General features: G+C 52.1%; 48 protein-coding genes, 1 tRNA gene, 3 pseudogenes and 1 riboswitch (1 of these 53 cut by a window edge). Of the genes and pseudogenes, 6 read left to right on the top strand and 46 right to left on the bottom strand.

The window, feature by feature from the left end; translation table 11 throughout:
* Positions 1–289, top strand: the 3' end of a protein-coding gene (locus tag HMPREF3139_RS05355; RefSeq protein ID WP_070461070.1) for a quinone-dependent dihydroorotate dehydrogenase. 716 nt of this gene lie to the left of the window's left edge; 289 of the gene's 1,005 nt are visible here — the last part of the coding sequence; its start codon lies beyond the left edge, outside the window; the stop codon is at positions 287–289.
* A gap of 57 nt (positions 290–346) precedes the next feature.
* On the opposite strand, the gene rnhB is transcribed toward HMPREF3139_RS05355, so the two are convergent.
* Positions 347–940, bottom strand: a complete 594-nt coding sequence (gene rnhB / locus HMPREF3139_RS05350; protein WP_063068644.1) for a ribonuclease HII — start codon at positions 938–940, stop codon at positions 347–349.
* Positions 941–1,094: 154 nt separating this feature from the next.
* Here rnhB and HMPREF3139_RS05345 point away from each other — a divergent pair, with 154 nt between their 5' ends.
* Complete coding sequence (locus tag HMPREF3139_RS05345) at positions 1,095–2,240, top strand: FUSC family protein (protein ID WP_049323643.1); 1,146 nt, start codon at positions 1,095–1,097, stop codon at positions 2,238–2,240.
* A gap of 151 nt (positions 2,241–2,391) precedes the next feature.
* On the opposite strand, the gene HMPREF3139_RS05340 is transcribed toward HMPREF3139_RS05345, so the two are convergent.
* Positions 2,392–2,468: transfer RNA gene (locus tag HMPREF3139_RS05340), tRNA-Met, on the bottom strand.
* Between the two features lie 109 nt (positions 2,469–2,577).
* A riboswitch (TPP riboswitch) is annotated at positions 2,578–2,677 on the top strand.
* A gap of 93 nt (positions 2,678–2,770) precedes the next feature.
* Here HMPREF3139_RS05340 and thiC point away from each other — a divergent pair.
* The gene (gene thiC / locus HMPREF3139_RS05335) at positions 2,771–4,660 is read left to right on the top strand and encodes a phosphomethylpyrimidine synthase ThiC (protein WP_070461068.1); all 1,890 of its coding nucleotides are present in this window, start codon (positions 2,771–2,773) and stop codon (positions 4,658–4,660) included.
* Positions 4,661–4,751: 91 nt separating this feature from the next.
* On the opposite strand, the gene murJ is transcribed toward thiC, so the two are convergent.
* The 33 genes and pseudogenes from murJ to truC all read right to left on the bottom strand — a co-directional run bounded on the left by murJ (position 4,752) and on the right by truC (position 39,514).
* Complete coding sequence (murJ, locus tag HMPREF3139_RS05330) at positions 4,752–6,290, bottom strand: murein biosynthesis integral membrane protein MurJ (protein WP_070461066.1); 1,539 nt, start codon at positions 6,288–6,290, stop codon at positions 4,752–4,754.
* A gap of 9 nt (positions 6,291–6,299) precedes the next feature.
* A complete protein-coding gene (gene lpxB, locus HMPREF3139_RS05325) occupies positions 6,300–7,475 on the bottom strand; it encodes a lipid-A-disaccharide synthase (protein ID WP_070461065.1) in 1,176 nt (391 codons plus the stop codon).
* Positions 7,476–7,634: 159 nt separating this feature from the next.
* Positions 7,635–8,411, bottom strand: coding sequence for an acyl-ACP--UDP-N-acetylglucosamine O-acyltransferase (lpxA, locus tag HMPREF3139_RS05320; protein ID WP_070461064.1), 777 nt, complete (start codon positions 8,409–8,411; stop codon positions 7,635–7,637).
* 74 nt (positions 8,412–8,485) lie between these two features.
* Complete coding sequence (fabZ, locus tag HMPREF3139_RS05315; RefSeq protein WP_003681704.1) at positions 8,486–8,935, bottom strand: 3-hydroxyacyl-ACP dehydratase FabZ; 450 nt, start codon at positions 8,933–8,935, stop codon at positions 8,486–8,488.
* 73 nt (positions 8,936–9,008) lie between these two features.
* Positions 9,009–10,049 carry a UDP-3-O-(3-hydroxymyristoyl)glucosamine N-acyltransferase gene (gene lpxD, locus HMPREF3139_RS05310; protein WP_070461063.1) on the bottom strand — a complete coding sequence of 347 codons (1,041 nt, stop codon included), beginning with the start codon at positions 10,047–10,049 and terminating at the stop codon, positions 9,009–9,011.
* Positions 10,050–10,149: 100 nt separating this feature from the next.
* A complete protein-coding gene (locus HMPREF3139_RS05305) occupies positions 10,150–10,659 on the bottom strand; it encodes an OmpH/Skp family outer membrane protein (RefSeq protein WP_070461062.1) in 510 nt (169 codons plus the stop codon).
* 111 nt (positions 10,660–10,770) lie between these two features.
* On the bottom strand, positions 10,771–13,173 hold the full coding sequence (bamA, locus tag HMPREF3139_RS05300) for an outer membrane protein assembly factor BamA (protein WP_070461060.1): 2,403 nt from the start codon (positions 13,171–13,173) through the stop codon (positions 10,771–10,773).
* Between the two features lie 3 nt (positions 13,174–13,176).
* On the bottom strand, positions 13,177–14,517 hold the full coding sequence (gene rseP / locus HMPREF3139_RS05295; RefSeq protein WP_070461057.1) for an RIP metalloprotease RseP: 1,341 nt from the start codon (positions 14,515–14,517) through the stop codon (positions 13,177–13,179).
* Between the two features lie 132 nt (positions 14,518–14,649).
* Positions 14,650–15,831: a 1-deoxy-D-xylulose-5-phosphate reductoisomerase gene (gene ispC / locus HMPREF3139_RS05290; RefSeq protein ID WP_070461110.1), complete on the bottom strand. Its 1,182-nt coding sequence runs from the start codon at positions 15,829–15,831 to the stop codon at positions 14,650–14,652.
* Between the two features lie 117 nt (positions 15,832–15,948).
* Complete coding sequence (locus HMPREF3139_RS05285; protein ID WP_003747899.1) at positions 15,949–16,698, bottom strand: SIMPL domain-containing protein; 750 nt, start codon at positions 16,696–16,698, stop codon at positions 15,949–15,951.
* 33 nt (positions 16,699–16,731) lie between these two features.
* On the bottom strand, positions 16,732–17,526 hold the full coding sequence (locus HMPREF3139_RS05280) for a phosphatidate cytidylyltransferase (RefSeq protein WP_070461055.1): 795 nt from the start codon (positions 17,524–17,526) through the stop codon (positions 16,732–16,734).
* Between the two features lie 5 nt (positions 17,527–17,531).
* Positions 17,532–18,278: an isoprenyl transferase gene (locus tag HMPREF3139_RS05275; RefSeq protein ID WP_070461052.1), complete on the bottom strand. Its 747-nt coding sequence runs from the start codon at positions 18,276–18,278 to the stop codon at positions 17,532–17,534.
* Positions 18,279–18,335: 57 nt separating this feature from the next.
* Positions 18,336–18,894 (bottom strand): annotated as a pseudogene (gene frr, locus HMPREF3139_RS05270) (ribosome recycling factor).
* 175 nt (positions 18,895–19,069) lie between these two features.
* Positions 19,070–19,369: a DUF2818 family protein gene (locus HMPREF3139_RS05265; RefSeq protein ID WP_070461051.1), complete on the bottom strand. Its 300-nt coding sequence runs from the start codon at positions 19,367–19,369 to the stop codon at positions 19,070–19,072.
* A 220-nt stretch (positions 19,370–19,589) separates the two neighbouring features.
* Entirely contained in the window at positions 19,590–21,032 is a 1,443-nt protein-coding gene (nuoN, locus tag HMPREF3139_RS05260) for an NADH-quinone oxidoreductase subunit NuoN (RefSeq protein ID WP_070461047.1), read from the bottom strand.
* A 9-nt stretch (positions 21,033–21,041) separates the two neighbouring features.
* Entirely contained in the window at positions 21,042–22,538 is a 1,497-nt protein-coding gene (locus tag HMPREF3139_RS05255; RefSeq protein ID WP_070461043.1) for an NADH-quinone oxidoreductase subunit M, read from the bottom strand.
* Positions 22,539–22,633: 95 nt separating this feature from the next.
* Positions 22,634–24,658, bottom strand: coding sequence for an NADH-quinone oxidoreductase subunit L (gene nuoL, locus HMPREF3139_RS05250; RefSeq protein WP_070461039.1), 2,025 nt, complete (start codon positions 24,656–24,658; stop codon positions 22,634–22,636).
* Positions 24,659–24,660: 2 nt separating this feature from the next.
* Positions 24,661–24,966 carry an NADH-quinone oxidoreductase subunit NuoK gene (gene nuoK, locus HMPREF3139_RS05245; RefSeq protein WP_003759427.1) on the bottom strand — a complete coding sequence of 102 codons (306 nt, stop codon included), beginning with the start codon at positions 24,964–24,966 and terminating at the stop codon, positions 24,661–24,663.
* Positions 24,963–25,634 (bottom strand): NADH-quinone oxidoreductase subunit J, encoded by a 672-nt coding sequence (locus HMPREF3139_RS05240; protein WP_003750564.1) that lies wholly within the window; start codon positions 25,632–25,634, stop codon positions 24,963–24,965. Before HMPREF3139_RS05240 ends, nuoK begins: the two co-directional genes overlap by 4 nt.
* Positions 25,635–25,645: 11 nt before the next feature.
* Positions 25,646–26,126: pseudogene (nuoI, locus tag HMPREF3139_RS05235) on the bottom strand (NADH-quinone oxidoreductase subunit NuoI).
* Between the two features lie 55 nt (positions 26,127–26,181).
* Positions 26,182–26,577 (bottom strand): GFA family protein, encoded by a 396-nt coding sequence (locus HMPREF3139_RS05230; protein WP_003676990.1) that lies wholly within the window; start codon positions 26,575–26,577, stop codon positions 26,182–26,184.
* Positions 26,578–26,652: 75 nt separating this feature from the next.
* Positions 26,653–27,729 carry an NADH-quinone oxidoreductase subunit NuoH gene (gene nuoH, locus HMPREF3139_RS05225; protein WP_002228932.1) on the bottom strand — a complete coding sequence of 359 codons (1,077 nt, stop codon included), beginning with the start codon at positions 27,727–27,729 and terminating at the stop codon, positions 26,653–26,655.
* Between the two features lie 2 nt (positions 27,730–27,731).
* Positions 27,732–29,993 carry an NADH-quinone oxidoreductase subunit NuoG gene (gene nuoG / locus HMPREF3139_RS05220; RefSeq protein ID WP_070461037.1) on the bottom strand — a complete coding sequence of 754 codons (2,262 nt, stop codon included), beginning with the start codon at positions 29,991–29,993 and terminating at the stop codon, positions 27,732–27,734.
* Positions 29,994–30,052: 59 nt separating this feature from the next.
* Entirely contained in the window at positions 30,053–31,348 is a 1,296-nt protein-coding gene (nuoF, locus tag HMPREF3139_RS05215) for an NADH-quinone oxidoreductase subunit NuoF (protein ID WP_003686543.1), read from the bottom strand.
* A gap of 178 nt (positions 31,349–31,526) precedes the next feature.
* Positions 31,527–32,111 carry an excalibur calcium-binding domain-containing protein gene (locus tag HMPREF3139_RS05210; RefSeq protein ID WP_070461036.1) on the bottom strand — a complete coding sequence of 195 codons (585 nt, stop codon included), beginning with the start codon at positions 32,109–32,111 and terminating at the stop codon, positions 31,527–31,529.
* A 94-nt stretch (positions 32,112–32,205) separates the two neighbouring features.
* The gene (gene nuoE / locus HMPREF3139_RS05205) at positions 32,206–32,679 is read right to left on the bottom strand and encodes an NADH-quinone oxidoreductase subunit NuoE (protein ID WP_004467713.1); all 474 of its coding nucleotides are present in this window, start codon (positions 32,677–32,679) and stop codon (positions 32,206–32,208) included.
* Entirely contained in the window at positions 32,679–33,935 is a 1,257-nt protein-coding gene (gene nuoD / locus HMPREF3139_RS05200; RefSeq protein WP_049332998.1) for an NADH dehydrogenase (quinone) subunit D, read from the bottom strand. Before nuoD ends, nuoE begins: the two co-directional genes overlap by 1 nt.
* Positions 33,925–34,518: an NADH-quinone oxidoreductase subunit C gene (locus HMPREF3139_RS05195; RefSeq protein ID WP_002216335.1), complete on the bottom strand. Its 594-nt coding sequence runs from the start codon at positions 34,516–34,518 to the stop codon at positions 33,925–33,927. Before HMPREF3139_RS05195 ends, nuoD begins: the two co-directional genes overlap by 11 nt.
* Before the next feature lie 12 nt (positions 34,519–34,530).
* A complete protein-coding gene (locus HMPREF3139_RS05190; protein ID WP_002215610.1) occupies positions 34,531–35,013 on the bottom strand; it encodes a NuoB/complex I 20 kDa subunit family protein in 483 nt (160 codons plus the stop codon).
* Positions 35,004–35,360, bottom strand: coding sequence for an NADH-quinone oxidoreductase subunit A (locus HMPREF3139_RS05185; RefSeq protein ID WP_003686600.1), 357 nt, complete (start codon positions 35,358–35,360; stop codon positions 35,004–35,006). The genes HMPREF3139_RS05190 and HMPREF3139_RS05185 overlap by 10 nt, the downstream gene beginning before the upstream one ends.
* Positions 35,361–35,696: 336 nt before the next feature.
* Positions 35,697–37,153 (bottom strand): annotated as a pseudogene (locus HMPREF3139_RS05180) (oligopeptide:H+ symporter).
* A gap of 443 nt (positions 37,154–37,596) precedes the next feature.
* Positions 37,597–38,700, bottom strand: coding sequence for a peptide chain release factor 2 (gene prfB / locus HMPREF3139_RS05175; protein ID WP_070461035.1), 1,104 nt, complete (start codon positions 38,698–38,700; stop codon positions 37,597–37,599).
* A 97-nt stretch (positions 38,701–38,797) separates the two neighbouring features.
* Entirely contained in the window at positions 38,798–39,514 is a 717-nt protein-coding gene (truC, locus tag HMPREF3139_RS05170) for a tRNA pseudouridine(65) synthase TruC (RefSeq protein WP_070461109.1), read from the bottom strand.
* Between the two features lie 141 nt (positions 39,515–39,655).
* Here truC and HMPREF3139_RS05165 point away from each other — a divergent pair, with 141 nt between their 5' ends.
* Positions 39,656–40,384 (top strand): LOG family protein, encoded by a 729-nt coding sequence (locus HMPREF3139_RS05165; RefSeq protein ID WP_003686578.1) that lies wholly within the window; start codon positions 39,656–39,658, stop codon positions 40,382–40,384.
* A gap of 109 nt (positions 40,385–40,493) precedes the next feature.
* On the opposite strand, the gene HMPREF3139_RS05160 is transcribed toward HMPREF3139_RS05165, so the two are convergent.
* Together HMPREF3139_RS05160 and sstT are read right to left on the bottom strand one after the other, a co-directional pair.
* On the bottom strand, positions 40,494–42,350 hold the full coding sequence (locus HMPREF3139_RS05160; protein WP_070461033.1) for an ABC transporter ATP-binding protein: 1,857 nt from the start codon (positions 42,348–42,350) through the stop codon (positions 40,494–40,496).
* Positions 42,351–42,575: 225 nt separating this feature from the next.
* Positions 42,576–43,799, bottom strand: a complete 1,224-nt coding sequence (gene sstT / locus HMPREF3139_RS05155; RefSeq protein ID WP_070461031.1) for a serine/threonine transporter SstT — start codon at positions 43,797–43,799, stop codon at positions 42,576–42,578.
* Between the two features lie 448 nt (positions 43,800–44,247).
* Between sstT and HMPREF3139_RS05150 the strand changes: the two genes are divergently transcribed.
* Positions 44,248–46,089: an autotransporter assembly complex protein TamA gene (locus HMPREF3139_RS05150; protein ID WP_070461028.1), complete on the top strand. Its 1,842-nt coding sequence runs from the start codon at positions 44,248–44,250 to the stop codon at positions 46,087–46,089.
* Positions 46,090–46,167: 78 nt separating this feature from the next.
* Positions 46,168–50,316, top strand: coding sequence for a translocation/assembly module TamB domain-containing protein (locus HMPREF3139_RS05145; RefSeq protein ID WP_070461026.1), 4,149 nt, complete (start codon positions 46,168–46,170; stop codon positions 50,314–50,316).
* A 236-nt stretch (positions 50,317–50,552) separates the two neighbouring features.
* Here HMPREF3139_RS05145 and HMPREF3139_RS11230 read toward each other — a convergent pair whose 3' ends face one another.
* From HMPREF3139_RS11230 to HMPREF3139_RS05100, 9 genes are all read right to left on the bottom strand, one after another.
* Positions 50,553–50,726: an anti-sigma factor family protein gene (locus tag HMPREF3139_RS11230; RefSeq protein ID WP_049323681.1), complete on the bottom strand. Its 174-nt coding sequence runs from the start codon at positions 50,724–50,726 to the stop codon at positions 50,553–50,555.
* A gap of 12 nt (positions 50,727–50,738) precedes the next feature.
* The gene (locus tag HMPREF3139_RS05135) at positions 50,739–51,317 is read right to left on the bottom strand and encodes a sigma-70 family RNA polymerase sigma factor (RefSeq protein ID WP_070461023.1); all 579 of its coding nucleotides are present in this window, start codon (positions 51,315–51,317) and stop codon (positions 50,739–50,741) included.
* 142 nt (positions 51,318–51,459) lie between these two features.
* Positions 51,460–52,146: an HvfC family RiPP maturation protein gene (locus tag HMPREF3139_RS05130; protein WP_070461020.1), complete on the bottom strand. Its 687-nt coding sequence runs from the start codon at positions 52,144–52,146 to the stop codon at positions 51,460–51,462.
* Complete coding sequence (locus tag HMPREF3139_RS05125) at positions 52,136–52,978, bottom strand: HvfB family MNIO-type RiPP peptide maturase (protein WP_070461018.1); 843 nt, start codon at positions 52,976–52,978, stop codon at positions 52,136–52,138. The genes HMPREF3139_RS05130 and HMPREF3139_RS05125 overlap by 11 nt, the downstream gene beginning before the upstream one ends.
* A gap of 86 nt (positions 52,979–53,064) precedes the next feature.
* Entirely contained in the window at positions 53,065–53,382 is a 318-nt protein-coding gene (locus tag HMPREF3139_RS05120; RefSeq protein ID WP_070461015.1) for an HvfA family oxazolone/thioamide-modified RiPP metallophore, read from the bottom strand.
* Positions 53,383–53,478: 96 nt separating this feature from the next.
* Positions 53,479–53,928 (bottom strand): HvfX family Cu-binding RiPP maturation protein, encoded by a 450-nt coding sequence (locus tag HMPREF3139_RS05115; RefSeq protein ID WP_004519155.1) that lies wholly within the window; start codon positions 53,926–53,928, stop codon positions 53,479–53,481.
* A 222-nt stretch (positions 53,929–54,150) separates the two neighbouring features.
* A complete protein-coding gene (recQ, locus tag HMPREF3139_RS05110) occupies positions 54,151–56,460 on the bottom strand; it encodes a DNA helicase RecQ (protein ID WP_070461013.1) in 2,310 nt (769 codons plus the stop codon).
* A 217-nt stretch (positions 56,461–56,677) separates the two neighbouring features.
* Entirely contained in the window at positions 56,678–57,013 is a 336-nt protein-coding gene (locus HMPREF3139_RS05105; RefSeq protein ID WP_070461010.1) for a zinc ribbon domain-containing protein YjdM, read from the bottom strand.
* Positions 57,014–57,072: 59 nt separating this feature from the next.
* Positions 57,073–57,411 carry a hypothetical protein gene (locus HMPREF3139_RS05100; RefSeq protein ID WP_004519158.1) on the bottom strand — a complete coding sequence of 113 codons (339 nt, stop codon included), beginning with the start codon at positions 57,409–57,411 and terminating at the stop codon, positions 57,073–57,075.
* Positions 57,412–57,671: the final 260 nt, after the last annotated feature.

Genomic DNA, 57,671 nt, shown 5'->3' with positions numbered 1-57,671 from the left:
CATCGCCACCAACACAACCATCGACAAATCAAGCTTGGACAGCCATCCGCTCGCAGGCGAACAAGGCGGCTTGAGCGGCTTGCCCGTTCGCGAGAAAAGCAATCAGGTGTTGAAACTTTTGGCGGAACGCATTGACGGCAAGCTGCCGATTATCGGCGTCGGCGGCGTCATGAACGGCGCGGACGCGGCAGAAAAAATCCGCTTGGGTGCCAGTGCGGTTCAGGTGTACAGCGGTTTGATTTATCGCGGCCCTGAGTTGATTAAAGAGTGTTTGGCTGCGTTGAAATGATACTTTCCTAAAAAACAAGGCCGTCTGAAATCTTTCAGACGGCCTTTTGCTATGCTTTCATTCTTCAAACAGATTGCCTTGTGCCAATAAGGTTTTGACCGGTGCGAAATCGCGGCGGTGTTCCGGCAATACGCCGTATTGTTTCAATGCGGCCAAATGTTGCGCCGTGCCGTAGCCTTTGTGGCGGTCAAACCCGTATTGCGGATAGCGTTTCGCCAATTCATACATTTCTGCATCACGCGCGGTTTTGGCCAAAACCGAAGCGGCGGAGATTTCAATAATTTTGCTGTCGCCTTTGACCACGGCCTCTGCAGGGACATTCAAATCTTTCGGCACACGGTTGCCGTCTATCCATACTTTGTCAGGCACGACCGACAACCCCTCGACTGCGCGCTTCATCGCGGCCATGGTTGCGTGCAGGATGTTCAGTTGCAGGATTTCGTCGGGATCGGCAAAGGCAATGCTCCATGCAACCGCCTGTTCCTTAATCATCTGCGCCAACATATCGCGCTTTTTTTCGCTCAGTTTTTTTGAGTCGGTCAAACCCGGCAGGTCAAAATGTTCCGGCAAAATCACTGCCGCCGCAAATACGCTGCCGACCAAAGGGCCGCGCCCCGCTTCGTCCACGCCTGCGCTTAAAACCGTCGCCATTTCTTCACCGCCTGTCTGATTCAAAGCCGCCATTATATCCGCTTGCGGCAGATAAAATCCGCAATAGGACAAGCCGTTTGGGAGCAGTTCAAATTTCATCTGCTTTACCAATCAGTTATAATTTACATCCCCACATACCCATACGTCTTACAACATGCCTGCCCAATCCGAACGCCTCCATTTTTCCGAACGCTGGCTCAACGCCTACGAACGCTACCGCTATCGCCGCCATATCCACGCCTTCCGCCTCGGCTTGGCAATCGTGTTTTCCACCCTGTTGGCCAAAGTCTTCCACCTGCAACACGGCGAGTGGATCGGCATGACCGTCTTTGTCGTCCTCGGCATGCTGCAATTCCAAGGCGCGATTTACTCCAAAGCAGTCGAACGCATGCTCGGCACGGCCATCGGTTTGGGCGTCGGTTTGGCCGTTTTATGGTTGAACCAGCATTATTTGCAAGACGGCGTTTTCTTCTATCTGATTATCGGCGCCGCCAGCGCAGTGGCCGGTTGGTCTGCGGTCGGCAAAAACGGCTATGTCGCCATGCTTGCCGGTTTGACCATGTGCATGCTCATCGGCGACAGCAGCCACCACTGGCTCGACAGCGGTCTGATGCGCGCCATGAACGTTTTGATTGGTGCCGCCATCGCCATTGCCGCCGCCAAACTCCTGCCCCTGCGCTCCACACTCATGTGGCGCTTCATGCTTGCCGACAACCTCACCGACTGCGCCAAAATGATTGCCGAAATCAGCAACGGCAAACGCATGACGCGCGAGCGTTTGGAACAAAACATGATTAAAATGCGCCAAATCAACGCCCGCATGGTCAAAAGCCGCAGCCATCTGGCCGCCACATCCGGCGAAAGCCACATCAGCAACAATATGATGGAAGCCATGCAGCATGCCCATCGCAAAATCGTCAACACCACCGAGCTGCTCCTGACCACCGCTGCCAAACTGCGCGCGCCCACGCTCAACGAAAGCGAAATCCGCCTGCTCGACCGCCACTTCAACCAACTCCAACGCGAGCTGCGCCTGACCGTCCGTCTCATCAAAGGCCACTACGCCCGCCGCATCCGAATCGATACTTCGCTCAATGCCGAACTAAGCAAACCGGCCGCCCGCCTGCATTACGACTGGCAAGGCTTCCTCTGGCTCAGCACCAATATGCGTAACGAAATCGCCGCATTGGTGATTCTGTTGCAACGTTCGCGCAATAAATGGTTGGACAAAAAAGAATTGCAGCGCCTGAAAGAACACCTGCGCAACGACAACAAGCCCAAATCGGAAGAGGCCGTCTGAAAAAGGCCTGTCGTATTTTTACCCAAACCCCGCCGCAAGACAGCAAAAGGCCGTCTGAAACCCAATGGTTCAGACGGCCTTTCCATCAATTCATCCGCAATAAATGCCGCATAAAGCAAAATCCCCTGCGATTGCAGGGGATTTTTATATTTGGTTGCGGGAGCAGGATTCGAACCTACGACCTTCGGGTTATGAGCCCGACGAGCTACCATGCTGCTCCATCCCGCGTCAGAAGTTGTAACTATACAGAAAGGCGGAATTGCTGTCAAGCGTTTTTGACAGAAAATATCCAAACGTTGCTTTACAAAAAACCGGCCGCGTGGTTTAATTTTCGTTAATAAAGAAACAGGGGTGCTGCTTTCAAACCGAGCGGCTGAGAAATACCCTTTACACCCGAACAGGATAATACCTGCGTGGGGAGTTTCGGCAAATGTGATTTTAGACGGTCGATTGAAGATATCCGCAAGGCCGTCTGAAAAAAAGCAATGCTCCTGTTTCCATTTCATAACCGAGAAACAGGAGCAATTTTTATGACTACCGCTAAAAAAACCGGCGATGAGGCGCGCCGTCTTTCCGACTTGAGTGAAGACATCGGCATCCGCTTCCAATATCCCAACTCCGACCGCGTCTATATCCCAGGCAGCCGCGCCGACATCCGCGTGCCTTTGCGCGAAATCCGTCAGGACGACACCTACACGGCGCAAGGCACGGAAGCCAATCCGCCGATTCCGGTGTACGACACCAGCGGCGCATACGGCGATCCGGCGGCACACATCGACTTGAAACAAGGGTTGCCGCACGTCCGCACTGCATGGCTGGACGAACGCAGCGACACCGAAATCCTGCCCAAGCTCTCCAGCGAATACGGCACCGAACGCGCGCACGATCCGAAGACCGCCCATCTGCGCTTCAACCAAATCACCCGCCCGCGCCGCGCCAAAGCAGGCCGCAACGTAACCCAGCTCCACTACGCCCGCCAAGGCATCATCACGCCGGAAATGGAGTTTGCCGCCATACGCGAACGCATGAAGCTAGACGAGCTTTTCAGACGGCCCGAATACGCCAAACTCTTGAAACAACACGCAGGGCAAAGTTTCGGCGCGAACATCCCGACTCATCCCGACCAAATCACGCCCGAATTCGTGCGCCGAGAAATCGCCGCCGGACGCGCGATTATCCCCGCCAACATCAACCATCCCGAACTCGAACCGATGATTATCGGCCGCAACTTCCGCGTCAAAATCAACGGCAACTTGGGCAATTCCGCCGTTACCTCCAGCCTGACCGAAGAAGTCGAAAAAATGGTGTGGTCGCTGCGTTGGGGCGCAGACACGATTATGGATTTGTCCACCGGCGCGCACATCCACGAAACGCGCGAATGGATTATCCGCAACGCGCCCGTCCCCATCGGCACTGTACCCATCTATCAGGCTTTGGAAAAAACCGGCGGCATTGCCGAAGATTTGACTTGGGATTTGGTGCGCGATACCTTAATCGAGCAGGCGGAACAAGGCGTAGACTATTTCACCCTGCACGCAGGCGTATTGCTGCGCTATGTGCCGATGACCGCCAACCGCCTCACCGGCATCGTATCGCGCGGCGGCTCCATCATGGCGAAATGGTGTCTCGCCCACCATCGGGAAAACTTCCTCTACACGCATTTCGACGAAATTTGCGAAATCATGAAAGCCTACGACGTATCGTTCAGCCTCGGCGACGGCCTGCGCCCCGGCTGCATTGCCGATGCCAACGACGAATCCCAATTCGCCGAATTGCACACCTTGGGCGAATTGACCGCCAAAGCGTGGGAACACGACGTCCAAGTCATGATCGAAGGCCCCGGCCATGTGCCGTTGCAACGCGTCAAAGAAAACATGACCGAAGAGTTGCAACACTGCTTTGAAGCGCCTTTCTACACCCTCGGCCCGCTCGTTACCGACATCGCCCCCGGCTACGACCACATCACCTCGGGCATAGGCGCGACCAATATCGGCTGGTACGGCACAGCCATGCTCTGCTACGTGACCCCGAAAGAGCATCTCGGCCTGCCCGACAAAGAAGACGTACGTACCGGCATCATCACCTACAAACTCGCTGCCCACGCCGCCGACCTCGCCAAAGGCTGGCCGGGTGCACAATTACGCGACAACGCCCTGAGCAAGGCGCGTTTCGAGTTCCGCTGGCGCGACCAATTCCGCTTAAGCCTCGACCCCGAACGCGCCGAGAGCTTCCACGACGAAACCCTGCCTGCCGAAGGCGCGAAAATCGCCCACTTCTGCTCGATGTGCGGCCCAAAATTCTGCTCGATGAAAATCACGCAGGAAGTACGCGACTACGCCGACAAGCAAAAAGCCCAGCGGCAAGGCATGGAGGAAAAAGCGATTGAGTTCGTCAAAAAAGGAGCGAAGCTTTACAGCTAAAACATAAAACAAGAAAAGGCCGTCTGAAAATGTTTCAGACGGCCTTTTTAGCAAATAGTCTTGAAGCCAAGCACATACGCCCTGCGGCTGCTTATTTTTCTACCCTGCGGAAATGGTGCGGACGGAAGCCGAGCGCGGCGAGGGAAACGAAGTAGAGGCCGCCGCCCAAGGCAATCAGGACGCAGAGTTGGCCTGCTTTTTTAAAGCCGCCGACGTGTACCCATTCAAACGGCAGATAAGATTGCGCCAGCCACAAACCGCCGCCCATGACGACCAAAGAGATGGCCATTTTGACCAAAAACGCAGCCCAACCTTTGCCGGGGCGGTAAATGCTGTGTTTGCGCAAAAGGAAAAACAGCAAGCCTGCATTCAGACACGCGCCTAAACCGATAGCGAGGGACAGGCCGACGTGTTTGAGCGGCGAAATGAAGGCGAGGTTCATCAACTGCGTGCAAATCAGCGTGAAAATAGCGACTTTAACGGGGGTTTTGATGTTTTGACGCGCGTAGAAGCCGGGCGCCAACACTTTAATCATAATCAGACCGATCAAGCCGAAGGAATAGGCAATCAGCGCATATTGGGTCATTTGCGCATCATGCAACGTAAATTCACGGTACATGAACAAGGTCGTAACCAGAGGGAAAGACAACACGGCAAGGCCGACGGCGGCAGGCAGGGTCAGCAGCATGCACAGGCGCAAACCCCAGTCGAGCAGGCCGGAAAACTGCTCGGTATCCTGACTGGCGGCGTGTTTGGACAAGGTGGGCAATAAGATTGTACCGAGTGCTACGCCCAAAACACCGGTCGGCAATTCCATCAGTCGGTCGGCGTAATACATCCATGACACGCTGCCGGACTGCAAAAATGAGGCAAAAATGGTGTTGATAACCAAGGAAATCTGCGCCACGCTCACGCCCAAAATAGCCGGGGCCATCTGTTTCATTACGCGGTTGACCGCTGCGTCTTTAAAGCTGAGTTTGGGCATTTTCAAGAAGCCCAATTTTGCTAACCAAGGCAGTTGGAACACCAGCTGCAACACGCCGCCGACAAATACCGCCCACGCCAAAGCCATAACAGGCGGATCAAAATACGGTACGAAAAACAGGGAAAAGACGATAAAGGAGATGTTCAAAAAAGTCGGCGTAAAGGCGGGAATGCCGAATTTATGATAGGAGTTGAGTATTGAGCCGACAAAAGACGACAAGGAAATCAAAAAGATATAAGGAAATGTCACCCGCAGCAGATCGATGGAGAGCTGAAACTTATTGGCTTCTTTGGCAAAACCGGGCGCAGAAACATAAATCACCCACGGCGCGGCAAGTATACCCAGCGCGGTAACGATGACCAGCACAAACGACAACATACCGGCCACATGGCGCACAAACGCCTGCGTGGCTTCGGGTGAGCGGGTTTCTTTGTATTCCGCCAAAATCGGTACAAAGGCTTGGGCAAATGCGCCTTCTGCAAACACGCGCCGCAGCAGGTTGGGCAGTTTGAACGCGACAAAAAACGCATCCGTCGCCATGCCTGCACCAAACGCACGGGCAATAATCGTATCGCGCACAAAGCCCAAAATGCGCGACACCATCGTCAGGCTGCCAACCTTGGCCAAGGCTCCCAATAAATTCATGTATTTTCCTTACTTGTCTTTCAGGCCGTCTGAAAACCCGGCTTCCTCCAATACTGCCGCCGCCGCCAATGCCGCCGTATCTTTTTTCAACAGCAGATGCAAGGCGTAGAAATCTTGTTCCAACGCGGCCACGGCTTCAGGGTGGTCATACCAGTCTGCCACGGCCTGCGCCAGTTTTTCAGGGACGGCATCATGTTGCAGCAGCTCGGGAACGGCGGCTTTACCCAACAGAATATTGGGCAAACCAACATGCGGCACTTTGATTTTGTTTTTCACATATGCATAAGTCAGCGGCGAAATTTTGTAGCTGATGACCATAGGCCGCTTACACAAGGCCACTTCCAAAGTTGCCGTACCGCTGGTGACCAATACCACGTCGGCAGCGGTGCAAACCGTATCCGACTGCTTGTCAGTCAACGTAATGGGAAGGGGGGAGAACTCAGGCTGCGCCAAAATTTCGGTAATGCGTTTGCGCGTTGCGACCGTCGCCACAGGCAGTAAAAACTGTGCCTGCGGATAACGTTTCAGCAGCAGTAAGGCCGTCTGAAAAAACACCGCCGCCATGTAATCGATTTCGCTCACGCGGCTGCCGGGCAATATGGCAAACACAGGTACGTCCGCAGGTACGCCCAGCTTCTGCCGCGCCGCCGCCCTATCCGCTTCCACGGGCATGGTTTGCGCCATCGGATGGCCGACAAATTCAGCCTTGCCTCCGGCATCGATATAAAGCTGCGGCTCCATCGGAAACAGGCACAACACGCGGTTGACCTGATGCACGATTTTATTGACCCGTTCGCGCCGCCATGCCCAAACCGACGGGCTGACGTAATGAATGGTATGAATGCCTGCCTGCTTGAGTTTTTCCGCCACGCCGAGATTAAAGTCCGGCGCATCGATGCCGATAAACACATCCGGCTTGAGGCGGATTAAATCATTCACCAGCCCTTTGCGGATTTTCAAAATCTGCGGCAGGCGTTTGATGACTTCAACAAAACCGCGCACCGCCAGCTTTTCCTGATCGTACAAACTCTCAAAGCCCTCCGCCTTCATGCGCTCGCCGCCGATACCGGTAAACCGCGCGTTCGGGCAACGCGCCTTAATGGCACGGATTAAGTGTGCGCCGAGCAAGTCGCCGGAAGCTTCGCCGACGCTGATGGCGATAAGGGGGGAAGAATTGGGATTCATGTGTTAAGGTTCGGAAGCTAAAAGATTTTGGGGCGGACATTTGCCCGCCCGTTTTCAGACGGCATCAACGGCAAACAGACAGAAAACCTGCCCTACTGCGCGGTTTTTTGCAATCCAAAGGCCGTCTGAAAAAGTTTCAGACGGCCTTCAATCCATCCATCAACGGATAATGCCGCGTGTGGATTGTGCAAAAAAGCCTTTAAATACCGCCAATTCGCTTTGGGTTTCGGCGCGTTTCAGAATCTCTGCCTTAGCTTCTTCAAACGGAATGCCGCGATGGTAAATGGTTTTATACGCATCTTTGACGGAGGCAATCTGTTCGGCAGTGAAACCGTTGCGGCGCATACCTTCGCTGTTGAGGCCGGCCGGTTCGGCACGGTAGCCTGCAGCCATAAAGTACGGCGGTACGTCTTTGTGTACGCCGGCGGCAAACGCGGTCATGGCGTAGTCACCGATTTGGCAGAATTGGAACACCAGCGTGTAGCCGCCCAAGACGACGTAGTCGCCGATGGTAACGTGGCCTGCGAGTGAGGCGTTGTTGGCGAAGATGGTATGGTTGCCGACCACGCAGTCATGGGCGAGGTGGCAGTAGGCCATAATCCAGTTGTCGTCGCCGATACGGGTTTCGCCGATGCCGGTAACCGTGCCGAGGTTGAACGTCGTAAATTCGCGGATGGTGTTGCCGTTGCCGATAATCAGCTTGGTCGGCTCGTCGCGGTATTTTTTGTCCTGCGGAATTTCGCCGAGGCTGGCAAATTGGAAAATGCGGTTGTTTTCACCGATGGTCGTATGGCCGTTGATGACGACGTGCGGGCCGATTTCGGTATTCGCACCGATTTGCACATTGGGGCCGATGATGCTGTATGGGCCGACTTTGACGCTGGAGTCGAGTTCGGCTTTAGGGTCGATGACGGCGGTCGGATGGATAAGGGTCATGCTGTTTCCTTGCTGTCTGATACAGGTATTGCCTGCAAGATGCCGTCTGAACTTTCAGACGGCCTGTCCCATTCTTACACCACGCGTTTGGCGCACATAATCACGGCTTCAACGGCAACTTGGCCATCGACTTTGGCAACGGCGTTGAATTTGCCGATACCGCGTTTGTTGGTCAACAGCTCGACTTCAAAAACCAGTTGGTCGCCGGGGATGACTTGGCGTTTGAAACGAGCGTCGTCGATACCGGCGAAGAAGAAGAATTCGTTTTCTTTGCGGCCGCCTTCGCTGAGGATGGCGAGTGTGCCGCACGCTTGCGCCATGGCTTCGATAATCAGCACGCCGGGCATCACGGGCAGGTCGGGAAAATGGCCTTGGAACTGCGGCTCGTTCATGGTGACGTTTTTAATCGCAGTCAGGGTTTTCATCGGTTCGAACGCAGTAATGCGGTCGAGTTGCAAAAACGGATAACGGTGTGGGATAAGTTTTTGAATATCTTTGGCTTCGATCGGGAGTTGTACGTCCATGATGTTCGTCTTTCCTTGTTTGTATTGGGTTTAAACGTATTCGGATGCGGGGCGCGAACTGTTTGCGCCGCCTTTAGGCTTCGTCGCTGTCGGCAAGCTGTTTTTCCAGCGTTTTGATGCGTTTGTTCATTTCGCTCAAACGGTGGATATAAACGGCATTGCGCGCCCAGTCTTTGTAGCCCGACATCGGGAAAATACCGGCCAGATGCTGGCCGCTTTCGGTAATGCTGTGGGTAACGGATGTACCGCCGCCGATGGTGGTTTTATCGGCGATTTCGATGTGTCCAACCGTACCGACGCCGCCGCCGATAATGCAATAATTGCCGATGGTGACGCTGCCGGAAATACCGGTTTTGGCGGCGATAACGGTATGTGAACCGATTTTGCAGTTGTGGCCGATTTGGACTTGGTTGTCGATTTTGGTGCCGTTGCCGACGGTCGTGTCGCTCATTGCGCCGCGGTCGATATTGGTGTTCGAACCGATTTCCACATCATCGCCCAACGTGACTGCGCCGGTTTGCGGGATTTTAAACCATGAATCGCCGGCAAAGGCCAAGCCGAAACCGTCCGCGCCGATGACTGCGCCGCTGTGGATTTCGACACGGTTGCCCAGAGTGCAGCCGTAATAGATGACAGAGTTGGGATGCAGCACGACTTCATCGCCCAACGTGCAATCGTGTTGGACAACGGCATTGGCCAAAATACGGCAGCCTTCGCCCAATACGGCATTCGCGCCGATATAGGCATTTGCGCCGATTTCGCAGCTTGCCGGTACTTTGGCGCTTGCCTCGACAACGGCGGTCGGATGTACGCTGCCCTGTGCTTTGACAATTGGTGAGAACAATCGTGCCACTTTGGCAAAATAAAGATAAGGGTCGGCAGCCACAATCAGGTTGCGGCCTGCAAATTCGTCTGCGGCTTTCGGCGACACAATCACTGCGCCTGCTTGGCTGTCGTGTACTTCGGCTTTGTATTTCGGGTTGGCCAAAAAGCTGATGTGTTCCGCCTGCGCCTGATCCAACGGACGGACGGCGGTAATGGCGATGTCTTCGCCTTTCCATTCGCCGCCGAGTTGGGAAACGATTTGGGACAGGGTGTATGCTTGTGAAGTCATGATAATCTGCCGTCAAGATGTCAGGCCGTCTGAAAGATGCCGGTTTGGGTTTCAGACGGCCTTAGGTTTGTCTGTATATCACATTCGCTGCCGAGCAGAGTCAGTGAGCATTTAGGGCTTTGATAACGCTGTCGGTAATGTCGTAACGGCCGTTGACGTAAATCACGTCCTGCAAGATGAAGTCGTAACCTTCGCGCTTGGCTAAATCGACGATGACGCGGTTGGCATTTTGCTGGAGCGCGGCGAATTCTTCATTGCGGCGCAGATTGTAGTCTTCTGCCAACTCGGCCTGCTGCTTGCGGAATTTCTGTACCAGATTGCGCCACTTTTGGGTTTCCGCTTCCCTTTGGCTGTCGCTGAGCTTGTCGCTACTCAGTTTTCGCTCTAAAGCCTCGCCTTCCTGCTGCAGCTTTTGCAAGGCGGTTTGACGGCTTTTGAACTCTTTTTCCAAAGTCATCTGAATGTTTTGCGCCTGCTTGGATTCCTGATAAACGCGCTCGGTATTGATAAAACCGATTTTCTGCACGCCATCCGCCGCCGCTTGCGGCAACAGCACGAAACCCGGCAGGGCTACGGCGAGGACTCGGAGGGTGTCGGCTATTTTACTCATGATAAAAATCCTTGCTTGAAAACAAACGGGCGGTTTGCAATAAGCTTGCCGCCAATCTGCCATGAGGCCGTCTGAAACGGACAAACCTGGTTTCAGACGGCCTAAATATCATCAGAATGTCGTACCGAGTTGGAATTGGAAGCGTTGGATTTCGTCGCCTTCTTTTTTCTTAATCGGATAAGCATAACTGAACTTCATCGGACCCAGCGGAGAGAGCCAAGTCACGGCAGCACCGGCAGAGTAACGCAATTCGTTTTTGAATGTCGATTTGTGCGTTGTACCTACGCCATACACGTTTTGGAGCGCGCCATTGGTGTAATAAGAATTGCTGCTGCCGTCGTTGTAGGTTTTGTCGTCCCACACGCTGCCTGCATCGGCAAACAGGCTCAGACGGACGGTACGCGAGTCTTTAATGCCCGGCATCGGGAAGAGCAACTCTGCGGAAACGTTGGCTTTTTTGTTACCGCCATAGCTGATTTTCTCGCCGTATTCGTCATAGACTTTCGGGCCCAGCGTACCGCTTTCAAAGCCGCGGACAGAGCCTAAGCCGCCGCCGTAGAAGTTTTCAAAGAACGGCATGGTTTTGGTTTTGCCGTAGCCGTTGCCATAACCGACTTCGCCACCCAGCATCAGCGTGAAATCTTTGCTCAATGGGAAGAACCAAGTTTGGTTGTGGGTCAGGGTGTAGTATTGCAGGTCGCTGCCCGGCAAGGCGATTTCGCCATTTACGCCGGTCAGGTAACCGCGGGTCGGCCACAAGGCATTGTCGGTTTTGTTACGACCCCAGCCGATGGTACCTTTGTACAACCAGCCTTTGAAGTTACCCACGCCGCTGCCGTCGCCTTTACCGTATTGGTTGATAAAGTCGGCATAGCGTTTAGGCGCGCCTTTGTAGGTGTTCACGGTCAGACGCTCTGCGGCCAAACCGAAGTTCACACGGTCATATTCGGTAACCGGAATACCGATACGCAAACCGCCGCCGAAAGTCGTGGTTTTATATTGTTTCGCGCTGGAAGAAGCTTTACGCGGGTCGTAAGACTTGCCGTAAAGGTCGTAGCCCAAGCTTACGCCGTCAGGTGTGAAGTATGGGTCGGTAAACGACAATGAGCCGTTTACTGTGGTTTTACTGCGGGAAGCGCGCAGGGCAACGGATTTACCCGTGCCAAACAAGTTGTCTTGAGCCACGCCGGCAGACATCACCAAACCGGTATCCTGAACCCAACCTGCACTCAAGTCGAGCGAGCCGGTAGAACGTTCGGTCAGGCTCATGTTCAGGTCGACTTGGTCAGGCGTATTGGCCACAGGAACCGCATCAAATTGAACGTTGTCGAAGTAGCCCAACAACTCAACGCGCTCTTTAGAACGTTGCAGTTTGGCAGAGTCATAAGGCGCCGATTCCATTTGGCGCAACTCGCGGCGGATGACTTCGTCACGGGTTTTGTTGTTGCCGGTAATGTTGATTTCGTTCACATAGATTTTGCGGCCCGGTTGAACGGTCAACACAAAATCAACAGTATGCGTTTCGGCATTTGGAATCGGTTGGACATTGATTTCACTGAATGCGTAACCTGCCTGACCCATGCGGTTTTGGATGGCTTCGAGCGAATTGGACATTTGCGCACGCTCGTACCATTTGCCCGGCTTCATGGTCAGCAGTTTTTCCAAATCTTCTTTCGGCACTTCCAGCGTATCGCCTTCGATGCGTACATTGCCCCAGCGGAAGCGGTCGCCTTCGCTGACGGTTACTTTAATGGTCTGCTTGGTTTTGTCCTCGTTGGTTTGGATATCGGTATCCAAAATGCGGAAGTTGAAGTAGCCGTTGTTTTGATAGAAATTGGTAATTTTTTCCATGTCCTGAGCAAATTTTTGCTCATTGAACTGGTTGCTCTTCGTGATCCAAGTCCACATGCCACCTTCGCTCAGGGACATTTGTTTCATCAGACGGCGGTCGGAGTAAACTTCGTTGCCCTCAAATGAAATATCGGTAATCTTGGTAGATTTGCCCTCTTCGATGGCAATATCGATAGACACGCGGTTGCGGGCGAGTTTGGTTACAGTCGGCGTGATTTGGACAGACTGTTTGCCACGGCTCAAATACTCTTCTTTCAAACCGGCAACGGCTTGGTTCAGCGTTGCTTGGTTGAAGTATTGGGATTGCGCCAAACCAAATGCTTCAAGGTTTTTCTTGATGGCATCGTTTTGCAGCATTTTTGCGCCGGTAATATTGAGCGAGCTGATGGTCGGACGCTCAATCACGGTCAGCAGGACTTGATTGTCCATGGTTTCGACGCGTACGTCGTCAAAGAAACCGGTTGCGTAGAGTTTTTTGATGATTTCTTCACTGCGCGCATCATTGAAATTATCACCGACTTTAACGGGCAGGTAGTTGAAGACGGTACTCGGCTCGGTGCGTTGCAGGCCTTCGACGCGGATGTCCTGAATGGTAAAGTCAGCCAATGCCAGTGGAGACAGGCTCAATACCATTAAAGCGGAAGCAATCTGGTTCAGTTTCATAAATTATCCAAACAAACGGTTGATGTCATTAAAGAAAGCCACAGCCATCATCAAAAGCATGGCTGCCAGTCCGAAGCGCAGGCCGGCTGCCTGTATGCGCTCGCTCAAAGGCTTTCCGCGTATCCATTCGGCGGTATAGAAAACCAGATGTCCTCCGTCTAAAACGGGCACGGGCAAAAGGTTCAACACGCCTAAGCTGATGCTGACCAAGGCCAGAAATTCAAGGTAGCTCTGCAATCCGAGTTTGGCGGATTGTCCGGCGACATCGGCAATGGTCAGGGGGCCGGAAATATGGTTCAAAGAGGCATTGCCTGTAACCAGTTTTCCAAAAAATTTGAGGGTCGTCCACGAATAGTTGACGGTTTTGTTCCAACCCAATTCAAAGGCTTGGGCAACGGAAGGCGTATAACGGTAGCGGATGGTTTTATCCCACTCTTTATCCGCCTGGGCAGCAAGCCCTGCTCTACCCACCAGCACGCCTGCCGACTGCTCGACGCTGTCCGGCCGGATAGCGGTCACCAGTATTTTACCGTCGCGCTCGTAAGTCAGTTCGATTCGTTTGCCGGGGCTGGCGCGGAAGAGTTCCGTCCATGCCTGCCAGCTTTCGATGGGCTTCCCATCGGCGGTCAGCAGTTTGTCGTTTTCCTTCAAACCTGCTTTTTCGGCCGGACTATCAGCCAAGACTTTGCCGATGCGGTTAGTAATTCTAAAAGGCAAAAGGCCGATGTTGCCTTGGTTTTTCGCAACTTTACCTGCTTCAGGCGTACCGGCGGCATCAATTATGCGGACGGCTTGGGCATTTGAGGCCGTCTGAACGGCGACTTTTACAGGACCGGCTTCAAGGTTCAACACCATCTCGGTTTGCGCATCGCTCCAGTCTTTTACGGCGATTCCGTTGACCGATACAATCTTATCGCCTGCCTGAAAACCTGCTTTGGCGGCAATACTGGCAGGCTCGACCATGCCGACATAGGGGCGCAACTCGGTTACGCCGAAGGAAAAGCTCAAACCGTAAAGCAAAACGGCCAAAATCAAATTGGTCAAAGGGCCGGCGGCAACAATGGCGATGCGCTTGGCCGGATGCTGCTTGTCAAAGGCATACGGCAAATCTGCCTCCGCCACCTCGCCTTCGCGCGTATCGACCATTTTAACGTAACCGCCCAGCGGAATCGGGGCAAGACACCACTCGGTATCGCCGCGTTTTCGGGTGAAAAAGGGCTTACCGAAGCCGACGGAAAAGCGCACGACTTTAACGCCGCACCAGCGGGCAACAATATAGTGTCCGAACTCATGCAGGCTGACCAAAATCAGAATGGCGACGATAAAGGCTAAAAAGGTTTGCAAAAAAAATCCCCTGGGTGGAATGTGATAATCAACGGATAAGGCCGTCTGAAAACCGATTATAAAGGCAGTTGTTCCATTTTGTCTGCCTAAATGCCAAGCGGTTGGCGTTTCAGACGGCCTGTCATTGAAGCTTTATTGTTTGCCGATAAAGGCTTCTGCCTGTCTGCGTGTTTGCGCGTCTTGCGCCAGCAGGCCTTCGATATCGTGACGGCCGTCTGAAAAATCTTGGGCAAGGCAGTGGGCAACGACTTGGGCAATATCGGTAAACTTGATGCGTTTATCCAAGAAAGCGGCCACGGCAACTTCGTTGGCGGCGTTCAACACGCAAGGCGCGGCGCCACCTGCATTCATGGCCTGATAGGCAAGTTTCAGACATGGGAAACGGTCAAAATCAGGCTTTTGGAAGGTCAAAGCGGACAACGCGCCGAAATCCAACTCGCCCACGCCGGAATCGATGCGTTCGGGCAGACCCAAACAATAAGCAATCGGCGTACGCATATCGGGATTACCCAACTGCGCCAATACCGAACCATCGCGATAACGCACCATGCTGTGTATCACGGATTGCGGATGGATGACGACTTCCAGTTTTTCCGGCGGACAGTTAAACAGCCAATGCGCCTCAATCAACTCCAAGCCCTTATTCATCATTGATGCAGAATCAACGGAAATTTTTCGCCCCATACTCCAATTCGGATGCTTGACCGCCTGCTCGGGCGTAATGCTGTCAAATGTACTTAAATCGGTGTTAAGGAACGGGCCGCCCGATGCGGTCAGGATAATCGAATTGATACCGTGCTCATTCAGACGGCCTGTGTAATCCCTTGGCAATACTTGGAAGATGGCGTTGTGTTCGCTGTCAATCGGCAAGACGGCGGCGCCGTTTTGACGGGCGGTTTCCATGAACAATGCGCCGGAAACCACCAACGTTTCTTTGTTGGCCAGATAAATGGTTTTGCCCTTTTGAGCGGCGGCCAAAGCCGACGGCAAACCGGCCGCGCCGACAATGGCACACATCACGCCGCTGACTTCATCGGCCGAAGCCACATCAATCAGGGCTTGAGCACCATATAAAACCTGCGTATCGATGCCTTCTTGTTTGAGTTTCTTTTCCAGCTCGGCCGCATGGTCGGCATCGCCGACAACGGCATATTCCGGACGGAACTGTTTGCATTGCGCCGCCAGCTTGTCCACCTGCCTATGCCCTGCCAGCGCGAACACGCGGAATTTTTCGGGATGGCGGGAAATAACGTCCAAAGTGCTTTCGCCTATGCTGCCGGTACTGCCTAATATGGTCAGAACTTGTTGTGTCATGGTGTGTTCTTTGTGTGCTGTGCAAACGGTATTCATTGTGTTTGAAATAGATTTCTTTGCCGTTTCCAATTTTCAGACGGCCTTTTGCCTACCGGTTAAACAGGCCGTCTGAAAGAATTACTCAATGCCGTATTCGATGGTAACAACCAGTCGGACTTGTTTGCCGACGGTGCTTTTATCGTAAGAACCGCCGTATTCGTCGTCCTCACTGCTGCCGGTGTCGGCATAGATGTTGAACGAGCCTTGCGAAGCAGAACGCATGGCGCCCACTTTGCCGCCGCCGGTTTTGGCAAACTCGGCCGCTCGTTTCTGCGCATCCTCAGTCGCCTGCGTGATCAAATCGCGTTTGATGGTTTCCAAATTGCCCAGCAAATATTGCGGATTGTCGAAGCGGATGAATTCGTTTTGCGCACGGAAATTCAAAATGGCGCGCTGGGCGGCCTGGATTTTGTCCAGTTTTTTGGTGTTGACCACAATATTGAGGTCGCCGTCGTAGCCGTTGGGCGTGCGGGTTACGTTGCCCAGTTCGTCGCGGGTTTCATTGAAAACGCGCGACACTTCAGGCAGGCCCACTTTCATTTCAGCCGCCGTAAAGCCTTGCTCGCCCAAAAACTTAGACAGCTTTTTGCGTCTTGCCGTCAGCAAATCCAAAACTTCCTGATAGCTCTCGCCGTGCGCGTTCACGCCCGTATTCCACGTAGCGCTGTCGGATTGGAAGTTTTTCTCCGCCAAACCTTTTACAGTAATCGTCCCCGGTTGGCGCAGATTCTTAAACTGCACGCCCAAAATAAACGCCGCAGCCATCAATCCCAGTGCCAACAATACGCCCAAAATCGATAAAGATGAAATCTGTTTTTGTTCGGACATAATCAGCTCCCTCAACAACGTGAGACAGGCGGTTTAAAACAAATATACGAAAGCGGCATAAATGCTGATAACGGCAATCAGGCTGTCCACACGGTCGAACACGCCGCCGTGTCCCGGCAACAGATTGCTGCTGTCTTTGATACCGGCCGCACGTTTGAGCCAGCTTTCCAGCAAATCGCCGCACACGCTAACCACGGTCAGAATCAAGCCGATCAAAATCGTTTTGAACCAACCGGCTTCAAAAGTCAGCCAACCGGCTTTCCATACGATGGTCATGTACACGGCAACGCACAATGCGCCGCCGATCGCACCCTCCCAGCTTTTACCCGGACTGATGGTCGGCGCAATTTTGCGCTTGCCAAACGACTTGCCGCAGAAATACGCGCCAATATCGGCCACCCACACCAAGCCCATAATCGCCAATAAAGACAGCGCGTCTTCAGGCTGAGGGCGCAGGTAAACCAGTGCGAACCAAAACGGCATCACCAACAACCAACCGACAGTGTAAGCCTGCCAGCCGCCGTTTAACTTCCATTTCGCTTTCAGCCACCAAGGCATGACAATCAGCCAAAACGCCAATACGACACACCAAACCAAATCAGGCAGCTGCCAACCGCCGGCATAGGCAATCACGCCGAACACCAGCGTTGACGCTAAATAATGATTGATTTTCAGCTTGTCCAAGCCGCTCATGCGGGCATATTCCCACAAAACCAACATAGCAATCAGGCCACAAAACGCCGCCCACAACCACATAGGTGCATAAAACAGCATGACCAGCATCAGCGGCAAGAGCCACAGCGCCGTTAAAATCCGTTGTTTCAACATAATTCTCAACCCCGTTGCTGCTCAAGCGGCAGCTGTTCGGAAGTCCGCCCGAAGCGGCGCTCCCGTTTTTGGAACGAAACAATCGCCTCGTTCAGCGATTTCTCATTAAAATCAGGCCACAGCGTATCCGTAAAATACAATTCCGCGTACGCCATCTGCCACAGCAGGAAATTACTGATGCGCGTCTCGCCGCCGGTTCGGATAAACAAATCCGGCTCGGGTGCATCGCCCAACATCAAATAGCGCGACAACGCCTCTTCCGTAATCTCGGTTGCACCCTCGGCAATCAACTGATTTGCCGCCTGCAAAATATCCCAGCGGCCGCCATAATCGGCGGCAATGCTCAAAGTCAAGCCGGCATTGTTTGCCGTCAACGCCTCTGCCGCCTCAATCCCCTTCAGGATTTCAGCATTAAACCGCTCACGGCTGCCGATGACCCTCAAGCGCATATTGTTATCGTGCAAACGGCGCACCTGCTTTTGCAAAGCCTGCAAAAACAGCCCCATCAGAAAAGAAACCTCTTCCTCGGGGCGTCGCCAGTTTTCAGTCGAAAAAGCAAACACGGTCAAATACCGCACACCCAGCTCAGCACAATGCTTCACCATGTTCTCCAGCGCATCCAAGCCGCGCTTATGCCCCATCACACGGGGAAGAAAACGCTTCTTTGCCCAACGTCCGTTGCCGTCCATAATCACAGCAATATGTCGGGGGATGGCAGAGTGTTCCAAAATCGTCTGCGTACTGCTTTTCATGTCTGCCTTTCAGGGAGCAAACCGTCCAAAGGCCGTCTGAACGGTTTGCACACAGGATTAAATCGCCATCAAATCTTCTTCTTTGGCAGCCAAGAGCTTGTCTGCCTCAGCAATATATTTGTCGGTCAACTTCTGAACCGCTTCCTCGCCGCGGCGGGCTTCATCTTCAGAAATCTCTTTGTCTTTCAACAATTTCTTGATGTGGTCGTTTGCATCACGGCGCACATTGCGGATAGACACACGGCCTTCTTCCGCCTCGCCGCGTACCACTTTGATCAAATCTTTACGGCGTTCCTCAGTCAACATAGGCATAGGGACACGGATCAAATCGCCGACAGAAGCAGGGTTCAGGCCCAAGTTGGAATCACGGATCGCTTTCTCGACTTTTGCAGCCATATTGCTCTCAAAAGGTTTCACACCAATCGTACGCGCATCCAAAAGCGTCACGTTCGCTACTTGGCTCACAGGCACCATACTGCCCCAGTATTCCACTTCCACTTGGTCGAGCAGGCCGGTATGCGCACGGCCGGTACGTACTTTAGCCAAGTTTTCTTTTCAACACTTCCAGAGAACGCTGCATTTTGCCTTCAGCTGTCTTTTGAATATCATTAATCATCTTATACTTTCAATTTCATAGGAATAAAACAGGATTAACCGAGAATAGTACCGTTAAACCGCACTCACGACAAGGCTTTACGCCCCAACAGCCTTGTTTTCTAACTGATATTTAACATCAAACAAAATAAAGGCCGTCTGAAAGATTTTCAGACGGCCTTTTCCTTATTCAAATCCTACTCTCTATTTCGCTCATTCCAAAAGTAACGCCATACAAAGCATGGGAAGGCAAAAATCAGGTAGAGGCAGACAACTGTCGCGTAAAACTCCCAATCTTGGGCATGTACGGCTCCGGCGCGCGATTCGAGGATATAGGCGAGAATCGCGGTAAGAAGGAAGCCTGCCAGCAATTCGATCAAGTGATGGCCGATGTGTTTGCGTTTCAGGGCGATGATGCCGAAGAATTTGGTGGTAATAAATGGTGCGTTGGCAAAGATAAGTGCCAACAGCAAAAGAATGTACATGGATGCGATCATGATGGTCTTTCTGTTTTCAGACGGCCTGCGTGTGATTTTAACATGTTAAATGGGCATTCTTGCCCATCATTATTCATGGAATATTCAATATCTTGATGATACCCGCTTGATGATTGTTCAAAGGCTTGAGGCCGTCTGAACTTTGGGTATATTTCATCCGAATGCGAATCCTAACAAAAACGGCGACTTTGGAACAGCCGCCGTTGGTTTTGTTTAAAGCTTACAGGGTATTTTCCAATGCTTTGGCACACCAGTCGATAACGGTTTGCGGCATGATACCCCACAGGAGCAGCAGGAAGGCATTGACCGTCAGGACAAATTTGGCGGCATAGTTGCTGCCGACCGGCTGGTCATGGTCAGGAGCATCGAAGTAGATAACTTTGACCACGCGCAGGTAGTAGAACGCACCAATCAGCGACATGATGACGGCAAATACGGACAACCAAACATGGCCTTGTTTCAAGAGTGCCATAATCACGCCGAATTTGGCGTAAAAACCCATCAGCGGCGGAATACCCGCCATGGAGAACATAGACAGCAACATCAGGAAGGCAAACCATGCATGGCGTTGGTTAAGGCCTGCGAGGTCTTTGATGTCTTCACACTCAATGTCTTTGGTGGACAATACCATCAAAACACCGAAGCTGACTGCCGCCATCAAAGCATAGGTAATGGCGTAATACAAACCTGCGGTAAAGCCGACCGCGCCTGCCATAAAAGCCAACAGGATAAAGCCCATGTGCGATACGGTAGAATAGGCAAGCATACGTTTGATATTGGTTTGCATGATGGCGGCAAGGTTACCGATCACCAAAGAAGCAACGGCAAGGATGGCCAACATCGGCGCCCAGTCTGAATGTATGGTACCCATACCGGTAACAAGGATACGGAACGCAAAGACAACAGCGGCAATTTTCGGAGCTGTACCCACAAAGGCGGTAACAGAGGTCGGCGCGCCATCGTACACATCGGGTACCCACATATGGAATGGAACCGCACCCAATTTAAATGCAATGGCGACCACAATAAACACCATACCCAATTTCAACAACCATTCATTAGCCTGCTCATTGAAAGCAGAAGCCAAGACGGAAGCAAAATCAAGGGAACCGGTGGCACCGTAAACCATGGAAATACCATAGAGCAGCAAGCCGGAGGCCAACGCGCCCAATACGAAGTATTTCAGCGCGGCCTCGGCAGAGCGGCCGGAATCGCGGCGCAGGGCAATCATGGCGTACAGCGACAAAGACAACAATTCCAAACCGATATACGCAGTCAAGAAATGTGCCGAGCTGACCATGACGATCATACCCAACAGGGCAAACAGCGACAGGGTGTAAAACTCGCCTTTAAAAATTTGGCGGTCTTGGTTGTACGGTTTACTGTAAATAAACAGACCAAACGTCAGTGCATACAGCACCAGTTTTGCCAAACGGGACATGCCGTCTGCAATATACATACCGTGAAAGGCATCGACACTGCCCTGCTCCCATACCGCCAACTGGGTAACGGCCACGATGATGACCGTTCCCAAACTCATCAGATGGGTCAGATAGCGGTTTTTATCGCAAATCCACAAGTCTGCCAGCAATACGACACCCAATAGCGCAAGCAGCACGATTTCGGGCATGGCGGGCATTAAATTCAAATCAGACCAGTTCATTTACACACCTCAAATCTTGCTTTGTGCCACATGGGCAATCAAATCGTTTGCCGCTTGATGCACCACTTCGATAAACGCTTGCGGATACAGACCCATGCCCAATACAGCAACCGCCAAAATCGCCAAAATCGCAAATTCGCGGCAATTGATATCTTTCATTTCGGCAACGTGCGGATTGTGGATCGCACCAAAAATAACGCGTTTGTACATCCACAGGGTATAAGACGCACCGTAAATCAGGGTCATAGCAGCCAGTGCGCCTACCCAGAAATTCACTTTAACCGCGCCCATAATCACCATAAACTCGCCCACGAAGCCGGAAGTCGCAGGCAAACCGGCATTGGCCATACCGAACAACATCATAAACGCCGCAAACTTAGGCATCACATTGACCACGCCGCCATAATCGGCAATATTGCGGGTATGCAGGCGGTCGTACATCACACCGATACACATAAACATCGCGGCAGACACAAAACCGTGGGAAATCATTTGAATGATTGCACCTTTCAATGCCCAGTCATTCAATTGGCCGTTCACAAACAGGAACATACCCAAAGTGACAAAACCCATATGGCTGATGGAAGAGTACGCCACCAGTTTTTTCATATCGGTTTGCACCAAAGCCACCATACCGATGTAAATCACGGCAATTAGGCTCAATACGATGATCACGGGGGCAAAATAGCGTGCCGCATCCGGCATAATCGGCAGGATAAAGCGCAAGAAACCATATGCACCCAGTTTCAGCGTAATTGCCGCCAATACCATCGAACCGCCAGTCGGCGCTTCAACGTGGGCATCCGGCAACCAAGTGTGCACAGGGAACATCGGCACTTTTACGGCAAATGACAGGAAGAATGCCACAAACAAAAGCTGTTGTACGCCCAACGGAATCTGTTTGATGTTTTGGAAATCGACAATAGAGAAGCTGCCTGTTTGATAGTACAGGTAAACCATGGCAACCAGCATCAAGAGCGAACCCATCAGCGTATAGAGGAACAGCTTGACCGAAGCATAGACGCGGCGCGGGCCGCCCCATACACCGATAATCAGGTACAGCGGAATCAGCATACCCTCGAAGAACACATAAAACAGAATTGCATCCTGCGCAGCAAACGCGCCGTTAATCAAACCCGACATCATCAGGAATGCCGCCATATACTGCGCCGGACGTTTCTGAATGACTTCCCAACCGGCCAATACCACCAACAGCGTAATAAACGCATTCAAGATGATAAAGAGCACTGAAATACCATCTACACCCAATGCGTAGTTGATTTTCAGAAGCGGAATCCACTCGTGGAACTCGGTAAACTGATAGCCGCCGCTCAAACGGTCGAAACCGGTAAACAGGGGCAGCGTTACCAAGAAACCGGCAAGCGCACCCATGAAGGCAAGCACACGCGCCAGCGGCGCACGGCTGTCTTTACCGGTCGCCAAAACCAGCACACCTGCGGCGATGGGTATCCATATTGCCAAGCTGAGTAGGTAGTTGGAAAACATAGTGGTTAACCTGTGGTTAAAATAAAAATGTGTTTATGTGGATATTTCTTCGTTTCAGACGGCCTGAAGGTTTAAGACCGTCTGAAACCTTATTCTTATCGGAACAATCCCCAGAAGGTCATGCCGAGCAGTACCAATACGCCGAATACCATAGCAGCGGCGTAGGTGTAGATAAAGCCGGTTTGGGCTTTACGCACTTGCGCAGCAATCGCGCCGACCAGTTTGGCGGAGCCGTTGACAATACCGTTGTCGATAATGGCGGTATCGCCGACTTTCCAGAAGAAGGTACCCAATGCGCGCGTGCCTTTAGCGAAGACGTTGAAATACAGGGCGTCGAGGTAGTATTTGTTTTCAAACAAAACGTAAATCGGACGGAACGCCTGTGCAATTTTCGCTGGCAGGTGCGGCAGTTTGACGTACAGGAGCCATGCGCTTAAGACACCTGCGATAGCAAGGTAGAGTACAGGCGAATGCAGGCTGTGTGACACCATTGCCAATGCGCCGTGGAACTCTTCCTTCATGATGTGCATAGTCGGATGCGCGTCGGCATTAACAAAAATCACGTCTTTGAAGAAATCGCCGTAAAGCATAGGCTCGATGGCAACGTAGCCGATGATGACGGACGGAATGGCAAGCAAAATCAAAGGCAGGGTAACAACCAACGGGCTTTCGTGCGGATTGTCATTTTTACCCAAGCCGTGATGCTCTTCGCCATGATGATCGTCATGATGCTCAGGCAGGCTGCGCCATTTCTCTTCGCCGTGGAACACCATAAAGTATTGGCGGAATGCGTAAAACGCGGTAACGAACACGCTGGCGAGGACGGCAAAATAAGCAAAGCCGCTGCCCGGCAGGGTGCTGTATTTCGCCGCTTCGATAATCGAATCTTTGGAATAGAAGCCGGAGAAGAACGGCGTACCGATCAGCGACAAGTTACCGATCAACATGGTCAGCCAAGTAATCGGCATGTATTTTTTCAGGTTACCCATGTGGCGCATATCTTGGTCGTGGTGCATACCGATAATCGCGCTACCTGCGGCCAAGAACAACAAGGCTTTAAAGAAAGCGTGGGTCATCACATGGAACATCGCCACGGAATAGGCAGACGCGCCCAGAGCCACGGTCATATAGCCCAGTTGCGACAGGGTAGAATACGCAACCACACGTTTGATGTCGTTTTGAATCACGCCCAAGAAGCCCATAAACAGGGCGGTAATCGCACCAATCACCATGATTACTGACAGCGCAGTGCTGCTCATCTCATAAATCGGCGACATACGCGATACCATGAACAGACCGGCGGTAACCATGGTTGCGGCGTGAATCAATGCAGAAATCGGAGTCGGGCCTTCCATCGAATCAGGCAGCCAGACATGCAGCGGGAACTGTGCAGATTTACCCATCGCACCGACAAACAGGAGTAAACAGGTTACAGTAATCAAAGACCATTCCACACCGGGGAACAGTTGGATAGTTGCCGTCTGAACATTAGGCAGATAAGCGAATACATCTTGATAGCGCAGGCTGCCGCCGAAATAGGCAAGCACCAAGCCGATACCGAGCAAAAAGCCGAAGTCGCCGACACGGTTGATCAAAAAGGCTTTCAGGTTGGCAAATGTTGCGCTCGGACGTTTGAAATAGAAACCGATCAAGAGATACGACACCAAGCCCACAGCTTCCCAGCCGAAGAAGAGCTGGATGAAGTTGTTGCTCATAATCAGCATCAACATGCTGAAAGTAAACAAAGAAATATAGCTGAAGAAGCGTTGGTAACCGACTTTTTCATCATGCATATAGCCGATGGTATAGATATGCACCATCAGCGATACGCCGGTGACCACGACCATCATCATCGCCGTCATCGTATCGACCAAGAAGCCGACGGAGAAATCTAAACCGCCCATTGTCAGCCAGGTATAGACGTTCTCGTCAAACTTGGCACGGCTGCCATTGAGGAATCCCCACAGCACATAAGCCGACAGCACGGCAGACACCGCCACACCGAGTATTGTTACGGTATGCGCACCGGCACGTCCGATTTTGTTGCCGAATAAACCCGCAATCAGCGAGCCTGCCAAAGGTACAAGGGCAATTATCAAATATAAAGTCATATCGTTCATGATTACCCTTTCAACTCATCCAAATCGGCAACGTTGATTGTTTTTCTGTTACGGTACACCAATACCATAATCGCCAAACCGATGGCGGATTCGGCAGCGGCGACGGTCAATACGAAGAATACGAAAATCTGTCCGGCGGTATCGCCCAGATGCTGCGAAAAGGCGATAAAGTTGAAGTTCACCGCCAAAAGCATCAGCTCGATGGACATCAGCAATACCAGCACGTTTTTGCGGTTCATGAAGATACCCATTGCGCTGATACCGAACAGGAGCGCGCCCAATACCAAATAATGCGTCAAGGTAATCATGCTTTGCCCTCCCCTTCCGGCTTGAGGCCGTCTGAAACTTCGCTTTCTTCGGCAGATTCGACTTGCGGTTTGACCGCTTCCATTTTCACCAGACGCATACGGCCCTGGTCGGCACGTACTTTAACTTGGTCGGCAGGATCCATGCGTTTCGGATTGGTGGTTTTACGGTGAACCAGCGCAATCGCGGCCACCATACCCAACAGCAGCAATACCGCCGCCAATTCAAACGGCAACAGATAGTCGGTATAAATACGGCTGCCCAAATCGCGGATATTGTTGTAATCGGCCGGAATGTCTTTCATCAGACCAAATGCGGCAAGGTCGGTTTTTGGGTTGACCAGAATCAGAATCAGGGCAACTGCCAACAATGTGCCGACCACACCGGCAACAGGCGCATGACGCCAGAAACCGGCGCGCATTTCTTCAATGTCGATGTTCAACATCATTACAACGAACAAGAACAACACCATCACGGCGCCGACGTAAACCACCACCAGCGTCACGCCCAAGAATTCGGCCTGCATCAGCATCCAAAGCATCGCGCTCACGCAGAAGGTCAGCACCAGATGCAAAGCGGCGTGAACAGGGTTTTTAGCGGTGACGGTACGAACCGCACCGTACAAAACGATAGCGGCAAGAATATAGAACAGAATCGCAGAAAAAGTCATTCGTCTGCTCCTTAACGATACGGCGCGTCAGCGGCTTTGCGTTTGGCGATTTCAGCTTCGTATTTGTCGCCAATGGCCAAAAGAATCGGCTTGGTCATGTGCAAGTCGCCTTTTTTCTCGCCGTGGTATTCAAAAATATGGGTTTCTACAATCGCATCGGTCGGGCAGGCCTCTTCGCAGAAACCGCAGAAGATACACTTGGTCAGGTCGATGTCGTAACGCTTGGTGCGGCGGGTGCCGTCTTCGCGTTCTTCCGATTCAATGTTAATCGCCATTGCTGGACAAACTGCCTCGCACAATTTACACGCAATACAGCGCTCTTCGCCGTTCGGATAACGGCGTTGCGCGTGCCAGGCCGCGGAAACGCACGGATTGCGGCGTTTTTTCTTCGGGGAAGTAAATCGTGTCTTTGCGGGCGAAGAAGTTTTTGAGCGTTACGCCCATGCCTTTCACCAATTCGCCCAGCAGGAAGGTTTTTACTAAATTAGCCATTTTCGGATGCTCTTTTCGGATTGTTCTGTTTACAGGCCGTCTGAAAGCGGTTTTTTTAACCTGCCGCGCCCACCATTTCTAAAAACTCGGCTTCGGTCAGCTTCGGGGTATCGTTGGCCAAGTCATAATACGGAGCTTTGCAATCAATAAAGATTTGTGAGGTAGTTTCAAAGCCCGCGTTGTCGGCAAACAGCCCGGCGTTGATGTAATAATCGTTGCCAACCTGCACAAACAGGTGTGTGCCGCAGTGTTTGCAAAAACAGCGTTGCGCCCATTCGGACGACTGATAATGCGCGATGTGCTCGCTGCCTGTGATTTCGGGCGACCGGGCGGCCAAAGTAAAAGACGCGCCGCTGCCCCATGTGCGGCATTTCCCGCAATGGCAGGCGTGGAGTTCGCGGTTTTCGGCGGTTTCCAGTGATACTGCGCCGCACAGGCATTGAGCTTTCATCGGTTTCTCTCGGTTTGAAACGGTTAAAAATTTGGGGTTCAGGCTACCTGAAAACTTTCAGACGGCCTCCCTGCCCTATTTCCACAAATTCAGCGGTGAAATCATCCACACACCCAAAACCACGATGTAGGCGAAGCCGATCGGAATCAGCACTTTCCAGCCCAAACGCATGATTTGGTCGTAACGGTAGCGTGGGAAAGTTGCACGGATCCACAGATACCAGTACAGAACCGCCGCCATTTTCACAAACATCCAGAATGCGGAAGGCGTACCGATAAAGCCCCAGCTTTGCGGGAACGGAGACAACCAGCCGCCGAGGAACATCAGCGATGTCAGAGCGGCAATCAGAATCATGAAAATGTATTCGGCAAGGAAGAACAGCGCGAATGCGAAGCCGGAATATTCGACGTGGTGTCCGGCAACGATTTCGGACTCGCCCTCTGCTACGTCAAACGGTGCGCGGTTGGTTTCGGCAACGGCGGAAATCAGATAGACGATGAAGATTGGGAAGAGCGGCAGCCAGTTCCACGAGAACACGGAACCGCCCGCGATGCCTTTTGCCTGTGCGGCAACGATGTCGGAGAAGTTCATGCTGCCCGATACCATCACGACGCACACCAGCGCGGCACTCATGGCAATCTCGTAGGAAATGCTTTGTGCGGAAGCGCGCATTGCGCCCAAGAACGAATATTTGGAGTTGGAAGCCCAGCCCGCGATGATCACGCCATAAACCGACAGCGAGGTAATCATCAGGATGTACAAAAGGCCGATATTGATGTTGGTCAACACCCATTCTTCGTTGAACGGAATCACTGCCCACGCCGCGAAAGACGGGGCAAGCGACATAATCGGGCCGATGTAGAACAGGGCTTTGTTTGACAACTTCGGACGGGTTACCTCTTTAAACAAGAGTTTAAACACGTCGGCAAACGGCTGAATCAGACCCCACGGGCCGGTTACGTTCGGGCCGACGCGAAGCTGCATAAAGCCGATGACTTTACGCTCGAAATACGTCAGGTAGGCAACGGTCAGAATCAGCGGAATCAGGATAATCACGATTTTGACGATGACGGATACCACCAAACCTACGGTGATACCCAAATCGCCCAGACCGAGCGTTGCGGCAAAGAGGTTTTGGAACCATTCTTGCATGATCAAGCTCCCGCCAGTTCAATAGTGTCCATCAACGCACCCAGCGCGGCATTTTCGGTATGCAGCGGCAGATGCACCACGTTTTCAGGCAAACCGGCATCGGCTTTGACAGCAACCGATACGCTTGCGCCGTTTTGTTTGGCGATAGCAGTTTGTCCGTCTTGCAGGCCTAAGCGCGCCAAAGTGTTCGGATTCACACGCGCGGCAGGCACGGCGGCATGGCTGGTTTCTTGCAACGGTGCGGAACGGCGCACGATAGAATCAGTGTGATAAATACCGACGCCGCCGACACGGACGAGACGATCTGAGGCCGTCTGAACGCCCTCCTCTGTCCATGTGCTGCGGTTGTCCAGTTTAGACGGCAGGCTTTCTGCATCCAGCGCATCTTTCAGAATCGCAGCGGTATCGTGGTATTCAAAACCTTTCAGGTCAAACAGGTTGCCCAATACGCGCAACACTTTCCACATCGGACGCGAATCGCCGAAGCCTTGTACCACGCCGTGGAAAGATTGCAGACGGCCTTCCATATTGATGAAGCTGCCTGATGTTTCGGTAAACGGCGCAATCGGCAACAATACGTCGCACACGTCCAGCAGCGTTTCGCTGACAAACGGTGTAAACGCCATCACGCTTTTCGCCTGTTTCAACGCGGCTACGGCTTTTGTACCGTCCGCCGTATCAATTTCCGGCTCGACGTTGAGCAGCAAGACTGCCTGTTTCGGTGCGCTTGCCATTTCGGCAACGCTCTCGCCAGAGTTCACACCTAATACGTCCGCACCAACGCTGTTGGCGGCTTGTGGCAAAATGCCCAGCACTGCGCCGGTCGCGTCTGCCAGCTCTTGCGCGGCGGCATAAATGGCGGCGTAATCAGGATGGTTTTGCACTTCCGCGCCCAAAATAACCGCTGCTTTTTCAGCGTTTTTCAGGCTGGCGGTAACGGCATGTTCCGCATTGGCAGACAGTTTTTTCAGACGGCCTGCCCACTCGTCGGGATGTGCGGCTTCCTGAGACAGGAGCAGCATAAACAATTCTTCTTTACTGCTGGCCAATACGCTCAAGGCCATACGGTCTTTGGCGGCGCGGCGCAGGCGGGCAGTCAGGAGCGGCTGTTCTTTGCGCAAGTTCGCGCCGACTACCAATACGGAATCGTTGTCAGCCAAAGATTCGATACTTTGTCCCAACCATTGCGCACCTTTAAGGCCGTCTGAAAGACGTTTGTCTTGTTGGCGCAAACGGGTGGCAAAGTTTTTAACACCCAAGCCGTCGGCGAGTTTTTTCGCCAGATACAGCTCTTCAACCGTATTCATCGGATTGGCCCAAACGCCAACTTGGTTTTGGTTGCCGTCTTTGGCGATACATTCAATCGCGCTGCGGACATATTCCAACGCGGTTTTCCAATCCACGTCCATCCACTCGCCGCCCTGTTTGATTTTCGGGTTTTTCAGACGGCTTTCGTGATACAGGCCTTCGTAGGCAAAACGGTCGCGGTCGGACAGCCAGCATTCGTTAATCGCTTCATTTTCCAACGGCAATACGCGGCGGACGGTATGGTCTTTGGTTTGTACAATCAGATTGCTGCCCAAAGCATCATGGGCGGAAACGGATTTGCGGCGGTTTAGCTCCCAAGTACGCGCGTTGAAGCGGAACGGTTTGCTGGTCAATGCGCCGACAGGACACAAATCGATGACGTTGCCTGACAATTCGGTTTCCACCGCTTTGCCGATAAAAGGCATGATCTCGGAATGTTCGCCGCGGTTGGCCATAGCGATTTCTTGCACGCCGGCGATTTCTTCAGTGAAACGAACGCAACGGGTACAGTGGATACAACGGCTCATTTCCTCGGCGGAAACCAAAGGCCCCATGTCCTTGCCGACGACGGAACGTTTTTCTTCAGTATAACGGCTGGTGGTTTTGCCGTAGCCCATCGCCAAATCCTGCAACTGGCATTCGCCGCCTTGGTCGCAGGTCGGACAGTCAAGCGGATGGTTGATGAGCAAGAACTCCATCACGCCTTCTTGAGCCTCTCGGGCTTTTGCCGAATGCGTACGCACAATCATGCCGTCTGTAACCGGCGTGGCACAGGCGGGCAGGGGTTTGGGGGCTTTTTCCACGTCCACCAAACACATACGGCAGTTGGCGGCGATGGAAAGTTTTTTGTGGTAACAGAAATGCGGGATATAAGTACCGAGCTTGTGCGCGGCTTCAATCACCGTCGCGCCCTGCTCCACAGATACCTGTTTGCCGTCGATTTCGATTTGTAACATGGTTCGTTCCTAGTTACGTGTATTTAATAAATAATTCTTTTAGAGGCCGTCTGAAAAACTTAGCACCACTTATTCGGTTTCATCGGTCCGCCGTGTTCGATGTAATGCACAAACTCATCACGGAAATGCTTGGTAAAGCTGCGGACAGGGAAGACGGCGGCATCGGCAAGGGCGCAGATGGTGCGGCCTGCCATTTGGTTACCGACAGAATCCAGCAAATCCAAGTCTTCCATGCGGCCTTTGCCTTCTACGATGCGGTGGACGATGCGGTAAAGCCAGCCCGTACCTTCACGACAAGGCGTACATTGGCCGCAAGACTCGTCGTAGTAGAAGTAGCTCAGGCGCTCAAGGGCTTTCACCATGCACACGTCTTCGTCCATGACGATAATCGCGCCGGAACCCAGCATCGAGCCGGCTTTGGAAATCGAGTCATAGTCCATATTGGTCTGCATCATGATATCGGCAGGCAAAACTGGCGCGGACGAACCGCCGGGAATAACGGCCTTGAGTTTTTTACCGCCGCGCATACCGCCCGCCATTTTCAGGACTTCGGCAAACGGTGTACCCAATGGCACTTCATAGTTGCCCGGACGCTCGACATGACCGGAAATACAGAACAATTTGGTACCGCCTGCATTCGGAATACCTTTATCGGCAAATGCCTGTCCGCCGTCACGGATAATGAAGGGGACGGAGGAGAACGTTTCGGTATTGTTGATGGTGGTCGGTTTGCCGTACAGGCCGAACGAAGCAGGGAATGGCGGCTTAAAGCGCGGCTGGCCTTTTTTGCCTTCCAGCGATTCGAGCAATGCGGTTTCTTCGCCGCAAATATATGCGCCGTAGCCGTGGTGGGCGAAGAGTTCAAATTCAAAATCCGAACCCAAAATATTTTTACCCAAAAAGCCTGCGGCACGCGCCTGCTCCAAAGCGGCTTCAAAACGTTGGTAGCCTTCGAAAATTTCGCCGTGGATGTAGTTGTAGCCGGCTTTCGCACCCATCGCGTAACCGGCAATAATCATGCCTTCAATCAGGGCATGAGGATTGAACATGATGATGTCGCGGTCTTTAAATGTACCCGGCTCGCCTTCGTCGGTGTTACAAACCACATATTTTTCGCCCGGGAAGGAACGGGGCATAAAGCTCCATTTTAAACCGGTCGGGAAACCCGCACCGCCACGACCGCGCAAGCCAGAGGTTTTGACTTCGTCAATCACATCGGTTTGCGAGATGTTTTCGGACAGGATTTTACGCAGGGCGGTATAACCGCCACGTTTGACGTATTCGTCCAATGTCCAGCAATCGGGATTGGCGGTATCCACTTGGTCAAAAATCACGCCTGATTGGTAAATAGCCATTTTTGGTGTGCCTGTTCGTTTTCGTATAAGTTGCAGCCGTTGTTTCAGACGGCCTAATATACTTTTGTATATCGATTACATGCCGACTAAATAAAAATATTGGTTTATAAAATTGATATTTCAGACGACCTTGTGTTTCGTTTTCATGGTTGTAGACCTAGCCTGCTTTGCTGAAGTATTACCATCCACCGCATTTATCTTCACATGGAATACCATCACCATCACCATCCATTTTGGTATCAGAACAATTCTGTAAAAACCATTTGGCCTCTTCGCATGACACCATCTGAGAACAATATTGCCTGCCATCACAACGATATTTATTACTATTGCTTTTTTTAGCTTGTATCGCAGCTGGATCATTAAGCTCTACTGGTGCATTAGTTTGTTTAGGGACTAATTTTGCTGCAGCGAATTGATATATCTGATAACCAATTAACCCGAAAAGTGCCAACCCTACCAATTTCGTCAATATGGAAGACGACGTATCTAAGGCAAAAAATGATTTTTTCTTTGCCCTCGAACGATGGTTATGATTCCGCTTAAAATCTCTTGCCTCACGACTCAAGTAACGAATCTGTTTAGCAACGTTTTTTCCTTTTCCGTTAGAAGATACTTCAAAGCCAACCACCTCATTAAGTTCAGGACGTGGACTTCTTTGGAAAAAGTCAGAAATATGGCAGAAAATTTCTTGTTTACTACCATCTATCCGTATAAAACCATAACCTTTTTCATCATCCCACTTAACAATTATCCCTTTCATTAACCGCTTCCCTTTTTATTGTTACTTTTAAATCACAATTTAAAATTTCGGAATAACTAGTAAGTTTGATTACAAACCTAATATGTTCGACGATCTATTCTAATTCTGCTAATTTTTTCTCAATCGCCTCTTCAGTCATAAAGCTGCACATGCTGTGGTTGTTGACCAGCATGACCGGTGCGTCGCCACATGCGCCCATGCATTCGCCTTCGACAAGGGTAAACTTGCCGTCGGGCGTGGTTTCGCCGTAGCCGATACCGAGTTTTTGTTTGAGGTATTCGCCGGTAGCCATACCGCCGCGCAGGGCGCAGGGCAGGTTGGTACAAACGGTCAGTTTGTATTTGCCGACAGGCTCAAGGTCGTACATATTGTAGAAAGTAGCGACTTCGTAGGCTTGTGCAGGCGAGATGCCGATATAGTCTGCGACAAAGGCGATGGTCTCGGGAGCGAGCCAGCCTTTTTCGGTCTGGGCAATACGCAATGCGCCCATAATAGCGGATCGGCGTTGGTCGGCAGGATATTTTGCCAACTCAATATCAATTTGTTTTAAGGATTCTGCGGATAACATTATCGGTCAACCTCCCCGAATACGATGTCCTGCGTACCGATAATGGCAACAACGTCGGCCAGCATGTGGCCTTTTGCCATTTCATCCATGCCTTGCAGGTGGGCAAAGCCGGGTGCGCGGATTTTCAGGCGGTAGGGTTTGTTTGCGCCGTCTGAAATGATGTAAACGCCGAACTCGCCTTTCGGATGTTCGACAGCGGTGTAGGTCTCGCCCTCAGGAACGTGCATACCTTCGGTAAAGAGTTTGAAATGGTGAATCAGGTCTTCCATACCTGTTTTCATTTCGGTACGTTTGGGCGGAGCGAATTTGTGGTTTGTGGTAATGACCGGACCCGGATTGACACGCAACCACTCGGAACATTGTTTGATGATGCGTACGGATTGACGCATTTCTTCCATACGGCAGAGGTAGCGGTCGTAGCAGTCGCCGTTGACGCCGACGGGGATGTCGAAATCCATTTTGTCGTATACTTCGTAAGGCTGTGTCTTACGCACGTCCCATTCCACGCCGGAACCGCGCAACATAACGCCGGTAAAGCCTTTTTGCATGGCGCGCTCAGGGGTGACAACGCCGATGCCGACGGTACGCTGTTTCCAAATACGGTTGTCGGTCAGGAGGGTTTCGAGTGTGTCGATGTTTTTCGGGAAACGTTCGCAGAAGGCGTCGATAAAGTCGAGCATGGTGCCTTCACGGGATTCGTTGAGCTGCTTCAATACTTTGGCGTTGCGGAATTTGCTGCTCTCGTATTTGGGCATGAAGTCGGGCAGGTCGCGGTAAACGCCGCCGGGACGGAAGTAGGCTGCGTGCATACGCGCGCCGGAAACGGCTTCGTACAAGTCCATCAGCTCTTCGCGGTCGCGGAAGGCGTAAAGGATGGCGGTCATCGCACCAATGTCGAAGGCGTGCGAACCGATGCCCATCAAGTGATTGAGGATGCGTGTTACTTCGGCAAACATCACGCGAATATATTGGGCGCGGATAGGTACATCGATACCGGCAAGTTTTTCTACTGCCAAACAATACGCCTGCTCGTTAACCATCATGGAAACGTAGTCCAAACGGTCCATATAGGGCAGGGCTTGCAGATAGGTTTTGGTTTCAGCCAGTTTTTCAGTACCGCGGTGCAGGAGGCCGATATGCGGGTCGGCACGGACGATGGTTTCGCCCTCCAACTCCAAAATCATACGCAATACGCCGTGCGCCGCAGGGTGTTGCGGGCCGAAGTTGATGGTGTAGTTTCTTAATTTATTGGCCACCGTAGTTCTCCTCACGGACGATACGCGGCGTGATCTCGCGCGGCTCAATGGTAACAGGTTGGTAAATCACGCGTTTTTGCTCTTCGTCGTAACGCATTTCGACATAACCGGAAATCGGGAAGTCTTTGCGGAACGGATGTCCGACGAAACCGTAATCGGTCAGGATGCGGCGCAAGTCCGGGTGGTTGTTGAACATGATGCCGTACATATCGAAGGCTTCGCGTTCGTACCAATCCGCGCTGTTGTAAATATCGACTACGGATTCGACTACGGGAAAGTCGTCGTCTGAAACCCAAACGCGTACGCGGATGCGTTGATTATTTTTAACGGAAAGCAACTGACTGACGACGGCAAAGCGTTTGCCCTGCCATACTTCGTTTTTGTAAGTGCTGTAATCGACACCGCACAAGTCGACCAGAAGCTCGAAATGCAACTCTTCATGGTCGCGCAATGCGGTCATGACTGAAATATAGTGTTCGGGCAGACACTCGACGGTAATCTCGCCCAAAGCTGAAATGACTTTGCTTGCCTGATCGCCAAGCACGCCGACAACGGTCTCATATAAGTTTTGAATGCTTGCCATATCGTCCTCTCCTTACTCGTCACGCGCGATGGTGGAAGTGCGCTTGATTTTTTGTTGGAGCTGAATCAGGCCGTAAATCAAGGCTTCCGCAGTCGGCGGACAACCCGGCACATAAACGTCTACCGGCACGACGCGGTCGGCACCGCGCACAACGGAATAAGAGTAGTGATAATAGCCGCCGCCGTTGGCACACGAGCCCATAGACAACACCCAGCGCGGCTCGGCGAGCTGGTCGTATACGCGGCGCAGGGCTGGCGCCATTTTGTTGGTCAGCGTACCTGCCACAATCATCAGGTCGGCCTGACGTGGGGACGGACGGAAAATGATGCCGAAACGGTCAAGGTCATAACGCGCCATACCCGCATGCATCATTTCCACGGCGCAGCAGGCCAAGCCGAAAGTAACCGGCCACAATGAACCGGTACGCATATAGTTCAACACCGTATCCGCGCTGGTGGTGATGAAACCTTTTTTCAAAACGCCTTCTATTCCCATTCCAGCGCACCTTTTTTCCATTCGTAAATAAAGCCTACCGTCAGAACGACGATAAACACCAGCATAGACCAAAAGCCGTACGCGCCCAAATCTTTGAACACAACTGCCCACGGCAACATGAACGCGACCTCCAAATCAAACAGGATGAAGAGGATGGCGACGAGGTAATAGCGCACGTCGAACTTCATCCTTGCGTTTTCAAAGGCTTCAAAACCGCATTCGTAAGCCGCGTCTTTTTCGGCATAGTGACGTTTCGGGCCTAAAATTGTGCCGAGCAGAATAAACAGCACACCGGCCGCAAGGCCGACGAGGATGAATACGAGGACGGGAAAATAACTGGCCAACATGGTCGTACCTAACTGGTTGACAGACAAATCTTAAAAATTAGGTTACCATTTTATCGAATTTCAAAAGCCATTTAAAGGTAAATATCAGCAAATCAGTAAAAAAACCCTAATAAATTCAATAAAGTTATGAGAACAATTCTTATTCTTATTTAATATTTCCAAATTTTAATTTCAGTTTAATCATGTATCATTTAATTTGGATTTTCTGCCTGTCCGATTTACTTCAAAAATCTGGAAAACCACCCTTTTCCAAACCTCAATAAAAACATCAGGCCGTCTGAAAACTGATTCTTTTTCAGACGGCCTGTGTACATCACATTATTTTAAATAGAAAAATCAATCGACACCTTTGAGCATGCGGTTCAATACTGGGGTGAGTACCAGCAGGATACCGCAGGTTACTGCGCCGATGGTGGCCAGCATCCAGTAGAAATCCAATGGCGACTGAGCATTGTAGTAGTCTTTAAACAACACTCCGCCCAAGGTAAAGCCAATGGACAATGCTAAGAAATTCAACGCAACCATTTGTGTTTTAAACATGCTCGGTGCGATTTTGGTGGAAAACGACAGCGAAATCGGCGACAGCATCAACTCGCCTATCGTAATTGCCAGCAACATCAGCATAAACACGATAATCGGCATCGGGGTCTCGGATGAAATATACGGAATGAAACACAAATAAGAGGCGCCGGTTACCAACATGGCCAGTGCAAACTTCAACGGTGTTTTAGGTTGGCGTTTGCCCATTTTCGTCCACACCGTGGCCATCACGCCGGAAAAGAGAACCACCCACATGGCCTGTATCGAATCTTTCCATGAAACAGGCACGGTAAAGCCGAAGAAAGTACGGTCAACCGTTTCGTCAAAATAAACCGTTGCAACGGTGTACACCTGAAACCAAACCGCCCAGAACATACAAATAGTCAAAAACAGCGGAATATAGGCCATGATGTAACGTTTATTGGCTGCCTCAACCTGGCTGCTGCCCAGCAGGCGTGCAAAATAAGCGATAACGGTGATAATGACCACGCCCAAAAGCCAGCGTGAAAAGTTCTCAAGATTGAGCGCGCCGGAAGCAATCACGCTGCTCAACACCAAAACCAGCAACACGCCGACAGCTATAGCAGTCTGTATCTTTTCAGGACGCAACGGATTCGGAGCCGGCGTATGCGGCAGGTTTTTACGGCCGCGCGAATACCACAGCAGGCCAAATGCCATACCGACGGCCGCTGCGCCGAAACCGTAATGGAAACCATTCTGTCTTGCAAAATACCGGTCAACAAAGGGCCTAAGAAACCGCCAATATTGATGGAAATATAGAAAATGGAGAAACCGGCATCACGCAATTCTCGCAGGTCGTCCCGTTCATACAAAGAACCGACCATCGAACCGGCAGACGATTTCACGCCGCCGCTGCCCAGCGCGATAAACACCAAGCCCAACAGCAATCCCATCAAGCCCGGCACAATCGCCAATAAAATATGGCCGATCATTACGACAATGCCGGCGATAAACAGGGTACGCTCCGCGCCCCAAATGCGGTCGGCTAACCATGCGCCGAGAATGGTGGACAGGTAAACGCTGCCACCGTATGCGCCAACGATACCGCCGGCCAAAGCCTTATCCATACCCAAACCGCCTTGATTCGCGGTGTAATACAGATAAATCAGCAGGATGCCCTGCATACCGTAGAAGGAAAAACGCTCCCACAGCTCAATATGGAATAGGGTGGATAATTGCAAAGGATGGCCGAAGAAAGTTTTCTCGGCAGAAGACAGCTTTTGACCGGACATTTAATAAGTTCTCCTAATATATCGGACAGGATCAGGCTTCAGACGGCCTATTGCACCTACCAATCATTTTTATAGAAACTATATATTACCGCCAATCTTTGCATTTGCAAAACATTAAAAAGCATATTTTTACAGAAAGATTAATATTCGCATTTAAAAAAGAACTCAATACCCACATAACAAGCATATCGTGGCCATCCCCGTCATGCCCTACATATTCAAAAACCCGTTAATTTTTAGTGTATTTTTCATGTAACCGAAAACGGATATATTTACTGCGTTCAGTATTCCATTTAGGCTGATAAGACTTTAGCTTATGCAAATAGATAAAACCTTTTGCCTGCTGGAAATATAAATCATCAAAGTTGGGTGTAATTACTGCCATATTCAACAATAAACAGGCCGTCTGAAAGATTTCAGACGGCCTGTTTATCTCTTACGGTTTACACACCTTGTTTCAGGCTGGCTTCGATGAAGCCGTCCAAGTCGCCGTCCAATACGGCTTTGGTGTTGCCGACTTCGTAGCCTGTACGCAGGTCTTTAATGCGTGAGGAATCCAAAACGTATGAGCGGATTTGGCTGCCCCAACCCACATCGGACTTGCCTTCTTCCAACGCCTGCTTCTCTTCGTTGCGTTTGCGCATTTCCAATTCGTACAGTTTGGATTTCAACATTTCCATCGCGGCGGCTTTGTTGGCGTGTTGCGAACGGTCGTTTTGACATTGCACCACAATCCCGGTCGGCTCGTGGGTAATACGCACGGCGGAGTCGGTTTTGTTAATGTGCTGACCGCCTGCACCGGATGCGCGGTAAGTGTCGATACGCAAATCGGCAGGGTTGATTTCAATTTCGATGGAGTCGTCGATTTCGGGATAAACAAACACGGATGAGAACGACGTATGGCGTTTGTTGTTGGAGTCAAACGGTGAGTAGCGCACCAAGCGGTGGACGCCGGTTTCGGTACGCAGCAAGCCGTAGGCGTATTCGCCTTCCACGCGGATGGTGGCGCGGTTGATGCCCGCGATTTCGCCGTTGTCTTCTTCAAGGATTTCGATTTTGAAGCCTTTGCGCTCGGCGTAGCGGCTGTACATGCGGAACAGCATACCTGCCCAGTCTTCGGCTTCGGTACCGCCTGCGCCTGCGGTGATGTCGATAAAGCAGTTGTTCGGGTCGGCTGGCTGGTTGAACATTCGTTTGAATTCGAGGTCGGCCATTTGTTTTTCCAAACCGGCCACGTCTTCCTGCACGGCGGCGAAACCTTCTTCATCGTTTTCTTCGACGGCCATTTCGATCAACATACGGTTGTCTTCGATGCCTGTGGCGATGTTGTCGAGGGTTACCACGATGCCTTCGAGGATTTTGCGCTCTTTGCCGATTTCTTGGGCGCGTTTGGGGTCGTTCCACAGTTCCGGGTCTTCGGAGAGGCCGACGACTTCTTCAAGGCGGTCTTTTTTGCCTTGGTAGTCCATATAGACGCGGATGTCTTCGCTGCGCTTCTCCAGGTCGTTTAGGGTGTTGTTAAGCTGGTTGATTACTTCGGCTTCCATGATTCTTGTGTTCTTTCAAAATTTTAGGGGCGTATTGTAAGGGATTTGCCTGTTTTTTTCCATGACCGGGTCGTCTGAAAATGTGCGGTTCGGGTTTTCAGACGGCCTCGGTTTTGAATTTTTCCATCCAAAGCCGCCAGTCGTTGTCTATCGGCGCTTGCACGGTCATCCGGCTGCCGTTTTCTATGCTTTGAAAACTGAGGCTTCGCGCGTGCAACATTAAGCGTTGCGTGCCGATATGTTCGGCAACGGCATGGTTTTGGCGCAAATCGCCGTAGTTGGTGTCGCCGACGATGGGGTGGAAAATGTGTTTCATATGGCGGCGGAGTTGGTGTTTGCGGCCGGTGTGCGGCGTGAGTTCGGCCCACGAATAACGCGAGGTCGGATAACGCAGGGCGGATTGGAACGGCAACTCGGTTTGCGCCAGACAACGGTAGGCGGTTTGTGCTTCCTGCAATGTGGCTTCGGTCTGCGCTTCGGCGATTTTGTCGGGCATATATTTGAGGGCGTAATCAATCAGGCCGTCTGAAGGCAGATGACCGCGAACAATCGCCCAATACGTTTTTTCGATGGTTTTGTTTTCAAACTGCTGCGTCAATAACCGTGCGGCTTCCGTATCGAGGGCAAACAGCAAGACGCCGGAAGTCGGGCGGTCGAGGCGGTGGACGGGATAGACGTGCTGCCCGATTTGGTCGCGCAGGGTCTGCACGGCAAAACGGGTTTCGTGTTTGTCTAACCAGCTTCGGTGCACCAGCATTCCGGCAGGTTTGTTGACGGCAACGGTGCGACTGTCGCGGTGGATAATATCAAGCATGGCAAAGCAGTAAAAATAAAAGCAGATATTGTAACGGGCTTTTGAAAATGTGGCAGGCACACTTGCCGCCGAAACCCAACTTTCAGACGGCCCGCCCCTTTCGGGTTACAATACTGTACATAAAAACACAAAGGAAAAGCCGTGAGCCTGCTCAAAAAACTGCCCAAACCCATGCTGCCCGACGAAACACGCCGCGATATTCAGGCGCGCGAGTCGTATCATGTATTGAAGATTATTTCCGAATTTGTCGAAGCCGGCGAAGAATTGCGCGCCATTCAGCCAGCCGTCAGCATTTACGGCAGCGCGCGCACGCCTGAAAACCATCCCGACTACGAGTTTACATTACGCTTGGCACGCAAACTGTCGGATGCCGGATTTTCCGTCATTTCCGGCGGCGGACCGGGCATTATGGAAGCGGCCAACAAAGGCGCGTTTGCAGGCGCAAGCCCGGCGGTGGGGCTGAATATCGTGTTGCCGCACGAGCAAAAAGCCAATCCGTATCAGGATTTGTCGATTAAATTCCAACACTTCTTCCCGCGCAAAGTCATGTTCGTCAAACACGCCGTGGCGTATGTCGTTATGCCTGGCGGTTTCGGCACATTGGACGAATTGTTTGAAAGCCTGACCTTGGTGCAAACCGGCAAAACGCCCGACCGCCCGATTATCTTAGTGGGCAAAGCATTTTGGGCAGGGTTGTTGGACTGGATACGCGAGCAGTTGTTGGGTAGAAACCTGATTTTGGAAGAGGATTTGAACCTGATCCGCGTCATCGACGACGAAGACGAAATTATCGAAGAAATCTTCGCCCATTACGAAAACCGCTTGGAAGACTTGTCCGAACACCAAAATGCTTGGTCGCTGGGGCTGTAAAAAACTAAGGTTTCAACTGAAAAAGCGGTTATCCCAGCTGCCCTTTGCTTCATTAATAAAGGCCGTCTGAAAATACTTTCAGACGGCCTTTTATCTTCTTTCAAAGCGTTTAATTGTTTTCCCACTCGACATGCTCACTCAAGAAGCCGCCGCTTTGGTGTGCCCAAAGTTTGGCGTACAGGCCTTGTTTCTTGAGCAACTCGGTGTGGCTGCCTTCTTCGATAATGCGGCCTTTGTCCAAGACGATGAGACGGTCCATCGCGGCGATGGTGGAGAGGCGGTGGGCGATGGCAATCACGGTTTTGCCTTCCATCATTTTGTCGAGGCTTTCTTGGATGGCGGCTTCGACTTCGGAGTCGAGCGCGCTGGTGGCTTCGTCAAGCAACAGAATCGGCGCGTCTTTGAGCATAACGCGGGCGATGGCGATGCGTTGGCGCTGGCCGCCGGAAAGTTTCACGCCGCGTTCGCCAACGTGTGCATCATAGCCGCGTCGGCCTTTGGCATCGCTTAAGTTAGGAATAAAACCGGTGGCCTCGGCGCGTTCGGCGGCAGAAATCATTTCGGCTTCGGTCGCATCGGGACGGCCGTAGATAATGTTGTCGCGGACGGAGCGGTGCAGCAGGGAGGTATCTTGCGTTACCAAACCGATTTGGGCGCGCAGACTTTCTTGGGTAACGCTGTCCACGTTTTGGCCGTCGATCGAAATCGTGCCGCTTTGCGGTTCGTAAAAACGCAGGAGCAGGTTGACGATGGTGGATTTACCCGCGCCGCTGCGGCCGATCAAGCCGACTTTTTCGCCGGGTTTGATGTTCAGATTAAAGCCGTTGAGGAGCGGTTTGCCTGCTTCGTAGGAGAAATCGACGTGATCAAACTTGATTTCGCCTCGGGTGACTTTCAGCGGCAGGGCTTGCGGCTTGTCGAGGATGGTGTGTGGTTTGGACAGGGTGGCCATGCCGTCGTTGACGGTACCGATGTTTTCAAACAATCGGGCAGACTCCCACATGATGTATTGCGACAAACCGTTCACACGCAATGCCATGGCCGTGGCGGTGGCGACTGCGCCTACGCCGACTTGGCCGTGATACCAAAGCCAAATACCCAAGGCGGTCGTGCCGACGGTCAGCGAGCTGTTGACGATAAAGCTGCAGGTGTACAGCAGCGTTGCCAAACGCATTTGGGCATGGACGGTTACCATAAACTCTTCCATCGACTGCTTGGCATAAGCGGCCTCGCGTGCGCCGTGGGAGAAGAGTTTGACGGTGGCGATATTGGAATAGGCGTCGGTAATGCGGCCGGTCATCAGCGAGCGCGCATCGGCTTGACGTGCAGCGGTTTTGCCGAGTTTGGGAATCAGGAAGCGCATAATCATCGCGAATCCAATCATCCAGCAGATAAACGGCACGATAAGCCAGGCATCGAATGAGGACAGAATCACGCCGGAAGTGATGAAGTACACCAGCACATACACAACCATATCGGCGACGGTCATCACGACATCGCGCAGCGCCAGCGCGGTTTGCATCACTTTGGCGGACACGCGTCCTGCAAATTCGTCCTGATAAAAGCCCAGGCTTTGACCCAGCATCAGGCGGTGGAAATTCCAGCGCAGGCGCATGGGGAACACGCCTTGCAGGGTTTGCAGGCGCACATTGGAAGCGAAAAAGGTCCAAACGGCAAAAAATGCCACCATGGCCATCATGCCGATTAATGCATGGCCTTTTTCGACAAACAGCGTTTGCGGCGTATAAGTGCCGAGCCAGTCGACTACCTTACCCATAAATTGGAACATCAAGGCTTCCATGATGCCGACGCCGACCGTAAACACGGCCAACACGGCAATCCATTTGCGCACGCCTTCAATGTTGCTCCAAATAAACCGCCACAACCCTTTTTCTGGCGTTTTCGGAGCGGCTTCGGGATAAGGGTCGATGCGGGACTCGAACCATGAGAATATTTTTTTAATCATTGTTTTTGCAAATGTGATAAGACGGTCAGGCCGTCTGAAAGAGGTGTTCAAATACATTCAAGACTGTATTTTACGGGAAAAATCCGACTGATGACAGCGTATACCGTCAGTCCGATCAAACCAATCTATCGGCTTAACCATCTAAAAATCCCTTTGATTGGCATAAAACAAAGGCCGTCTGAAACTTTTCAGACGGCCTTTGCTGGATTTAGGTTAACCCTAAAATCACTCTTTACGTTGACGGCCCAAATCGGCAGCGGCAGTAAACAAAACGTCGGTGGAAGAGTTCAACGCAGTTTCTGCAGAGTCTTGAATCACGCCGATGATGAAGCCGACAGCAACCACCTGCATGGCCACATCGTTATCGATACCGAACAGGCTGCACGCCAAAGGAATCAGCAGCAATGAGCCACCGGCCACACCGGATGCACCGCACGCGCTGACGGTGGCCACCAGGCTCAGCAGCAGGGCAGTGGCGAAGTCAACCGTAATGCCTTGCGTGTGCGCCGCAGCCATCGCCAAAACGGTAATGGTGATTGCCGCACCGGCCATATTGATGGTTGCACCCAATGGAATGGAGATAGAGTAAGTGTCTTCGTGCAGGCCCAGTTTTTTCGCCAATGCCATGTTCACAGGGATGTTGGCGGCGGAAGAACGGGTGAAGAAGGCATACACGCCGCTTTCGCGCAGGCAGGTAAACACCAGCGGGAAAGGATTGCTGCGGATTTGCGTCCACACAATAATCGGGTTGACCACCAAAGCGATAAACAGCATACAGCCGAGCAATACGGCCAACAGCTGCATATAGCCGGCAAGCGCTTCAAAACCGGTTTCCGCAATAGTAGAAGACACCAAGCCGAAAATACCCAGCGGCGCAAAACGGATAATCCACTTCACAACCGTCGAAACGGTATCGGCCAAGTCGGCCGCCACTTGGCGGGTCGTATCCGAACCGTGATGGCGCAAAGCCGCGCCCAATACCAAAGCCCAAGCCAAAATGCCGATATAGTTGGCATTGGCCAGCGCGTTAATCGGGTTGGCCACCAAATTCATCAGCAGCGTTTTCAGCACTTCGACAATGCCGGAAGGCGGCGCAACGGATACATCGCCGGCCGTACGCAGAATCAGCGTGGTCGGGAATGCCATACTGGCAATGACTGCCACCACAGCCGCAGCAAACGTACCGAAAATATACAAAATCAAAATCGGTTTGATGTGAGCCTGATTGCCTTTTTGGTGTTGCGCAATGGCGGCAGTCACCAAAACAAATACCAAAATCGGCGCGATAGCCTTAAGCGCACCGACAAACAGGCTGCCCAGCAGTCCTGCGCTGATACCGACTTGCGGCGAAACTGCACCCACAATAATACCTAAAACCAAGCCGATGGCGATTTGCGCCACCAGGCTGACGCGATTGAGCGCGTTCAAAATCGGATTGCCACTTGCCATATCCGTTCCTTCAATTTAAAGATATGTTAAAAAAGTCTTACATTCTAAAATAAAAAATCATTTGTCGGCGAGGTTTTCATGCACACCTCACAAAAACGGCATTAAAGTTTAACATTTATGACACAATTGGCACTTTATGCCAAAAATACAGTCAAATCTGCTCAAACCCTACTCTTAGAATATACCCATACCGTTGCTTTATTCTCTATATCTTGCTTTCAGACGGCCCGAAATCTGCGCCATAAGGCCGAATACAAAGGCAACTTCACCAGTAAAAATACAAAAACATAAATATTACAATCAGATAGAAACAAACCAAAATCCGCCCTTTAAGTCGCATTTGACAACGTTATCGCGCTAAATTTCCGTTTATAACCATAGCCTGAAACCTTGCAGAAATAATGTTAAAATCCCCAAACTGAAGAATTGTCGCTGTCGAACACACATCATGACCAAACTGACCTACCCTGTTTTATTTGCATCATTGGCGCTCGCCTACGGACACGCGTTGGCAGTAGATACTTCCGTTCCCAAAGCGGAAGACTACGAGGCTGTTCCCGAATCCGAAATGCCCAAGCAGCCCAAAGACGACCAAACAGGCAAACTCAAGCCCAAATTCCCCGTCAAAATCGACACCCAAGACAGCGAAGTCAAAGAAATGCTTGAAGAATACCTGCCGCTGATTACCCAGCAGCAGGATGAGGAGCTGGACAAAGAGCAGGTCGGCTTCCTCGCCGAAGAGGCGCCCGACAACGTCAAAACCATGCTCCGGACCAAAGGCTACTTCAACAGCAACGTCAGTATTCAAGACCACGGCGAGAGCTACACCGTCAACGTCACCCCCGGCCCGCGCACCAAAGTCGACAACGTCAGCGTGGCCATCCTCGGCGACGTATTGAATGACGACAACTTGGCCGAGTACTACCAAAATGCGATGGAAAACTGGCAGCAGCCCGTCGGCGAAAACTTCGACCAAGACGGCTGGAATGCGAGTAAAACCTCCGTCCTCAGCGCGGTAACACGCAAAAAATATCCATTGGCGAAACTCACCACCACCCAGGCCACCATCAATCCCAATACCCAGAAGGCCGACTTAAACGTCATCGTGGAGAGCAACCGCCCGATTTACTTCGGCGAGTTCCAAATCACCGGCACGCGCCGCTACCCTGAAAGCGTGGTTTCCGGCATGGCGCGCTTCCAACCCGGTTCGCCTTACGACTTAGACAAAATCCTCGACCTGCAACAGGCGCTCGAACAAAACGGCCACTATTCCGGCGCGTCCGTACAAGCCGACTTCGACCAACTGCAAGGCGACCGCGTTCCCGTCAAAATCAACGTGACCGAAGTCAAACGCCACAAACTGGAAACCGGTATCCGCTACGACTCCGAATACGGAATCGGCGGCCGCATCGCCTACGACTATTACAACCTCTTCAACAAAGGCTACATCGGTTCGGTCGTTTGGGACATGGACAAATACGAAACCACGCTGGCCGCCGGTATCAGCCAGCCGCGCAACAACCGCGGCAACTACTGGACCAGCAACGTTTCCTACAACCGCTCGACCACGCAAAACCTTGAAAAACGCGCCCTGACCAGCGGTATTTGGTATGTCCGCGACCGCAACAATATCGATGCCCGCTTCGGCCTCGAATTTATTACCGAAGACCGTAAAGTCCCCGACACCAGCTACGATTTGGGCCGAAGCCATGCCACCATGCTGACCGCCTCATGGAAACGGCAAAGCATCGAAACCGAGCTGCATCCTCAAAACGGCTACTACCTCGACGGCAAAATCGGCACGACTTTGGGCAAACTCCTCTCCTCCACCCAAATGGCACGCGCTACAGCACGCGCAGGCTATTTCTTCACGCCTGAAAACAAAAAACTCGGTACATTCATCGTACGCGGACAGGCAGGCTACGTTTATGCCCGCGAAGGCGAAGAAGTACCGTCCAGCCTGATGTTCCGCACCGGCGGCGCGACTTCCGTACGTGGTTACGAACTCGACAGCATCGGCTTGGCAGGCCCCAACGGCTCCGTCCTGCCGCAACGCGCCTTGGTGGTCGGCAGCCTCGAATATCAATTCCCGGTTACCAAAAGCTTCTCCGGCGCCATCTTCCACGATGTCGGCGATGCGACAAGCAACTTCAAACACATGACCTTAAAACACGGTACCGGCTTGGGTGTGCGCTGGTTCAGCCCGGTTGCGCCGTTCTCCTTCGACATTGCCTACGGCCATCACGACAAGAAAATCCGCTGGCACATCAGCTTAGGCACAAGGTTTTAACAAACATACACCATCCATTCTTTCAGATGGCCTCAGCCATTCCAGGCCGTCTGAACAACAGACAAACAGAAAAATATCATGACCGATACTGCAAACACTTCCACGCCGTCTGAACAACAGCCCGCCCCGCCAAAGCGCAAAAAACGCCTGTTACGCGGCTTTGTCCTGTCCGCCTTGAGCGTATTGACCGTTTCTGCCGGCGCAATCGGCTGGCTGGTCGGTACGGAATCGGGTTTGCATTTCGGTTTGTACAAGATCCCGTCATGGTTCGGCGTCAAAATCTCTTCGGACACACTGAAAGGCACGCTGATTGAAGGTTTTGAAGGCGACAAATGGTTGATTGAAACAGAAGGTGCGGATGTCAAAATCAGCAGCTTCCGCTTTGATTGGAAACCGTCCGAGCTGTTCCGTCCGTCTTTGCACATTACCGAAGTCGTGGCCGGCGACATCGCCATTGTGACCAAGCGCACGCCGCCCAAAGAAGAAGAGCCTTCAAAAGGCCTGCCTGACAGCATAGACCTGCCCGTTACCGCCTATCTCGACCGTTTGGAAACCGGCAAAATCAGCGTAGGCAAGCGTTTTGACAAGCAGAGCGTCTATCTCGACCATCTGCACGCAGCCTATCATTACGACAAAAAAGAACACCGCCTCCACATCAAAACCGCCGACACGCCCTGGAGCAGCTCGACAGGCGCGGTGGTGCTCGGTTTGAACAAACCCTACGTCCTCAATACCGCCATCTACACCAAAGGCCAGCTTGAGGGCGAAACCATACACGGCACGGTGCGCCTGTGGGGCAGCCTGCAAGACGTGTACACCGACCTACTGCTCGACGGCGACAATGTTCATTTGTCTGCCAAATCCACCATCCACCCATTCGCCGACAGCCTCAACGAAACCGTCGGCGAAATCCTGGTTAAAGGTTCCAACATCAATCCGCAGGCCTTCCTGCCCACCCTGCCCAAAGCGCGCCTGAATTTCGACGCCACCACCATTCCGTCCTTTACCGACGGCGTTGCGTTGGAAGGCTCGATTGACTTGGAAAACGACCAAGCCGGTTTTGCCGATGAAAACCATATCCCCGTCAAACGCATCCTCGGCGAATTCATCGTCGACGATAAAGGCACGGTCAAAATCGAAGACATCGGCGTCGGCCTGCTCAAAGACGGCAGCATCGATGTATCCGGCTCTATCGATACCGCCCAAGACCAACTCAAACTCGCACTGGGCATCAACAATACCGGCGCAGACGACTTTGTCCGTCAAAACATCGCAGGCCGTCTGAACGGCAGTATCGACGTCAAAGGCGAAACCTCCTCCCCCGTCGTCAACTGGAATCTCGACAGCGGATTCGCGCGTACAGACGGCATGCTGTTTTTCCAAACCGACAAACAGCTCGGCCAGCGCACACTCAAGCTCGACAAAGTCCGCCTGGTTCCGCAAAACGGCGGCGAACTCAACGCCAAAGGCTCGCTCGAACTCTTCAAAGACCGCAAACTGCAGCTGGACATCGTCAGCAAAGCCTTCAACCCTGCGCGCATCGATCCGCAGCTTCCGCAAGGCAGCGTCAACGGCAACATCAACTTGACCGGCATACTGGCGCAAGAGAAATTCGCCGGTAAAATGCAGTTCGCACCGAGTACGCTCAACGGCGTTCCGCTCAGCGGCAAAGCCGACGTCGCCTATGAAAACAAACACCTCTCGCGCGCCCTGACCGACCTGACCCTCGGCAGCAACATCGTCAAAACTAACGGCAGCTTTGGCAAAAAAGGCGACCGCCTCAACCTCAACATTACCGCCCCCGATTTGTCGCGTTTCGGCTTCGGCTTGGGCGGCCTGCTCAACGCGCGCGGCTACATCTCCGGCAGTTTTTCAGACGGTCTCAAAACCCTTGAAGCCGATTTGAACGGCGAAGCGCGCAACTTCAAAGTCGCCGATACCGTCAACATCCGTACCCTCGACTTCAAGCTTAAAGGTTCGCCCGACACCAACCGTCCGTTGAGTGCCGATATTAAAGGCGAACACATCGCCGTCTCCGGCGGCGCGGCCATGATTGACAACGTCAACCTGCTCATCAGCGGCACAGGTTCGCACCACCACATCCGCGGCAACAGCAGCATGGCGGTGGACAACAAACGCTACAAGCTCGACCTCGACGCCACCGGCGGCCTCAACAAAGACCAAACCCAATGGAAAGGCACGGTAGACACGCTCGACATCAACGGCGCGTTCAACCTCAAACTGCAAAACCGCCTCAACCTCGAAGCCGGCAGCGAACGCGTTTCCCTCAGCAGCGCGCGCTGGGCGGCCATGGGCGGCAACCTCAACCTGCAAAATTTCGTTTGGGACAAGAAAGCCGGCATTACCAGTAAAGGCAGCGCACAAAATCTGCACATTACCGAATTACACAACTTCTACACTCCGCCTATCGAACACAACCTCGTCTTGGGCGGCGACTGGGATTTGGCGTACAGTCAAAACGCGCGCGGCTTTCTCAACATCAACCGTCAAAGCGGCGACATCATCCTGCCGAGCAAAGACCCGAAAAACAAACAGCCTTTGGGGCTTTCCGCACTCGCCCTGCGTACCCGTTTCCAAAACGGCCGCATCGACAGCACGCTGGAAGGCAACACCCGCTTCGGCAAAGTTGACGGCACGCTCGGCATCGCCCAGCAGTTCGGCAACAACATCAACAACGCCCCTGTCAGCGGCAAAGTCAATATCAGCATTCCCGATTTGGGCTCGCTCAAATCCTTTATGCCGGCGACAGCCCAAGGCATTGCAGGCCGTCTGAACGCGACCGCCACCATCGGCGGCCGACTCGGTTCGCCTACCGTCAACAGCAACCTCGACCTCCAAACCAATTACGGCCGTGCCGACGGTACTGTCAACATCGGTCAGGGTACCAGCTTCGACACCGCCCCCCTGAGCGGCAAACTCAACCTGAACGTTGCCAACCTCGAAGTCTTCCGCAACTTCCTGCCCGTCGGCCAAACCCTCAAAGGCCGTCTGAACGCCGCCGTCAACTTGGCAGGCCGTCTGAACGATCCGCAACTGAGCGGCCTGATTAATGGCGACAACCTCTATTACCGCCATCAAACCCAAGGCCTGATTCTCGACAACGGCGTATTGCGTTCGCGCCTGCAGGGTCAAAAATGGGTGATCGACAGCCTCAAATTCCACCGTAGCGGCACGATTGAGCTCAAAGGCGCGGTCAACCTTGCCAATGCCAACCCCGATGTCGACGTAGACATCGTCTTCGACAAATACCGCACCCTCTCGCGGCCAAACCGCCAACTGCAGCTCTCCGGCGCGGCCAAAGTCCTCTACAATCCGGAAAAAGGCGTATCGCTCAACGGCACGCTCAACACCGACTACGGCAGGTTTGGTTCGCAAAAATCCTCCATGCCGACCCTCGATGACGACGTGGTTGTACTGGGCGAAACCAAAAAAGAAGCAACGGCCACCACGCCGATTAATCTGAACCTTGTCTTGAACATCAACGACAATGTCCGCTTTGTCGGCTACGGCGCAGACGTTACCATCGGCGGCAAACTGACCATCACGTCCCGCCCCGGCGAAGCCGTCCAAGGCGTCGGTACCGTGCGCGTTGTCAAAGGCCGCTACAAAGCCTACGGCCAAGACCTCGACATCACCAAAGGTGCGGTTTCCTTCGTCGGCCCGCTGACCGATCCGAACCTTAACATCCGTGCCGAACGCCGTCTCTCCCCGGTCGGCGCAGGTGTCGAAGTTCTCGGCAGCCTCAACAATCCGCGCGTGACCTTGGTTGCGAAGGAAGCCATGAGTGAAAAAGACAAACTCTCCTGGCTCATCCTCAACCGTGCCAGCAGCGGCAGCGACGGTGACAACGCCACGCTCTCTGCGGCCGCCAGCGCGCTGCTTGCCGGCCAAGTCAACGACCGCATCGGCCTCGTGGATGATTTGGGCTTTACCAGCAAACGCAGCCGCAACGCTCAAACCGGCGAGCTCAATCCTGCCGAACAAGTCCTGACCGTCGGCAAACAGCTCACCAACAACCTCTACGCAGGTTACGAATACGGCATCTCCAGCGCCGAACAATCCGTCAAACTCGTGTACCAACTGACCCGCGCCATCCAAGCCGTTGCCCGCATCGGCACGCGCTCGTCCGGCGGCGAGTTGAAATACACCATCCGCTTTGACAACTGGTTCGGCAAAGACGAACCCGAGCCGGAAGAACAACACTAAAAGCCGTGAAAAAGGCCGTCTGAGATTCATCTTTCAGACGGCCTTTATCTTGTTCTACCGTATCAAAATCCGCAGCCATGCCTCAAAAAACAAAGGCCAACGGCGCAAGTTTGAAAATAAATGCAGCTAAAAAAGTGAGCGGCCAGCCACGGCTTATTCCAAGTTAGCGATAAATAAGCAGATACAAAAAGGCCGTCTGAAACTGACAGGGGCAGGTTTCAGACGGCTTTTTTGAATCATCGAAACATCTTATGCATGGCATTGCTGATTAATTCGAGCTGTTTCTTATATTCGCGGCAACGGGGGCAGAGAGACAGGTGCACAGCGAGGGCAATGCGGTTAAAAAGACTGAGGCGTACTTGGTCTTGCTGTTTGGAAATCAGATCGGTTATTTTGCGGCATTTTTTCATGGCGTTTTCCTGTCAGGCATGGGAGAACCATTTGATTTGCAGGCACTGGCGCAAGGTTTCGCGCGCGCGGTGCATGATGGTGTGATAGTTGGCATGGCTGATGCCGCATTGCTCGCGGATTTCATCGCTTGAAAAACCGAGAATTTCTTTCATAGTAAACACGCGGGCGGTGTTTTCCGGCAGATGGTAGAGGCAGGTCTGTAAAACTTGGTAGAACTCTTTATTGTTCAAACTGGCTTCGGGCGAGTCCCAACCCTGAGGCTGTCCTTCGTCCGTCCAATGACCGTCGGCGGCAAAATGTCCTTCAAAGGCTTCATCCAAGGCTTCCTCGTCGCGCGTGACGAAAACTTGGCGTTGCCGCCCGATTTGGCGCAGGCAGTCGGTAATTTTGTTTTTTAAGATTGCAAACAGCCAGCTGCTCACTTGGGCGCCGCCTTTGAAACCCTCGGCCGCACGGTAAGCGGAAAGCATGGTTTCCTGTACGAGGTCTTCCGCCAAATCGGGGCGGTCGGGCAGCTGGATCTGGGCAAAGCGCAGCAGCAGTTTGCGGGATTCGGCAAGCTCGGCATCGGTCAGTTCGGGTAGGGCCATAATGTATCAGTATGAAATGAATGATCAATATGCTTCTGATTTTACGCTGATACGGCAAGAGCATGCGATTGAATCTATAAACGATTTCAGTAGTATTTTTGTTTTACCGAAACCGACTGCGCCCGTTTCAGACGGCTTTGATTTATGCTGCAACCAAAATGCCCTGTTCCAGCCATTCTGTCCATTTTTGCCTTAATGCGTCCTGCCAAGTGTTTTCAGACGGCATGAACTCTGCCAGCATGGTTTGCAGGCCGTTTAGGGAAGTGGGCGTCTCTGCCAGCGTTTCCAGCAATAAGGCGTCGAAATCGTTGAGCGTTTGATACATCACGTCGTCTTCCTTATCGCGCCACACCAAAACGGCAGTTTCCGCCTCCTGCAATTCGTCCGTCACATCATACTGATAACGGCGCACAAAGGCGGCGGAAGAAAGGGTGTACGCTAAATCGTCTGAATCTGTATGGACTGCTTGGCTGTCGATTTGAGCGGTTTCGGCGAGCAGCTGAGTGTGTTCAAAGTCCATCAATGCCAAGAGGTCGTCTGAAAGCGGCAGACTTTGGCAATATTGGAGGAACTCGCCGGGGATTTCTTGAAAATAGGGCGTTTGGGCGCGCGCGTCACGGACGAAACCTTCTTTCAGACGGCCCCATTCTTCGCTGTCAAAGTATTGCAGCGTTTCGGTATAACAGCGGTCGATAAAGCTGTGAATATTGTTGCGTATCAGGCGGATATAGACGTTCAGACGCTCTTGCGGCAATCCGTCTTCGGCTTTGCCTTCGCGTATGGCTTGGGCAAAGCGGTGTTGATATTGGGCGGAGGTTTCAGGCTGCACGGCGGTATTCCTTTCCGGCACGCATTTGATAGTCGGCGATTTTAGCGACTTCGGCTTCGAGTTCGGCAAAAGGCGGGAAATTGAAATCGCGTTCCAACAGGGTGGGCGGAATCGTCGGCAGTTTGGCATAGGCCAGTTCGAGTAAATCCCAAACGGTCGGCAAAACCGCCGCGCCATGCGTATCAATCAACAATTCCGGCGTTTCGACGTCATGTCCGGCAATGTGGATATAGCACACGCGCTCTGCGTCCACATTTTCTAAAAAGGCTTCGGGCGACAACAGGCCGTGATTGACGGCGTTGACGTAAATATTGTTCACATCCAAATGAATGCCGCAGTCGGCTTCACGGGCAACCGCGTTGAGGAACTCGACTTCGTTCATCTCGGCAAGCGGAGAATGCAGGTAGTAGGAGGTGTTTTCCACGGCGATGCGGCAGCCCAAACGGTCTTGCACTTCGCGGATACGGCGCGCGGTATGTTTCACCATCTCATCAGTGAAAGGCAGCGGCAACAAATCGTAAAGATGACCGCCGTCGTGGCAATAGCTCAAATGGTCGGAGAAAAACGTGCAGTCATAACGGCGCATCATTTCTTTGATTCCGTCTATCAAGGCAGTATCCAGCGGTGCTTGTCCGCCCAACGACATGGATAATCCGTGCAACGCCAGCGGCAGCCGTTCCGCCACGCGGTCAAACTGTTTGCGCGCCCTGCCGCCCATTTTCAGCCAGTTTTCGGGGGCGGCTTCGATAAAGCGTATCGGGCTGTCGTCTGAAAGCGAGAGGAAGTCTTCCGCCAAGTCGCGGCGGTAGCCCAAGCCTGCGTGTTGAATCATGGTGATGTCCTGTTATGATGCCGTATGAACGACAAAGTCGCATTTTTGTTTATAAAATGCGACTTTGTTAAAGGTATGTTGCAGGATTATTTAGAACCGCATTTACCTTCGCCGCATTTACCTTCTACTACTTTGGCAGCTTTAGCTTTAGATGCTTTGCCTTTTTTAGCGTGGGCTTTTTCCACGGTTGAACCGCATTTGCCTTCGCCACATTTGCCTTCGCTTGCTTTAGAAACAGCGCTTGCACCGCATGAACCTTCACCGGCTTTAACCGCACCGCAAGAGCCTTGAGCAGATTTTTGAACACCTGCTTTGCTGCTGAACGGTTTATCAGCGGCAACAACGCCGGCAGCCAGAGACAGGGACAGTGCACCGGCCAAAGCAGCAGCTACATTTTTTTTCATTTTAACTTCCTTTTTAAAATACGAGTTTAAATAAATCAAGGGATAATATCGGGCATTTAAAGTCGGCCCGCGACCATTAATCCTTAAAGATAATCCTTAAAGAAAATGCTTGATACGGCAACAGCGTTTCTTCAGCAGGGCATCCAAAGACAGACGGCCTGCGCCCTGCAATAGGACAGGAAATAAAACCACCAAATAAATCAGTGCTATTTTATAACCGTTGTCGCACACATTGTAACCCAAGCCGGCATGTACCGCAGACCATGCGACAGCCGTTACGACCATCAATCCCAGCGCGGACAGCCGCGTTGCCAAGCCGACGATGAGCAGCGCAGGCAAAACCAGTTCCGCCCACATGGCCAAATTCCAGTTGACCGTATCCGACAACAAATTGAACGGAAAGGGAAATTGACTGTTTATTTCTGCAAACCAGTTTTCCCCGTTCCATTTTTCCAAACCGGACTCAAGAAATTCATACGCGGCAAAAAGCCTGAGCGTCAACAAACCGAAAGCAGCCTGCCAAGAGGGGTTGGATGAGGTGTTCATTTATTTTCCTAATCAATGTGTGTTGAATGGGATGGGACGAAAAATCAATCGGCACCATCCCATATTTCATGCCTGTTTAGACGCGGCAGCTTTAAAAAACTGACGAAATAAATAAAGTTATTTTCTTATTCATTGTTTTATAAAGATTAAAAATTCAAAAGGCCGTCTGAAACACCATGCTTGATTGGGTTTCAGACGGCCTTTAATGATGAACGCGGTCAATCAATCCGCTTGTTTACACAATTCGACAATTTCTGCGCCGTATTTGTCGATTTTCTCCTCATTCATGCCGTGGATTTCCGCCAACTCCGCCAAATCTTGCGGCCGTCGGGCGGCAATCGCGCGCAGGGTAACTTTGCTGCATATCTGATAGGCTTCGAGGCCTTCATGGCGGGCAGTATCGATGTTCCACTGAAGCAGGCAGCGCATCAATCGGCGTTTGCGTTTGTCCTCTTCACTCAGGCCGTCTGAAAACGGGCGGCAGATGTTTAAAATGCCCTCGCCGTATTGCTCTATACGTTTTTCGCCGAGCTTATACACACCTAAAAGGTCGATGGGTTCGGCAGGCGTATTGGTCAACAAATCATCCATGCTTTCGTTGGAGAATACCGTACCCAGCGTTACTTGATCGGCACTTGCCTGCTGCTCGCGCCAAGTTTCCAAAGCCCGTTTTAAGGCCTGTTCGCGCTCGCTCAAGCTGTGGATAACTTGTGCGCTGTCTGTGGAAACCGTACCGGCTTCAGCCGTTTCGCAAACGTCGAGTATCTCCAAACCGAATTTATTGATTTTCGCCTCACCCAAGCCGTAGATTTGATGTAAATCTTCCAACCTTCGGGGCATTTTTTCGACAATATCGCGCAGGGTTTTGTCGCCGCAAACCACATAGGCCGGCACTTCCTCTGCCCGGGCGCGTTGTTGCCGCCATTGACGCAATGCCTGCCACAAACGCTCTTCGCGCTCGGTACGCAACCAATCGTCTTTCGGTTTTTGGGTAGCCGTTTTTTCGCGGCGCAGTGGACGCAACATAACTTCGGTTTCGCCCTTGAGGACTTTTTTTGCCGCTTCGGTCAGCTGCAGGGCTTGATGTTGCTCGACATTGACGGTGAGATAGCCCAAGCTGATGCACTGGCGGATAACGCTGCGCCATTCTTTGTCAGTCTGTTCGCTGCCAATGCCGAATGTGGATAACTTGTCATGGCCGTTGCGCTGTATCCAATCGTCGCTTTTGCCGCGCAAAAGGTTGGTGATGTAACCAGCGGCAAAACGTTGTCCGGCGCGGTACACGCAGCTGAGTAATTTTTGCACCAACACCGTACCGTCAAACCGCACGGGCGGATGCAGGCAGTTGTCGCAATGGCCGCAGGGTTCGGATTCTTCGCCGAAATGTTTGAGCAGCAGTACGCGGCGGCAGGCGGCGGTTTCGCAGACGGAAAGCATGGCATCGAGTTTTTGCATTTCGATTTGCTTTTGCACTTCGTCGCTGTTGCCTTCGGCAATCCGTTCTCGCAGCAACACCCAATCGTTCAAGCCGTAACACAGCCAGCTCACGGCAGGCAGCCCGTCCCGGCCGGCGCGTCCCGATTCCTGATAGAAATGTTCGACACTCTGGGGCATATCGAGATGGGCGACAAAGCGCACGTCGGGTTTGTCTATGCCCATGCCGAACGCCACGGTCGCCACCACGATAATATTGTCTTCATGCGTAAAGCGGCGTTGGTTTTCCTCGCGCACGTCCATGCTCAAACCGGCATGATACGGAATCGCCTCCAAGCCGTTTTCACACAAAAACTGCGCCACATCCTCGACTTTTTTGCGGCTCAAACAATACACAATGCCGCTTTGCCCATGCATCTGCTTGCGGATGAAATCCAACAATTGTTTTTTGCCATTATTTTTTTCGATAACCTGATAATAAATATTCGGACGGTCAAAGCTGGAGATAAATTCGGGCGCATTGTCCAAGTGCAGATAATGCTTGATGTCGGCGCGCGTGGCCGCATCGGCGGTAGCGGTCAGGGCGATGCGCGGGACGTTCGGATAGCGTTCGGCAAGCATGCCGAGCTGTTGATATTCGGGGCGGAAATCGTGTCCCCATTGGCTGACGCAATGCGCCTCATCAATAGCAAACAGGCTGACGGTTTGTTGGTCGAGAAAACGCAAAAAGCGGTCGGTAACCAAGCGTTCCGGTGCGACATAAAGCAGTTTCAGACGGCCTTGGGCAAGCTTGTCGGCAATATCGCGCGCCTCATCTGCCGATGTGCTGCTGTTGACTGCCGCCGCTTCAATCCCGGCCACATGCAGGCTGGCTACTTGGTCGTTCATCAGCGCAATCAGCGGCGATACGACAACCGCCACGCCTTCGCACATCAGCGCCGGAATCTGGTAACACAAAGACTTGCCCCCGCCCGTCGGCATCAGCACCATCAAACTCTCGCCACCGGCCAAAGCATTGACGATAGCCTCCTGCTTGCCACGAAATTCGGGATAACCGAATACTTCGTGCAAAATCTGTTTGGCGGTCGGCTGAGGCATAATGGTTCCGTAGAATAGGGGAAAGCGTTATTTTAACGGTTTTGCACCCGCGTATGTGCGGAACATTTTGCCACCGCTTTTTCAGACGGCCTGAAATTCAAATCTATTCAATTTATTTAAGTTTAAATAAAGATTTATTTTATTTTGAATGAAATATACAAAGGCCGTCTGAAATCCTAATCTTCGGATTTCAGACGGCCTTTCAAAAATAAAATCTTTAGGCTTTTTTGACGAACTCAGATTTCAAGTTCATCGCGCTGCCATCGATTTTGCAACCGATATTGTGGTCGCCCTCTTGTAAGCGGATGCCTTTGACTTTGGTGCCTTGCTTGATAACCATAGAGCTGCCTTTGACTTTCAAATCTTTAATCAAGACAACCGTATCGCCATCTTGCAAGACTGCGCCGTTGGCATCTTTGACTTCCAAGGCATCATCGCTTGCAGCCGCAGCATCGGCCTCGTTCCACTCATGGGCGCACTCAGGGCAAACGTATTGAGTGCCGTCTTCGTAAGTGTATTCCGAGTGGCATTTCGGGCAGGGGGGTAGGGACATGAGGTTTCCTTATAAATATGATAAAAGAAGCGTAAAACGCAAATAATACAATGTCTAAATTATTGATTCGCCTTGCTGCCGCCTACGCCGTAAACGGCATTCCAAGCCGCGTCCAACATCTGGCCGGCTTGTTGCAGCTTGGCATTTTGCTGCTCTTTCTGAGCCAAGGCCGTCTGAATTTCGCCTTTCAAACGGTCAATATCGGATTGTGCGGCCTGTAAACGGCGCTGCGCGCTTTCCAAATCGCTTTGCAGGGAAATGATTTTGCTGTCGTTGCTGTTTTGCTCATGCAAAGCGGCACGGTAAACCGATTGGACGGACAGCAAACGGTCTTCCGCCTCACCGGCATACGCGGCGGCGGCAGATAGCATCATCAGGGCAAGTAAGGTTTTTTTCATGGGTTTTCCTTTAAAGTTGTTGATTTGTAAAGTAAAGTGCAGAGCCGATTTTTCAGCCGCCAAGTTTACATAATATGCTTGTTGGTCTTTGTTCTTGACGGCTTATTTTATCCAATCCGGACATTCAGGCTGCCGATAAAAGTTAATTCAATCAACTGTTGTGGCAGGCAGGCGGCTATTATTTTCTCATATTCTCCGCCTTATTCCATTATTTTCTGGTTTTATTATAAAAGGCCGTCTGAAAAATTTTCAGACGGCCT

Origin of the sequence: Neisseria sp. HMSC15G01 (genome assembly GCF_001808255.1) — a bacterium.
Lineage (GTDB): Bacteria > Pseudomonadota > Gammaproteobacteria > Burkholderiales > Neisseriaceae > Neisseria > Neisseria subflava_A.
The sequence above is the reverse complement of the archived record's forward strand: the minus strand, read 5'-3'. Positions and strand labels throughout refer to the sequence as shown.

Coding starts and splice junctions, on each gene's coding strand:
- rnhB (WP_063068644.1), bottom strand. CDS start 940: ATGGCGACGGTTTTAAGCGCAGGCGTGGACGAAGCGGGGCGCGGCCCT.
- HMPREF3139_RS05345 (WP_049323643.1), top strand. CDS start 1,095: ATGCCTGCCCAATCCGAACGCCTCCATTTTTCCGAACGCTGGCTCAAC.
- thiC (WP_070461068.1), top strand. CDS start 2,771: ATGACTACCGCTAAAAAAACCGGCGATGAGGCGCGCCGTCTTTCCGAC.
- murJ (WP_070461066.1), bottom strand. CDS start 6,290: ATGAATTTATTGGGAGCCTTGGCCAAGGTTGGCAGCCTGACGATGGTG.
- lpxB (WP_070461065.1), bottom strand. CDS start 7,475: ATGAATCCCAATTCTTCCCCCCTTATCGCCATCAGCGTCGGCGAAGCT.
- lpxA (WP_070461064.1), bottom strand. CDS start 8,411: ATGACCCTTATCCATCCGACCGCCGTCATCGACCCTAAAGCCGAACTC.
- fabZ (WP_003681704.1), bottom strand. CDS start 8,935: ATGGACGTACAACTCCCGATCGAAGCCAAAGATATTCAAAAACTTATC.
- lpxD (WP_070461063.1), bottom strand. CDS start 10,049: ATGACTTCACAAGCATACACCCTGTCCCAAATCGTTTCCCAACTCGGC.
- HMPREF3139_RS05305 (WP_070461062.1), bottom strand. CDS start 10,659: ATGAGTAAAATAGCCGACACCCTCCGAGTCCTCGCCGTAGCCCTGCCG.
- bamA (WP_070461060.1), bottom strand. CDS start 13,173: ATGAAACTGAACCAGATTGCTTCCGCTTTAATGGTATTGAGCCTGTCT.
- ispC (WP_070461110.1), bottom strand. CDS start 15,831: ATGACACAACAAGTTCTGACCATATTAGGCAGTACCGGCAGCATAGGC.
- HMPREF3139_RS05285 (WP_003747899.1), bottom strand. CDS start 16,698: ATGTCCGAACAAAAACAGATTTCATCTTTATCGATTTTGGGCGTATTG.
- HMPREF3139_RS05280 (WP_070461055.1), bottom strand. CDS start 17,526: ATGTTGAAACAACGGATTTTAACGGCGCTGTGGCTCTTGCCGCTGATG.
- HMPREF3139_RS05275 (WP_070461052.1), bottom strand. CDS start 18,278: ATGAAAAGCAGTACGCAGACGATTTTGGAACACTCTGCCATCCCCCGA.
- HMPREF3139_RS05265 (WP_070461051.1), bottom strand. CDS start 19,369: ATGATCGCATCCATGTACATTCTTTTGCTGTTGGCACTTATCTTTGCC.
- nuoN (WP_070461047.1), bottom strand. CDS start 21,032: ATGAACTGGTCTGATTTGAATTTAATGCCCGCCATGCCCGAAATCGTG.
- HMPREF3139_RS05255 (WP_070461043.1), bottom strand. CDS start 22,538: ATGTTTTCCAACTACCTACTCAGCTTGGCAATATGGATACCCATCGCC.
- nuoL (WP_070461039.1), bottom strand. CDS start 24,658: ATGAACGATATGACTTTATATTTGATAATTGCCCTTGTACCTTTGGCA.
- nuoK (WP_003759427.1), bottom strand. CDS start 24,966: ATGATTACCTTGACGCATTATTTGGTATTGGGCGCGCTCCTGTTCGGT.
- HMPREF3139_RS05240 (WP_003750564.1), bottom strand. CDS start 25,634: ATGACTTTTTCTGCGATTCTGTTCTATATTCTTGCCGCTATCGTTTTG.
- HMPREF3139_RS05230 (WP_003676990.1), bottom strand. CDS start 26,577: ATGAAAGCTCAATGCCTGTGCGGCGCAGTATCACTGGAAACCGCCGAA.
- nuoH (WP_002228932.1), bottom strand. CDS start 27,729: ATGCAAGAATGGTTCCAAAACCTCTTTGCCGCAACGCTCGGTCTGGGC.
- nuoG (WP_070461037.1), bottom strand. CDS start 29,993: ATGTTACAAATCGAAATCGACGGCAAACAGGTATCTGTGGAGCAGGGC.
- nuoF (WP_003686543.1), bottom strand. CDS start 31,348: ATGGCTATTTACCAATCAGGCGTGATTTTTGACCAAGTGGATACCGCC.
- HMPREF3139_RS05210 (WP_070461036.1), bottom strand. CDS start 32,111: ATGAAAGGGATAATTGTTAAGTGGGATGATGAAAAAGGTTATGGTTTT.
- nuoE (WP_004467713.1), bottom strand. CDS start 32,679: ATGTTATCCGCAGAATCCTTAAAACAAATTGATATTGAGTTGGCAAAA.
- HMPREF3139_RS05195 (WP_002216335.1), bottom strand. CDS start 34,518: ATGGCAAGCATTCAAAACTTATATGAGACCGTTGTCGGCGTGCTTGGC.
- HMPREF3139_RS05190 (WP_002215610.1), bottom strand. CDS start 35,013: ATGGGAATAGAAGGCGTTTTGAAAAAAGGTTTCATCACCACCAGCGCG.
- HMPREF3139_RS05185 (WP_003686600.1), bottom strand. CDS start 35,360: ATGTTGGCCAGTTATTTTCCCGTCCTCGTATTCATCCTCGTCGGCCTT.
- prfB (WP_070461035.1), bottom strand. CDS start 38,700: ATGGAAGCCGAAGTAATCAACCAGCTTAACAACACCCTAAACGACCTG.
- truC (WP_070461109.1), bottom strand. CDS start 39,514: ATGCTTGATATTATCCACCGCGACAGTCGCACCGTTGCCGTCAACAAA.
- HMPREF3139_RS05160 (WP_070461033.1), bottom strand. CDS start 42,350: ATGATTAAAAAAATATTCTCATGGTTCGAGTCCCGCATCGACCCTTAT.
- sstT (WP_070461031.1), bottom strand. CDS start 43,799: ATGGCAAGTGGCAATCCGATTTTGAACGCGCTCAATCGCGTCAGCCTG.
- HMPREF3139_RS05150 (WP_070461028.1), top strand. CDS start 44,248: ATGACCAAACTGACCTACCCTGTTTTATTTGCATCATTGGCGCTCGCC.
- HMPREF3139_RS05145 (WP_070461026.1), top strand. CDS start 46,168: ATGACCGATACTGCAAACACTTCCACGCCGTCTGAACAACAGCCCGCC.
- HMPREF3139_RS11230 (WP_049323681.1), bottom strand. CDS start 50,726: ATGAAAAAATGCCGCAAAATAACCGATCTGATTTCCAAACAGCAAGAC.
- HMPREF3139_RS05135 (WP_070461023.1), bottom strand. CDS start 51,317: ATGGCCCTACCCGAACTGACCGATGCCGAGCTTGCCGAATCCCGCAAA.
- HMPREF3139_RS05125 (WP_070461018.1), bottom strand. CDS start 52,978: ATGATTCAACACGCAGGCTTGGGCTACCGCCGCGACTTGGCGGAAGAC.
- HMPREF3139_RS05120 (WP_070461015.1), bottom strand. CDS start 53,382: ATGAAAAAAAATGTAGCTGCTGCTTTGGCCGGTGCACTGTCCCTGTCT.
- HMPREF3139_RS05115 (WP_004519155.1), bottom strand. CDS start 53,928: ATGAACACCTCATCCAACCCCTCTTGGCAGGCTGCTTTCGGTTTGTTG.
- recQ (WP_070461013.1), bottom strand. CDS start 56,460: ATGCCTCAGCCGACCGCCAAACAGATTTTGCACGAAGTATTCGGTTAT.
- HMPREF3139_RS05105 (WP_070461010.1), bottom strand. CDS start 57,013: ATGTCCCTACCCCCCTGCCCGAAATGCCACTCGGAATACACTTACGAA.
- HMPREF3139_RS05100 (WP_004519158.1), bottom strand. CDS start 57,411: ATGAAAAAAACCTTACTTGCCCTGATGATGCTATCTGCCGCCGCCGCG.